The sequence below is a fragment of the Mycobacterium asiaticum genome, assembly GCF_001668675.1.
Lineage (GTDB): Bacteria > Actinomycetota > Actinomycetes > Mycobacteriales > Mycobacteriaceae > Mycobacterium > Mycobacterium asiaticum_D.
In genome coordinates this window covers 1-52,872 of the sequence record NZ_LZKQ01000337.1, presented here as the reverse complement: position 1 = coordinate 52,872, position 52,872 = coordinate 1, and the positions used below count along the sequence as shown (strand labels likewise).

Here is a 52,872-nt window from a genome sequence, read left to right as displayed (position 1 = left end):
GGCGCTCGCCACCCCTGCGGTCGCGCACCGGATCACGCTGCGACCGGAGATGTGGGTCCGCAAGATCCAGGGCGCGGGCACGGGCGAGCTGAACCAGATCGAGCTCGGCTCGTGGGCTGGCGCCGACGGCGACCTGGGGATGGTGCCGCGTCGCGGTGGCCAGCGAAACGACATAGTGCAGGACGTCTTCATGCACCGATACCTGCTCGACGGATTCCCGCATCGCCAGCAGGTCGTGCGCATCGACGACCTGGTTGACGGTTGGTTCCGCCGATCCGCGTTCCAGGCGGCGCCGTAACATCGCGGTCTCGTCTTCCTCGGACAGGTAGCGCAGCTCCAGCCGGATCGAGAACCGGTCGAGTTGCGCCTCCGGCAACGGATACGTGCCTTCGTATTCGATGGGGTTGTCAGTGGCCAACACGATGAATGGCGTTGGCAGTTTGTGGGTTTGGCCATCGATGCTGACCTGTCCCTCGGCCATCGCCTCCAGCAGGGCCGCCTGAGTTTTGGGCGGTGTCCGGTTGATCTCGTCGGCGAGCAGCAGGTTGGTGAAGATCGGCCCGCGCCGGAACTCGAAGCGCCCCGACTGCATGTCGTAAATGGTCGAGCCCAACAGGTCGGCCGGCAGCAGATCCGGGGTGAATTGCACCCGGGTGAATTCCAGTCCCAATGCGGCTGCGAAGGAGCGCGCGATCAGGGTCTTGCCGAGTCCGGGCAGATCCTCGATCAGCACGTGGCCACGGGCCAGGACTGCGGTGAGGATCAACGTGAGGGCCGCGCGCTTGCCGACGACGACGCGTTCGATTTCGTCGAGCACCGCCTCGCACTGGGCGGTGGTTTCTTCAACTGACCTAGCGGCCGGCGTTGTCATACCTGCTCCAACCTTCGCAGAATCTCCTCGAGCGCCGCCCGACCGGGCCCCGGCTGGTCGGCAGCCGCATACCCCACGTTATTCGGGTTTACCCATTCCCAAAGTTCGGGCCCGAACAGCATTTCCCCGGTGGCGCGGAATGCGGCCGGATCTTTCGCCTGCCGTTGGCCCGTCGTGAGTTCGAAGCGTCGCGCCAACATCGGGCGCAGATGACGGTCCCAGTCCGCGCGCGTGGAATCCGACCACCGGATCGTCGTCTCGGTACTGGCCAACCAGCGGCGCAACGAGTCGGCGAGATCGTCGGACTCCGGTTCGGCCGCCGGCTCGTTCGGGTGGCCCAGGGCGCGGCGGATGTTGAGCAGCACCAACGTCAGACCCACGCCGGCGGCAAGCAGCACAAACCGGCGATCCTGCGCCACCAGCAACAGCAGCTCCGTTCCGATGATCAGCAGAATGCCCAGGGCCAGCAGCCTTTTCATACCGCCTCACTCGAGCGGGGCGCGATCTCGTCGAGTACCAGCTCCAGCACGCGTACGGCTGTTTCCCGGTGCCCTTCGTTCATCACATGCGGACTGAACCGGGCTTCCTCGAACAGGTTCACCAACTCGACGGCGGTGTCGGCGCGGAGCGCACGATGTGCCACTGCCCGGGCCAGTACTTCGGTGGGGGTGTCGGCTTCCTGCGGGACGGCCCCGGGGACGTTGGCCAGCTCGCGCTCCATCGCCGCATAGCAGGCGATGATCGCCTCGCGCGGCTGGCGGCTCAGGTCGGCCATTTCGGCCAAGCCGACTTCGGCTGCGCGCACGAGTGATTCGGAAGCGGCCTCCGGCGCCGGGGAGTCTTTACGATTGAGCGCCGGGGGCGCGGGCGCCGCCGGTTGCCGTCGTCGGCGCGAAGCAATGACGCCGCCGGCGAACAGCATCAGCAGGACCGGTACGAACGCCAGGAGGGCACCCAAGGTGTCCCCATTGTCGTTGCGGTGGGACGGCTGTTTCGGTGGTGGCCCGTCGCGGGGTACCGACGGTGGGGCTGGCGCCGAACTCTGTTGCGGTGCATCCAGATTGATTTCAGGCGGGGCCCACAGGCGCGACAAAAGCAGCGCAATCACCAGCCAGGCCACGATCACTCCGAGCGCGATCAGCACGACGCGCCAACTCGGCCGTTCGCCGCTCCCGCGGCCCAGCATTTCCGAGAGGTTGCCCGTGCTCGGTGCCACCGCGCGCGGGTCGCGGAAGCGGGCGATGAGCGAGAACGCCAGCAGTCCCACGGTTGCGGCGATTGCCGCGACGAGAAACATCAGCGGAGCGCGATTCCCGCCGTCGTCGGCGAGCCGTGCGTCGTGCTGCGGCGGTAGGTACCCACGCAGGGCGGCAGCGGCCACGATCAACAAGACGAGCACCGCGACCACGCGGCCCGTCGGCTTGTCGAACATCAGCGGAAGGCCACTAAGTGCCTCATAGCCGAAGGCTAGCGGCGCGCGGCTACCCCGGTCCAGTGGCGACGGCGGCTTGTCACTGGGACGGGGTACTATCGCACATATGTTCGAACTAGCGGAATTGACGTCGCTCGACCCGGCGGCGGGCGAAGCCGAACTTGTCGCCCGTATCACCGCGTTGGAGCAGGTCAAGAGCGCAGCCGCGGCGGGTCAGGCCCGTGCGGCGGCGGCACTTGCCACCGCCCGGCGAGCCGCCGAAACCGCGGCCGGGGTGCCCGCGGCCAAACGCTGCCGCGGCCTGGCCAGCGAGATCGCCCTGGCCCGTCGGGATGCTCCGGTCCGCGGCGGTCAGCACCTGGGCCTGGCCAAGGCGCTGGTCCACGAGATGCCGTACACGCTGGCCGCTCTGGAATGCGGAGCGCTCTCGGAGTGGCGGGCCACCCTGATCGTGCGCGAATCGGCCTGCCTGGACGTCGAAGACCGTCGCGCCCTGGACCGCGAGATGTGCGCCGACGTGGACAAGCTGACCGGCAAGGGCGACAAGCGATTGACGGCCGAGGCTAAAGCCATCGCCTACCGCCGCGACCCGCACGCCGTTGTCGATCGCGCGGCCAAGGCCCCGCAGGACCGGACGGTGACCATCCGGCCGGCGCCGGACACCATGAGCTGGGTGTCAGTCCTGCTGCCCGTCGCGCAGGGCGTCGGGGTGTATGCCACCCTGCGGCGCATCGCCGACACCACCTTCGATGGCCGATCCCGCGGCCAGGTCATGGCGGACGCTGTGGTCGAGCGAATCACCGGCAGCCCCGCCGATGCCGCGGCGCCGGTCGCGGTCAACGTCGTGATCTCCGATACCGCACTGCTCGGCCAGGACACCAGCTCCGCCCTGCTCGACGGCTACGGACCGATCCCCGCCGAGGTGGCCCGGACCATGATCGACAACGCCCTAACCGATCGGCGCTCCCGGGCGAGCCTGCGCCGCCTCTACGCGCGCCCGAGCACCGGAGCCCTGGTCGCCATGGAATCCCGCAGCCGCACCTTCCCCCGCGGCCTCGCCCGCTTCATCGGGCTGCGCGACCAAACCTGCCGTACTCCCTATTGCGACGCCCCGATCCGCCACCGCGACCACGCCCAGCCCTGGCGGCGCGGCGGCAAGACCAGCGCCGGCAACGGCCAGGGTCAATGCGAACTGTGCAACTACGCCAAAGAAGCGCCGGGCTGGCTGGTCACCACCGGCACCAGCGAGGGCCGGCACAGCGCCGAGTACACCACCCCCACCGGCGCCCGCTACCGGTCGACCGCACCACCTCTGCCCGGCTACCCCAGAGTTGATATCAGCGAAGTCGAAACCGGCATCGCGATCACGCTGATCGACCGTCACGCCGCTTGATCAGAGGCGGAACGGTGTGAAGGTGCCGTCGAGCACCTGCAGGTGCCCGATGGTGCGCCCGGTCACCACGGCGGGGTCCACCCTCGTGAGTTGCACTGCCGCTTGGGCGAATTCGTCGGCCGAACTGACTTCGTCGAAGCTGCGCGCATAGTAGGACAAGCCTGGCGTCATGATCGCTTTGGACGGCGCGAGGGCGTTCACCGCAATGTTGTACTCCGCGAGATCGTATGCGGCGCATTGGGTCAGATGCTCGAGCGCTGCCTTGGAGCCACCGTATCCGGGCAGCACGCCACCACTGCGGTCCGGATAGGGCCCGTCGCCGGGCAGCCGCGACGCGACCGAGGTGATGTTGACGATCGAGCCGCCGCCCGCGGTGATCATGTCGGGGCTGACCAGCTGCATGAGTTCGTAGGCCGCGAAGATCGAGATCTCGAAATGCCGGCGGTAGGCGGACAGCGGGGTGCTGACGAAGCCTGGCCAGCCGGGTTTCGGCTTGGGAGTCGCAGACTTGGGACGTGGCTGCGCGCCCGGGCGGCCGGGTGCGGTGAAGGCGGCGTTGTTGATCAGTATCGTGATGGGGCCCAACGCGTCTCGCGCGGTGTCCACCAGCCGGACTATGTCGTCACGCTCGGTCAGGTCGGCTCGGACGGCCACCGCCCGTCCGCCCGCCGCCTCGATATCGGCGACGGTCTCGCCGATGGTGCCGGGCAGCCGGTCATCCCAGACCGCTTCGGTGCGGCCGGCCACGGCTACCGCTACACCCTCGGCGGCCAAGGCCAGCGCGATCGCTCGGCCCAGGCCGCGGCTGGCGCCGGTGACAATCGCCGCCGTCATCGCGTGACCCCGTGCACGATGATGGCGGTGGTCTGCTGCACCCAGGAGTCGTCGAGTTTTCGGTCCGGGTACAGCAGCATCCGCAGCATCGTGGCTCCTCCGATCAACTCGATCAACCGGTCCGGGTCGACGTCGGGATGCGCCTCCCCCCGCTCCACAGCTTCCCGCAGCCGAAGCCGCACCGCGGTGAACAAGTCCGCGAACCGGGACATGACGCGGGCGTTGAGCTCGGCGTCCGCGGTCATGTCGGCGACGAGCCCCGGCAGGGCGGCGCGCACGACCGGAGTGGTGAAGACGTCTCGGGTCGCCTCGATCATCATCGCGATGTCGGCGGCGAAATCGCCGGCGGGCGCCACCAACGCGGTCGGCGCGACCGGGAACGCCGCCTCGTGCACCAACTCGGCCTTGCTGGACCACCTGCGGTACAGCGCCGACTTGGTGGTCCCGGCACGTTCGGCGACCGCGGCCAGGCTCAGACTCGAATAGCCGATGTCCACAAGCAGTTCCGCCGTCGCGGCAAGGATGGCAGAGTCGATACGCGGATCCCGGGGCCGCCCGGCACCGGGGGCCTTGTCAAGGGTTGACGGGTCTGCTTTCATAACGCTACCTACCGTATCGTAATTACCCCGCAAAGGAAGCATCGTGGCCAATGAACCGGCGGTCGAAGAGATAGGCCGCATGCAACGCTCGAGCCGCGACACCGCCACCGTCCCGAGCTTGATGTCGCAATGGCTGTCGACCGTGCTTCCCGTTGCCCCGGAGGTCACCGTGGAAAGCGGTGTGGACTCGACGGGCATGTCCTCGGAAACGATCATCCTGACTGCCCGGTGGGACGGGCAGGAGCAGAAGCTGGTGGCACGCGTGGCGCCGACCGCCCAGGACGTGCCGGTCTTCCCCACCTATCGCCTCGACCATCAATTCGAAGTCATCCGCCAGGTCGGCGAACTGACCGACGTCCCAGTCCCACAGGTGCGCTGGATCGAGAACACCGGGGAGGTGCTGGGCTCCCCGTTCTTCCTGATGGATTATGTCGACGGGGTGGTACCACCCGACGTCATGCCATATACGTTCGGCGGCAACTGGTTTGCCGACGCGCCCGCCGATCAACAGCGTAAGCTGCAGGATGCCAGCGTCAAGGTACTGGCCACCCTGCACTCGATACCCCAGGCCGAGCAGACGTTTGGCTTCCTCACCGAGGGACTGACCGGCGACACCGCGCTGCGCAAGCATTTCAACTGGGTCAAGTCCTGGTACGAATTCGCGGTCCCGGATATCGGCCGGTCGCCGCTGGTCGAACGCAGTCTGCAGTGGCTGCAGGACAATTGGCCCAAGGATGCCGATGCCCGCGAACCGGTCCTGCTGTGGGGCGATGCCCGGGTGGGCAACGTGTTGTACCGGGATTTCGAGCCGGTCGCGGTGCTGGACTGGGAAATGGTGACGCTGGGCCCTCGCGAACTCGATGTCGCCTGGATGATTTACGCGCACAAGGTGTTTGAGGAACTTGCCAACCTGGCGACGCTGCCGGGCCTGCCGCAGGTGATGCGCGAGGAGGATGTCCGCGACACGTACCGGCAACTCACCGGCGTGGAGCTCGACGACCTGCGGTGGTTCTATGCGTATTCGGGAGTGATGTGGGCCTGCGTGTTCATGCGCACCGGCGCGCGGCGGGTGCACTTCGGTGAAGCCGAGAAACCCGACGACGTGGAGTCGCTGTTCTACCACGCCGGATTGATGAAACGCTTTATCGGAGAGGATCAGTGATGCTAGGCCCGCTCGACGAGTACCCGGTACATCAACTCCCCCAGCCGATCGCCTGGCCCGGTTCCTCCGACCGAAACTTTTACGACCGCTCCTACTTCAACGCCCACGACCGCACCGGCGACATCTTCGTGATCACCGGCATTGGCTACTACCCCAACCTGGGTGTGAAAGACGCGTTCCTGTTGATCAGGCGCGGCGACACCCAGACGGCGGTGCACCTTTCTGACGCGATCGACCAGGACCGGCTGCACCAACACGTCAACGGTTACCGGGTCGAGGTCATCGATCCGTTGCGGAAGCTGCGCATCGTTCTCGACGAAACCGAAGGCATCGCAGCCGATCTCACCTGGGAAGGGCTGTTCGACGTCGTCCAGGAACAGCCGCACATCCTGCGCTCCGGAAACCGGGTGACGCTCAACGCACAGCGGTTCGCGCAGCTGGGCAGCTGGAGCGGGCACCTGTCGGTCGACGGCGAGGAGATCAACGTAGACCCCGCCCGATGGATCGGCAGTCGGGACCGATCCTGGGGCATCCGCCCGATCGGTGAACCCGAACCTGCCGGGCGCCCGGCCGATCCGCCGTTCGAGGGCATGTGGTGGCTCTACGTGCCGATCGCGTTCGACGACTTCGCGATCGTGTTGATCATCCAGGAGGAGCCGAACGGCTTCCGTTCACTCAACGACTGCACCCGGGTGTGGCGCGACGGCCGGGTCGAGCAGCTGGGCTGGCCGCGGGTGAAGATTCACTATCGTTCGGGCACCCGCATCCCAACCGGAGCGACCATCGACGCGACCCGCCCCGACGGCACCCCTGTCCACTTCGACGTGGAATCCAAACTGCCGGTGCCGATCCATGTCGGCGGCGGCTACGGCGGCGATTCGGATTGGCTGCACGGCATGTGGAAGGGCGAGAAGTTCGTCGAACGGCTCACCTACAACATGACCGATCCGGCGATCGTCGGCCGCTCCGGCTTCGGCGTGATCGACCATGTCGGTCGGGCCGTATGTCGCGACGGCGACGCCGCCCCGGTCGAAGGCTGGGGTCTTTACGAGCACGGCGCTTTGGGCCGGCACGACCCGTCGGGCTTCGCCGACTGGTTAACCGTCGCGCCGTAGTGGCGATCGCGAGGGCGGCGTAGCCGGGCGAAGCGGGTCGCCACCATCGTGCCGTAGTGGCGATCGCGAGGGCGGCGTAGCCGGGCGAAGCGGGTCGCCACCATCGTGCCTGAGCTCGTCGATGATCTCGGCCAGCGTGGACAGGCCGATCGGCGCTGCCTGATACAGGAACACGCTGTCCGCCACACCGTCCACCCGGGCGCGGATATGCGCGGCGATCTGGGCGGGAGTGCCGCACGCCGCGATGGTGTGCATCATCTCGTCGTCGATCAATCCGGCCATCTCCTGCCAACGGCCCTGCTTGGACATCGCGTTGAGCTCGGGCTGCAGGTCCTCCCAACCATGTGCGGCGAGCACCGGACGGTAGGCGGGGGTTGACCCGTAGAACGCCAGTAGTCGACGGGTACCGGCGGCCGCCCGCTCCAGTGCCTCCTCGGTGTCGCCGGCCGACACGATGATCTCGGGAATGATCGTGAAGTCCTCGGACCGTCGCCCGCTGGCCTGCAGACCGGCCCGCACCGCGGGCAGCGTGTTCGTCTGCAGGAACCGCTTGGAGCCGAACGGCATCACCAGCAGGCCGTCGGCATGTTCGGCCGTGGCCCGGGTGAGCCGGGGGCCCAGGGCGCCCACAAAGATCGGCGGTGGCCCATAGGGATTCGGGCCGGGATTGAAGGTCGGCGTCATCAGCGTGTGCCGGTAGTAGTCGCCGCGAAAGTTCAAGCGGCCACCGGTGTTCCACGCTTCGAAGACGGCGCGCAGCGCCGCGATCAACTCGGTCATCCGCGCCACCGGCCGGTCGAACTCGGCGCCGAATCGCTTCTCGATCTGCGGCCGGATCTGCGTGCCGAGTCCCAGGGTGAACCGACCGCCGCTGAGCAACTGGTGGTCGTTGGCCTGATGCGCCAGGTGTATCGGGTTCCGCGGGAACGCGATCGCCACATTGGTCATCAGGTCCAGTCCGCCTACGGTGGAAGCCAACGTCAACGGTGCGAACACGTCGTGCGGGCCCTCGAAGGTGGCAACACCGCTTGCACCGGCGTCACGCAGCTCACGGGCCCGTTCGGCCGCATCGGCAAGGCCATACAAAGCGGTGAAGACTTTCAAAGCGCCTACCTCAGTTGCGTGGCGGGGACGGCGGGGCAAAAAGAACAGTACGGAACCTCACCCCGATGCTGTTGACTAGAGGACGTGACAAACCCCCCGCGGACTGTCGATGTCGTCGTGGTGGGCGCCGGCTTCGCCGGGCTTGCCGCAGCTCGCGAACTGACGCAACAAGGTCACGACGTGCTGGTACTCGAAGGCCGCGACCGCGTCGGCGGGCGTTCGTTCACCGGCAGCGTCGCCGGCCTGCCCATCGACCTGGGCGGCTCGTTCGTCGGCCCCACCCAGGACGCCGTCAAAGCCCTCGCCGCTGACCTGCGGATCCCGACCACGCCGACCCACTACCAGGGCAAGAACATCATCCGCTGGCGGGGCTCGTCGCGCCCCTACCGGGGCACCATCCCCCGGCTCTCGCTGCTCGGCCTGCTCGACATCGCGCGATTGCAATGGCAGTTCGAGCGGATCTCGCGCACCGTGCCGGTGGCAGCCCCCTGGAATGCGCGGCGGGCGCAGCAACTCGACGAGGTGTCACTGGCCCAGTGGCTGCGCCTGATCCGCGCCACCGCCTCCTCGCGTGACCTGATGGCCATCATGACCCGGGTGACCTGGGGATGTGAGCCCGACGATGTGTCGTTACTGCACGCCGCCCGCTATGTCCGCGCGGCCGGCGGCATGAACCGGCTGCTCGATACCCGAAACGGCGCGCAGGAGGACCATTTCCCGGGCGGCACCCAACAGATCGCCCTGGCCGTAGCCGCCGAACTCGGCGACCGGGTGCTGCTCAACTCCCCCGTCCGTCGCATCGACCGGCATGGCTCCGGCGTCACGCTCACCACCGAGCACGGCCAGGTCGAGGCCGGCTTCGTGATCGTCGCCGTCCCACCCGCGCACCGGGCCGCCATCGAGTTCAATCCCCCGCTGCCGCCCGAATACGAGCAACTCGCCAACAACTGGCCCCAGGGTCGGCTCAGCAAGGCCTACGCCGCGTACAAGACACCGTTCTGGCGAAAGAACGGGTTCTCCGGACAGTCCTTGTCCGACCAGGGCCCGGTATTCATCACCTTCGACCTCAGCCCGCACCCTGACGGGCCCGGCCTGCTGCTGGGTTTCGTCGATTCCCGCAGTTTCGATGCGCTGTCACCCGAGCAGCGCCGCAAAGAGGCGCTGGGATGCTTCGCCGCGCTGTTCGGGGACGAGGCCCTCGAACCCCTCGACTATGCCGACCACCGTTGGGGCGCAGAGCAATTCGCGCCCGGCGGGCCGACCGCCGCGGTGCCGCCCGGTTCGTGGACGAAGTACGGGCGGGTGCTGCGCGCACCGGTCGGCCCCATCCATTGGGCCGGCACCGAGACGGCCGACAATTGGACCGGGTACTTCGACGGCGCGGTCAGATCCGGCCAGCGTGCCGCCGCCGAAGTGGCCGCGTTGCTATGAGCCGAGTTGCTATGAGCTGATCAACCGGTAGCGCTCGTGCCGGGCCATCGCGGATTCGGCGAGGCCACGCAGTTCCCGGCTGACCTCGGCCGGCCGTTCCAGCATCGAGCAGTGACCGCCGGGCAGTTCGACCAGGCCGATCACGTTGGGTGCGTCGCGGGCGATCCGGCGAGAGTGACTGATCGGTGTCAGCCGGTCCCGCTGGCTGCCGATGACCAGCGTCGGCACCGTCAGGCCATCGAGATTGAGGTAGCGCGACCCCACCTCGGCCATCAGCATGCGGGCGCAACCGCCGCGCCCCGCCGGCGAGGTCTGCTCGAAGAGCTCGTACACCAGCCGGGCGGTGGCCGGATCGGTGCCCGCGCCGACCGCCATCATCGCCACCAGGTGCTGGCTCGGTATCCGCGCCAGCGCGGGAAGCGGCAGTCCCCCAACGGCATTGATCAGGGTGCGGCCGGCCAGCACGCGGGCCGGCGACAAGCCGCGCGGCACCGACAGCAACTTGATCTGGCGCAGCAGGTCCCCACTGGCCGTGTTGATCAGCGCCACCGCATCGGCTCGCCGCGCGACCTTGTGCCGGTAGCGCTCCGACCAGGCCTGGATGGTCATGCCGCCCATCGAGTGCCCGGCGATCACCGCACGCTCATACGGGGCGAGTGCGGCATCCAGCACGCAATCGAGGTCGGAGGCCAGGTGTTTGAGGCTGTAGCCGCCGCGCCGCGGCACGCCGCTGCGGCCGTGGCCGCGATGATCGAATGCGATGACGCGATATTCGGTTGCCAAATCAGCGATCTGATAGGCCCAGGCCCGGATGGCACAGACGATGCCGTGCGTCAAAACGATCGGGTAGCCGTCCGGCGGCCCGAACACCTCCGCGTGCAGTGGCGTGCCGTCGGCGGCGCGGACCGAAAGGATGCGGCTGGGCGGTAGGTCGACGGGCAGTTGCTCACCCGATCTGCCACGGTCAGTGGACTTTCGAGCACTCATCGTCGCTCCCCCCTCGGCGGCTCCGTTGCCGCCCTCCGGTGTCCCGCGAGTTTACCCGCACGTGATGTGCGGCCAATCACATTCCAAGAACACAAAACGGTAACGGCGTATGGGACCCTGACACTCGTGTCCCCCATGTCCCGTCGGGACTTCCTGGCGGCAAGCGTCGTCATGGCGGGTACCGGGCTGGCCGCGGGGTGCGAACCGCGTCCGGTGGACAACAAGTCGGTCCTGGTCATCGGTGCCGGCATGGCGGGGCTGGCGGCGGCGGCCAGGGCGGCCGACGCGGGCCGGCCGGTGCGGATCATCGAGGCCCGCAACCGGATCGGCGGGCGGATCGACACAAATCGCGACTGGGGTACAGCGCTGGAAATGGGCGCGTCGTGGATCCACGGCACCACGAACAACCCGCTGCTGGAACTGGCCGACAAGGTGCACGCCCAGGTCGTGCCGACCGACTACAACCACCCCGTCAAACTCGCGATCGACCCGCCCTTGCAGCCGATCACCTTCGAGGCCAAAACATGGCGCGACCTGGTGTCCGACGCGCGCGAGGAAGCCGTGGGCGGCAGCCTCGGTGCCGCCGTCGCGGCGCAGGCCGATCGCGAGGAACTCTCCGACCGGGAACGTGCCGAGCTGGCTTACTACGTCACCACCGAGATCGAAGACGAGTACGCCGCCGACGCGGACCAGCTCTCGGTCAGCACGTTCGATCAGGGCAGCTATACCGGCGGCCCGCAGTCCGTGGTGACCAGCGGCTACGACGCATTCCCGCGCTCGCTGGCCGACGGCCTCCAGATCGTCTTCAATGCGGTCGTCAATTTGGTTGCGCAACACGGTAACTCGATCACCGTGCGAGCCGGCGACAGAGTATTCCAGGGACCCGCGGCCATTGTCACGGTTCCGCTCGGGGTGCTGAAATCCGGGGCGATCACGTTCGACCCGCCACTGCCGGAGGCACACGCTCATGCCGTGTCCGCGTTGGGATTCGGCGTGCTGTCCAAGAGCTATTTCCGGTTCCGGCAGCGCAGTTGGGATCAGGAGAACGCCTTCTACCAGTATTTGGGCGCGGCGGAGAACCGGTGGGCGCAGTGGTTCACCCTCCCCGCCGCGGCCGGGCCAGTTGTGTTGGCGTTCAATCCCGGTCGCACGGGGCGATACGTGGAATCGGCTCCGCCCGCCGATCTGCTGGCCGCGGCGGCACCCATCGCCCAACGGCTGTTCGGCGCCGACGTCGTCGACGTCCGATCCTCGAGGTGGACCGTCGACCCCTATGCCCTGGGTTCGTACTCCTACCACGCACCCGGTTCCGGCCCCGAGGACCGGCGTCGGCTGCAGGAACCGGTCAGCGACCGCCTCTACCTGGCCGGTGAGGCCGTGGGTTCGGACAACCCCGCGACCGTCCACGGTGCGCTGCTCAGCGGCCGGCACGCGGCGGCCGAATTGTTGCGCCGCTTGGGCTGACGCTGTTCCTCAGTAACTTTCGAATGCCGCCGCGGTGCGCCAGCTCGGCCAGGTGGTCTCCCACACTCGGTGGATCCGCCCGTCGCGAAAGGCCGCGATGAGCACGACCTCGATCCGGGTGGGCTGCTCGCCGGGCCGTGCCGTGGTGATCCATACCCGTCCGGCAACCTTGTCCGCGGCTTCCACCCATGCTTGGTCGTCGTACTCGACCTGATAGGTGATGGCGGTCGCGTACAAATCCCGATGACTGTCGCGGAACGCGGCGAAATCCTGACTGAGACCGTCGGAGGTCATCACAAGGTCCGGGTGGTAGTAGTGCTCGATCAGGTCAGCATTCTTGCCGACGACCATTCGGTCGAACATCTCGCGAAGCAGCGCGACGGACACCGCGCCAGCCTAAGCCGGGTTGATCGGCAGGCGGGCACGCCTGGCCCGGTTGATCGCCGTCCACAAGGCACGTTCGCGGGCGTTGTCGGCGATGAAAAGCATCTCGTCGCCCGCCTCCAGAACGTCGTCGGGCCCGGGAACGATCACAGCGTCGCCCCGGACCACGCTGACCAAGCCGGTGTTCTTCGGCAGCTTGAGCTCCGCCACCTGCTGGCCGACCAGCGGATTGTCCTCGGGCAGGGTCAGCTTGGTCAGGGCAGTCCGGCCCTCCCGGAGTCCCATCAGGCGGACCAAGTGGCCGACGTCGATGGCGCCCTCGATGCCGGCGACCATGGCACCCGGTGTCGAGACCGCGACGTCGATGCCCCACGACTGGCCGAACAACCACTCGTTGCGGACGTCGTTGATCCTGGCCACCACCCTGGGCACACCGAACTCGGACTTGGCCAGCAGGCCCACCACCAGGTTGGCCTTGTCGTCACCGGTCGCCGCGATCAGCACGTCGCACGTCTGCACGCCCGCTTCCTCCAACGAGGCCATTTCGCAGGCGTCGGCGTACAGCCAGTCCGCGTCGGGGACCTTGTGCGGCTCGAAGTTGCGTCGCTGCCGTTCGATCAGCAGGATCTTGTGCCCGGCGTCCAGCAACTCCTGGGCAACGGAACGGCCGACATTGCCGGCGCCGGCAATACCGATCCGTAACTTCCGCTTGGCCACACCCCATCTTTGCGTATGGCTGTGCACCGAGCGCGGCGTAGGTCCGGGCTGATCTAATGGCAGCACGCCGATATCGGCGCCACCCGTCCGTACAAGCCGTGGCAGCGATCGCTGTCGCGGTCGCGTGTGAACTGGAACAAAATGACCCTCGAGCAGCTGTACCTGACTCTGTCGATCGGCGGCCTTGTGCTGCTGGCCAGCATTGTCGGTACCCGCGTGGCCACGGTCGTGGGGTTCCCTAGTCTGCTGCTGTTCCTGCTGGTCGGGGTGGCAATCGGCGAGGACGGGCTGGGCCTGCAGTTCGACGATGTGGTGCTGGCCAGAAACGTCGGCACCGCGGCGCTGGCCGTCATCCTCGTCGAGGGCGGCTTGACCACCCGCTTCAGCGACATCCGCAAGGTGCTGGCGCCCGCTGCCGCCCTGGCCACCGGCGGGGTGGTCATCAGCACGCTGGTCACCGCGGTCGGCGCCCACGTGCTGCTGCATTTCGACTGGCAGCTTGCGCTGCTGCTGGGTGCCATCATTTCCTCCACCGACGCGGCGGCGGTCTTCTCGGTGTTGCGGGTGCTGCCGTTGCCGCGACGCTTGGCGGGGCTGCTGGAGGCCGAATCTGGATTCAACGACGCGCCCGGCGTGATCCTGGTGCTGATGTTCAGCGTGGTGCCCTTTGTGCTCGAGCCGGAGGGCGCGGCTATCGACCTGGTATATGAACTGCTCGCAGGCACCGCGATCGGATTGGTGGTCGGTTATCTCGGGGCTTTTGGGCTGCGGCGGATCGCACTGCCCGCGTCCGGGTTGTATCCGATCGCGACGTTCGGACTGGGACTCGTCGCGTTCGCGTCCGCCGGCGACGCCCATGCCAGCGGATTCATCGCCGCGTATGTCGCCGCGGTGGTGTTGGCGAACCTGGGACTGCCGCACCGCTCGGCGACCCGCTCGTTCGCCGAGGGGGTTGGTTGGCTGGCGCAGATCGGGTTGTTCGTCCTGCTCGGACTGCTCGTCGACCCCAGCGAGCTGGCCGGCGACGTGGTCCCGGCGGTCGTCATCGGACTGGTGTTGCTACTGGTGGCACGCCCGCTGTCGGTGGTGGGCACGCTCGTCTGGTTCCGCATTCCGTGGCGCGACCAGGCGTTTTTGTCGTGGGCCGGGCTACGCGGCGCGGTGCCCATCGTGTTGGCGACGTTCCCGATCGTCGCCGGCGTGGCCGGCAGTGGGCGACTGCTCAACATCGTGTTCGTGCTGGTGCTCGTCTTCACCCTTATCCAGGGTCCGAGCCTGCGGCCCATCGCACGCGTTCTGGGCCTGATTTCGCGGGAAGCCACTCGGGAGATCCAGGTGGAAGCCGCGCCGCTGGACATGCTGGACGCCGAACTGCTGACCATGACCGTGCAGAAGCCGTCCCGCCTGCACAACGTCACCATCCTGGAACTGCGCCTGCCCGATCCGGCCGTTATCACCCTGATCATTCGAGACGGCCACACCTTCGTCCCCGAGCCGGATACCCGGATTGAGAGCGGCGACGAACTACTGATCGTGACCACGAGCAAGACGCGTGCGGCCGCCGAGGCTCGGCTCCGCGCGGTCAGCCGACGCGGCAAGCTTGCGCACTGGTTCGACGAATACGGCGAGATGGACTAAAACCTCGGTTTATCCAGGGTGAAGGCGGCGTCTTCGACGAGAGCGCCAAGGTGCAGCCCCGGACGCAGCCAGGTCGGCAACGGTCCGGCCGAGGAGACGCCCACGGTGACGAATGCGGGCCGGATCCGGCCGGAGAAGGTCAGCAGCGAATCGCCGATGCGGCCGTCGGCGAACTCCTGGCGGGCGGTGGCCTTGGTCTTCAGCGGGATGGCCGGCCCGGCAATTCGCGGGGTTGCGCTGACCGTCCAGGACACTTCGTCAAGGCCGCTGCCGGTGATCAGTCCCCCAGCGGCCAGTTCGCCGTCGAAGCGGGCCAGCGTCTTGGGCATCGCCCAGTTGGTGCGGCCGCCGACCAGGCTCGACTCCGAATTCACCGACATGAAAGCCACGTTGCCCCACGGCCGGACACCGGTGCGGGACGCGATCATGCCGAGCACCTCGTCGTAGGCGCCGACCGGTGTGTCGGTGTAGCGGACGAACCCGCCGACGGTGGCCAGCGCCGGGCTGCCGGACAGGGCGGGCGGCAACGCGGCGGCCGCGGCGCGCCCGCCGCGACCCAGCCACAGCAGCGCCGAGCAGCGGCACTCCCACGGTGCGGGCGCCTCGTTGGCCGGCAGGGATGCGACCAGTGCCGCGCTAAGGGCGGTCTCCGGCACTCCCCGCAGTCCGGTCAGTTCGATCCGCGTGTTGATGTCCCCCATCGCTACTCCTGATCTTCGATGCGCGCCTGATACGACGCCCGTTCCTCGCGATTCGACTCCGCGGTGACCTTGTTACCACGCGACCACCGGAAGGCCGCATCGCTGACGGGAGTAGGCAGGGTGGTGGTGCCCCTCGACACCAGCACGACTCATAGCAACCCGAGGGCCCGCGTGGTGCTGGCCAGGTGAGTACGCACCGCCTCGCGGGCAACGTCCAGATCGCCGTCGCGCAGCGCTGCCGCGATCCGCTCGTGTTCGCCGATGATGTTGACCAGGCGCTGGCCGTCACGCGCCGATTCTCCGATCATGCGCATCTGGCGGTCCCGCAACGTCGAGTAGAAGCCGGCCAGGATCGAGTTGCCCGCCGCGTCCAGGGTGAGTTGGTGGAAGGCGCGGTCGGATTCCAGAAAGTCTGCGAGCCGGGACGCGGCGGCGGCGTCGCGTTGCCGTTGGAGTTCTGTCGAAAGCTGTTCGTAGAGTGCGGCTCCCGCCTGCGGACCCCGCTGCAGAACGGCACCCACCGCGAAGTCTTCCAACACCAGCCGCGCTTCCAGCACCCCGCGCACCTCGTCCGGCGAAACCGGCACCACCAGCGCACCGCGTTTGGGATACAGCCGCAGCAGACCCGCGGCCTCGAGCTGTAGGAAGGCCTCGCGTACCGGTGTCCGCGACATACCCAGCGCGTTGGCCACTTCGCCCTCACTGATCAATTCGCCGCCGGGAAATGCCCCGGTAAGCACCCGGGACTTGACGTAGTCCAGCGCTCGATCCTTGGCAGCGCCCGGCCCGCTGGCCGTCTCCAACGCCATGCCGGCCTCCTTGCGGCTAAGTCGTATCCCGACTGTAACGACGACTCCGCCTTGCGTCTTAGATACAAGATAGATACTATTTAGATGTTAGCAGTCGACGCAAGGAGATGAGGCCATGACAGTCACGACAGACACGCTGGACCCCACCATCCCGGCACCGATGGCCGATGTCGCCGAGTTCGGATTCGAGGGCAGGTTCGAGGACTGGGCCAATGACGCCCGCTACTTCGAGTACACCCAGGCCGCCGACCCCATCGGTTCCGGACACACCCCTGCGGTGCCGATCGCCCAGTTCAGCTCCGAGCTGTACCAGGACCAGCCCACCGGCATCATTCCGCTGGACCTGTCCGGTGACATGGGCATCACAACCGGAGACGCCACCAGCCCGGCGCTGCTGGCCAACTTCGTGCGGATCCGGGCCGGTGAGCAGATCGGCACGAACCCCAACGCCACCTCGCAGCTGTACTACGTCCTGTACGGGCGCGGCATGGCGGCGGTCGACGGCCGGCTGGTTCAGTGGGAGAAAGGCGACTTCCTGACCCTGCCCGCGGGTGCGCACACGGTGTTCTACGCCGACGCAGACGCGGCGATGTACTGGGTGCACGACGAGCCGCTGCTGCGGTATCTCGGCGTCCGGGCCACCGAGCCGCGCTTCCGCCCCACCAAGTTCCGTCGCGCGGACGCCGTCGCCGAACTCCAGCAGATCGCCGCGCAGCCGGGAGCCCACACCAAGAACCGGGTGAGCGTGCTGCTGGCCAACGCCGAGCAGCGGCAGACGCTGACCCTGACGCACGTGTTGTGGGCGATGTTCGGGGTGCTGCCGCCCGGCCGGGAGCAGCGCCCACACCGTCACCAGTCCGTCGCGCTGGACCTGATCCTCGACGCGCAGCCCGGTTGCTACACGCTGCTGGGCACCCGACTCGACGATTGTGGCCAGATCGCCGACCCGATCCGGGTGGACTGGCAGGCCGGTGGGGCGTTCACCACGCCGCCGGGGATGTGGCACGCGCACTACAACGAGTCCGGCGCACCGGCTCATCTGATCCCGGTGCAGGACGCCGGGCTGCAGACCCACTTGCGCAGCCTGGACATGCAGTTCAGCCGTCGGCGCTCCTGAAGGGAGTTAAAGTGTTGCGCGCCGGGGCTTTTAGGCTTGTTTGCCTGCTTCGACGGTTGCGATCTTGCTGAAACCGCTGACGGTGAGCACGCGGACCAGCAGCGGGTGGACGATCACGTGCAGGTCGTCGACCACGTCGGCATGGTCGAAAAGTGCGTTGATACCAGCGCTGTCCAGATATCTGACCGCACTCAGATCGATGGTGATCGGATCACGGGTGCCTCCGTTGGCCGCGGCGAGCGCGCGGGTGAAGACGTCGATGTTGCTCAGGTCGATCTCGCCGATGGCCGTCACCCGTGGCGTCCCGTCGGCATCGCGGTCCGTGTTCAGCGTGAGCGGTGTGGCCATCAGGTGATCCTCGCGTACATGTGAACTGTCGTTCCCGCTTCACTGGAATCGATGCTGAGATCCTCCATCAGGACTCGCATCAGGTCGATGCCGCGGCCGCGGCTGAAACCGGGGATTTCAGCCGGCGGCTTCCACACCCCGGTGTCGGCCACGGTCACCTGCAATCGGTCGACGATTGCGGTTGCGCGCAACGAGACGGTGCCCGTGGGGCGGTCCCGCAGACCGTGCTCGATCGCGTTGGCGACGGCTTCACCCGTGGCGACGAGCACGTCCTGAATCTGGTCCGGGTCAACTCCCGCCTGAATCAGCCAGTTGCGCAGGGCGGCTCGGCTCGGGGCGAGTTCGCTCGCGTCGGCGGAGATCTCCATGGCCAACGGTGCCGGTTGCCGATACAGCAGCATGGCTACGTCGTCTGGATAGCCACCGCCGGGCTCCAGCACGGACATCAGTTGATCCGCAACCTCTTCCAGACCGTGCGAGCGGCCGTCCTGCACAACGTCGGCGGCCCGGGCCATGCCGTCGTCGAGTGACACACCGCGCCGCTCAATCAGACCGTCGGTGTAGAGCAGCAGCGTGGCGCGCGGCGGCATGATCACGTGCGTCTCCGGTCGGTTCCACTGCGGCCGGAGCGCCAGCGGCAGACCGTGCTCGCCGCCGAGCATGACTCTGGTGCCGTCGGCGTACACCATGATCGGCGGCGGGTGACCGGCACTGGAATACACCAACTCCCCGGTGTCCCGGGTCAGCACGGCGCAGAAGGCCGTGGTGCATCGCGCGCCCGGCAGTCGCGCCGCGAAGCGGTCGAGCGCGCCCAGCGCGGCGCCCGGACTGGGTTGTTCGAGCAGCAGTGCGCGACAGGCACTGCGCAATTGACCCATGACGGTCGCGGCGGCCAAACCGTGGCCGACGCAGTCGCCCACGATCAATGCCACACGCTTGTCGTCGAGTTCGACCACGTCGTACCAGTCGCCGCCGACCTGCAGCGGGTGAGTGGCCGGACGGTAGCGCACCGCGAATCCGTCCGGCAACCGCGCCGGGCCGAGCATCGCATGCTGCAGTGCGACAGCGGTTTCGCGCTGTTCGTCCAACTGGTAGACGCGGTGCAGTCCTTGGCTGAGCCGGCCGGCCAGCACCGTGAGCAGGGTGCGGTCCTCGCGGGTGAAGCGTCGATGTTCGGACAGCTCCACCCAGACGACCAATCGGCCACGCGGATGCTGCAACGCGATGCCCGCCGCTCCGGCTTCGGCGATGATGCTCAACAGATCCGCGTCCCGCAGCGACTCGATCGATTCACGTTGGCGTGCCGTCAGCTCTGTCCATTTGGCCGGTTCACCCGCGCACAGCAGGTTAGGCGTCGGGTTCTCCGGTAGTTCGCCGACGAACGTCGCGCCCAGGACCCGCCGGGCCCGCCACACCCCGCTGAGTACCTCGAGTGCACCCTGCAGCGCTTGGCGCAACGTATCCGCTTGCACCAGTTGTTGGTTGAGTCCAGCTAGGGCCGTTTGGCTTTGCACCGCGTAGTGCTCCGCGGTGACGTCACGGAACGTGCCCACCATGACTCGCCGTCCCGAGTCGGGGTCGTTGGCATGGTTGAAACTGACGTTGATCCACACCCGATGGCCATCGCGATGGGTGACCGGCACGGTGAAGGCACCCTGGGTGTGAGTCAGCAATCCGGCAAAAGCCGCCTCGACCTGCCGGCGGGAGTCCGGCTCGGTCGCGGCGTCCGGCCACCAGGGATGCAGAGGTTCGTATGGCAGGTCTTCGGGTCCGTAGCCCAGGATTTCGGTGAAGGCGGCATTGATTTCCACGACCGTGCCGTGCTCGTCGCAGACGAAAAAAGCCTCCTGCAAAGAGTCCACCAGCGCGGTGCGCCAGCGGGAATGATAGTTGCGCAAGCGCGCCAGTTGAACGTTGGCACGCACCCGGGCGAGCAGGTCCGCCGCCGCAAACGGCTTGACCAAATAGTCGTCAGCTCCGGCCAATAGCCCTTCGACCGAGGCTTCCTGGCCGGCGCGCGCGGAGAGCAGCAGCACCGGCAGTGCGGAGGTGCGCGGATCCTTCCGTAGCGCCGCCAGGAGCTGCAGACCGTCCATGCCCGGCATCATGACGTCACTGATGACCAGATCGGGCAGCCGGGATCGGACCGCCTCCAACGCCAAAATGCCGTCGCCGTAACCACTTACCTCGTATCCCGAGGCGGCGAGCAGGCTGGATAGATACTCGCGCATGTCGACGTTGTCGTCGGCGATCAGCACGCGCGCCCGCACGCCTTCGCGTTCGCCCTCGGCGGCTGCGGGCGCGAGAGCGGGAACGGCCGGAGTGCTTCCGGTCTCCCCCGGCAGCCAACGCAACGCCTCCTGCACGTACGGTGCCGCGATCGCCCCGGTCGCCGAGCGCGTCTCCGACGCTGCCACGACATCGTCGGTCGGCAGATGAGCCGCACCGAACGGCAGCCGGACCGTGAAGGTGGTGCCGGCGCCTTCGCGGCTGTCCGCGGTGATGGTGCCGCCGTGCAGGCCGACGAGCTCTTTGACCAGGGCCAGCCCGATACCGCTGCCCTCGGATGAGCGGGCCCGCGCGGATTCGATGCGGTGGAAACGCTCAAAGAGCCGGGGCATTTCGGCCGACGGCACGCCGATCCCGGTGTCGCTCACGGTCACGACCGCTTCACTGTCGCGGGAGACCCGGACGCTGATCTCACCGTCGAAGGTGAACTTCAGCGCATTGGAGAGTAGGTTCAGCACCACCTTCTCCCACATCTCACGGTCCAGGTACACCGGCTCGCCCAGTGGCGGGCAGTCGACGGTGAACGTCAACCCGGCCTGGTCGATTGCCGAGCGGAACACGCTGGCCAATTCCGCTGTGACCGAAGAGATTTCGACGGGCTCAAATTGGGCCCGCATCCGACCCGCCTCGATACGGGAGAAGTCGAGCAGCGTGTTCACCAGCTTCGCCAACCGTAAGCCGTTGCGATACACCAGCTCCAGCTCTTGACGCGCCGCCTCGTCGACACCGCTGACTCGGCTGCGCAGCTGGTCGACCGGTCCGAGGATCAACGTGAGCGGCGTGCGGAATTCGTGACTGATATTGGAGAAGAAGGTGGTCTTGGCGCGGTCGAGCTCGGCGAGCTCCTCGGCGCGCCGCTGCTGGGTCTGGTAGCTGCGCGCGCTACCCACCCCGGCGGCGATGTATCCGGCCACCAGCTCAACGAAACCCCAATAGCTGTCGTCGATTTCACGGTGCCGGTTCAGGCCGGCGACCAGAAAACCGACGGGTGCGCCGCCGCGCTGCAACAGCGGCACCAGCAACACCTGCGTGGGTGGCTCGCTCCAGGCGCCGGTCGGCAGATCCATTGCGGCGCCGTCGAGTTCGACGAGTTCGGGATGGCCTTTGCTCGCATTCTGGACGGGCCAGACGCTGCCTCCGTCGCGGGCGAGCGTTTCCGGGGCGGCGGGATGACCGCGGGAGATTCCGCTGACACCGGCCAGATGCGCGTCGCCGTCGTCGGCGAAGAGGTAGGTCAGAGTGAACGGCAGATCGTACGGGTTGTTCGCGAGTTGCTGGGCTACGAAATCGAGCATCTGCCGCTCGGTGCGGACCACGCTCGGGTCCGAACCCAGGTCGCGCAGCGTGGCCATCCGCCGTTCCGCGATGACCCGTTCGGTGTCTTCGCTGACCACACACAGCATGCCGACAACGCTGGCGTCCTCGTCACGCAGTGGGCTGTAGGAGAAGGTGTGGTAGGTCTCCTCGGGATAACCCGACCGCTCCAGGATGAGCAGCAGGGCTTCGTCCCAAGTGGCTTCGCCGGTCGACAGGACTCGGTCGACGCGCGGCCCGATGTCGGCCCAGATCTCGGCCCAGACTTCGCTGGCCGGGCGTCCCAGCGCCCACGGATATTTCCGGCCCAGTGTGTCGCGGCGGTAGGCGGCGTTGCAGAAGAAGGTGAGTTCCGGTCCCCATCCCATCCACATCGAAAACTGGGACGACAACAGGATGTTCACGGCCGTACGCAGGCTTTGCGGCCAGTCGTCGACCGGCCCCAGCGGGGTGGACGCCCAGTCGACCGCGGCCAGATCGCGTCCGATCTCCTGGTCTGCGCGGAAGACCACTGACGTCCCTCTCAGGTGGGGTTTCCCGTGGAATGGTCGTGCACTGTTGGCTCAATGCGGTCGGAACGTTTACCCGGCGTTTAGTATGTCGAACCTTCGTTGCTGGCCGACAGAGGGGTGGCGATGTCTTCCAGCGACCTGCCCTCGGCGTCAACCGCCAGGAACCAGGCGACCAGACCGCCGGCCATCATCACCACGGCCCCAAGCAGATAGCCGAGGAACAGCGGTAGGGATTGTTCGGCGTCGCCGATCAGCGCGCCGTAGATCACCGGTCCGAGGGCGCCGAAACACTGGGCGATCGCGAAGAACACCGCGATGGCTTTGGCCCGGACCTCCAGCGGGAAGATCTCACTCACGGTGAGGTAAGCCGCGCTGGCACCGGCTGACGCGATGTAGAAGATGACGCACCAGGCGATGGTCTGGGTGATGGCGTTGAGCATCCCGGCCTGGAATAACGCTGCGCTGACCGCGAGTAGCAGCCCGGACAGCCCGTAGGTGCCGGCGATCATCTTCCGGCGGCCGATCGTGTCGAAGAAGTGACCAATCGTCAACGGTCCCAGCAGGTTTCCTACGGCGAACGCGATCAGGTAGAGCGGTGTCGACGCCGACGGCACGCCGTAGAACTTGCCCAGCACCAGGGTGTAGGTGAAGAAAATGGCGTTGTAGAGGAACGACTGGCTGATCATCAACGTGGCGCCCAGCACGGCGCGGCTCGGGTAGTCGCGGAACAGCACCCGGGTCAATGCGAGGTAACCGATCTGTTCGGCTGGGCGCAACGATATGGCCTTGGACTCGTCGACCTCTGGCAGCGTCGTCCCGGCCGCCTGCACTTCCTGCTCGATGTAGGAGATCGTGTTCTCGGCTTGTTCGGTGCGTCCGTTCATGACCTGCCAGCGCGGGCTTTCGGGCAGGTTTCGCCGGACCAGCACGATGACCACGGCCAGCACCGGTCCGATCAGGAAGGCCAGCCGCCAGCCCAGACTCAGGTCGATGACCTTGAGGAAGACGAAGGTGCCCAACGTCCCGAGGACCGCGCCCGCCCAGTACGTCCCGTTCACCGCGATGTCGACGCGGCCGCGGTAGCGCGCCGGGATGAGTTCGTCGATCGCCGAGTTGATGGCCGCGTACTCGCCGCCGATGCCCGTCCCCGCGATGAACCGGGTGATGTAGAGGAACACGAGCCAGCCGGCGCTGTTGCCCAGCGTGAAAGCGGTGAGGCCGCTGCCGACCAGGTACACGACCAGCGTGACCATGAACAGGTTTCGCCGGCCGAGCTTGTCGGACATGCGGCCGAAGAACAGCGCACCGATCACCTCTCCGGCAAGGTAGACGGTGGCGAGGAACCCGACCGCCGTCGAGGAAAGGTGCAGGGTTTCGGGCTGGGTCAGGGTGTCGGCGACCGCGCTGGCCACGGTGATCTCGAGTCCGTCGAGTATCCAGGCCACCCCGAGCGCCACCACCAGCCGCGTATGGAAGGGAGACCACGGCAACCGGTCGATGCGGGCGGGAATCAGGCTGCGGATGGGGGCGTCAGGCACACGTCCTCGTTCCCGGCGTGGGGCTTTCGGAAACCTCATTCATGCGGGGCGCCCCCCGGTGGCTGCGCGTACACGCGTTCGCCGGTGATGAGGTCTTCGTCGTCGAAGCCGAAGATTGCCCAGAGCCGGACCTCGAACGACTCACTGGTCGCGACCGGGGTGCCGCGCAGCCAGAACTCGATCAGGACATCGCCGTCGTCGAGGTGAGTGAGTTCGATGAGCTCGTTCGTCTGATCCGGCACCGTGGTGCGGCCGTCAAGCCAGAACTGCATCACCTCGTCGGGGCCGTCGAACACCGTGCCGTCCGGCAATTCGTAGCGGGGATGGCTGAAGGTGGCCATGGTGCGGTCCCACTGCTGCACGTTCTCGCTCTGCATGTGCTCGATGACCACCGCCGCCCTGCGGGCTCTGCGCTCCTCGTCCGACCCCGTCATCGGCGCCCCTTTCTCGTCATCCCAGCGGGTTTCCAAGCCCGACAACAAGATTGATGGTGACGGCCAGGATCACCGCTCCGAAGAGATAGGAGAGCAGGGCCTGGCCCAGCGCGATGCGGCGCAGTTGGCCGGTCTGCAAATTCGTGTCAGAAACCTGGTACGTCATGCCGACGGTAAATCCTAGATAGAAGAAGTCAAAGAACCGCGGATTGTCGGTGCCGTCGAAGTTGATTCCGCCAGCCGGGTTCGAGTAGTAGACATCGGCGTAGCGGAGGCTGAACACGGTGTGGACGACGCACCACGCCGCGATGATGCTGATGACCCCGACGCCGGCGGCGAGGTTCTTCTCCGTCCCTGCCTTTGAGCCGGCGGCCAGCAGTTGCGCGACGCCGGCCAGACTCGCCACGCTCGCCGTCAGCAGGACGGCGTCGGTCATCCAGTGACGTGGCGGCGCCTCGGGCCGCACGTGCTCGCGCGTCTCGTCGGCATCCATCGGCAACACGACCAGCCAGGTCCACACCAGATAGATCCCGGCCGCGACGATCCAGCCCGCGCTGGAGGCATACTCCCAGCCGGCGGTCCATCCCATCAGGACCAAGGCGGTGGCACCGAGTCCGAAGGCCACCAACAGGCGAGGGAAAACGTGGGTGTGCCAGGGCGGTCGGGTCATGTTGTCTTCAGAAGTTCAAGCTGGAGAACATGACTCGGTTCGGGTCGTACTTCTGGCGGACCGCGCTGAGGCGGGCCAGGTTCGACCCGAAGTACCGTGCCGCCGGTTGGTTGGCCTCGATGTAGTTCACGTAACCGCCGACCGAAGACCCCCGCACCGCTTGGTGCGCCGTGTTCAACCATCCGGTGGCGGCCGACGGCGAACCCGTCTCGACGTACCACTGCACCAGCGCGGCCTGCTGCCGCCACGGGAAGGCCGTGGCCGTCGGCGCCACGGTGGCCAGCGCGCCGTCCAGTGCATGCATGATCACCAGCCCGCGGCCCGCCTCCCGCGGAAAGGCCTCGACCGCCTTTGCGATGCCCTGTGCCGCGGCCGCGTTGATAACCGGCAGCACGTCGGATCCCCCGACATAGCCCAGCGGCGACGGATTGAGATTGTTGACGGCCAGATACCGGACCAGGTCGAGGTAGTTGAAGGTATGGTGCTCGGTCCCGGTCGGTTGCAGGCCAACGGTTTTCACGATTGCGCTCTCCACGCTGGCTCCGGACCCGGCCGGGCAGGTCGCCAGGATGCGGCAGCTGGTTCCCATCCCGTCGATCGTGGCATCCGCCAGTGCCCAGCTGTTCTTGTCTGCGGTGCGCAGCCAGTTCTGCCAGCCGACGAGCACCTGAGCGAATGATTGCGCGGGGAAATTGAGATTGACGGCGTCCACATCGCTGGTTGCGAACGTGGCGAACGTCAGTGACGTTGTCACGCCGAAGTTGCCTCCCCCGCCGCCGCGCAGCGCCCAGAACAGGTCGGGTTGGCTGCTAGCCGACGCGGTGACGGCCTGGCCACCGGGAAGTACCACCGACGCCGAGGTCAGCGCGTCGGACAGCAGGCCGGCGTGCCGGGACTGCGCCCCGAGGCCGCCACCGAGTGCGTGTCCGGAGACGCCGACGGATGGGCAGGTGCCGGTCGGAATTCCCCGTCCGGCCGCGGCCAGTGCCTGATGCACCGCGTACAGGCTGGTGGCGGGCGTGACCGTGACCAGTCCGGTGGCGGCGTCGTACTTGATGTCACCCGGGAGTTGGCGCAGGTCGAGCACCATCGCGCCGTCTGGCGTGGACGCCCCCACGTACGAATGCCCACCGCTGCGCGGTGCGACCTTGACGTTCCGCGCGGCAGCGAACGCCATGGCCTTCTGCACGTCCGCCGCCGAGGTCGGGACGACTACGGCGGCGGGCGTCGAACCGTTGTAGTTGGTGTTGAAAACGCTTTTGGCCGTCGCGAATTGACCGTCAGCAGGGGTGAGCACCTGCCCGCCGATAGCCAGGCCGTTCCAGCCGGAATTGGCCGGGTCCGCGGTGGCGCGAACCGTGCCGAAAACCGTGCCCGCGGCCAGCGCTCCGGCGGCAGCCCGCAAGAACGTCTGCCGGGAGATCTCGCGCGGTTGGCGCGGTTGCGTCATGCCCGCATTGTGGTCTGCTGGCCTGTCGAGTAAGGCCCCGGCAGGCCACGTGTCGCGAGACGTTAGCCGACCGTGACCAAGCCCGCCCACGTTTCGTTTGGTGGCTCATGGGGTAAACGCTCACGTCGAGTTCAGATCAGAGCCCGGACCCCCTTACTGCTAAAGGTCGGAGGATGATCGTGGGATCGACGGGTGAATATGCCGATGTAACGCCGCTGTTCCAGGTATTGCGGGAGCTCGAGCCCGGCACTCCCGCCCACCGCCGGCAACGCGACTCGATCATCGAGCGGTGCTTGCCGCTGGCCGACCACATCGCCCGGCGCTACCGGGACCGTGGTGAGGCGTTCGAAGATCTGGTTCAGGTGGCCCGGATAGGTCTGGTCAACGCGGTCGACCGCTTCAATGTCGACAATGGCGCGGAGTTCCTGTCTTTTGCCGTTCCGACCATCACCGGCGAGGTGCGCCGGCACTTCCGCGACCACGGGTGGGCGGTCAAGGTGCCGCGGCGAATCAAAGACCTGCAGGCGCAATTGACCGCCGCGACAAACGATCTCACGCGGGAACTGCACCGGGCCCCCAATGCATCCGAGATCGCTGAGCGATTGGGCGTGGACCGTGCGCTGGTGGTCGACGCGATGGTCGCCAGCAGCAACTACTCCGTGTTGTCGATGGACGCTCCGCGCGGTGAGGACGACGAGCACCGCTCGCTTGCCGACACGATGGGCGGCGTCGATGCGCGGCTGGAGAAGGTGCTGAGTGTGCAGACGGCGCGGCCGTTGATCGCAGCACTGCCGGAGCGGGAGCGAACCGTGATCAAGCTGCGGTTCTTCGACGAGCTGACGCAGAGCGAGATCGCCGACCGCATCGGGTGTTCGCAGATGCATGTGTCTCGGCTGCTGGCCAAGGCGTTGCAGACGTTGCGCAACGGCGCTGAGCGGCGGAGATTCGCCGAAGCGGGGTAAAGGCCTTTGCGGGGAGCGTTTGGCCACAGGGGTCACTTGCGTCGCTTGGGTCACTTGCGTCGCCCCGGTGGACGATGTGCCTTACTGCCCGGCTATGCGCGACAATGTCGGAGTTATCCGATTGAGGGCGGCGGACAGCTCGCCGAGCGTGTGGGATATGGACAAAAACGGGCGCTGGATTGCCGCAGGAGCTGGCGGCGCGGATCGCTTCGCAGTTTAAGGACAGTTCGCTGTACTCACCGGTCCATGCCTGCGATCACTTTCTAGCCGGCTTGGACCCCGATGAATTCCAACCCGGCGCGAATAGCGGGGCGGTGCCGCAAGATTCGGTAATGAGCTAATCGGCCGAGCCCTCGTGTCGTCACTAGCTGTGCGCCTGGCCATGCCGTCGCGAGTCGCTCGCTGGCGGCATAGGGGCTGTCCGGGTCGTCGGGATCGTGGATGAGGAGCAACGGTGGGTAGTTGGCTCGTCGACCGATCCGCGTCATATTCGTCTCTTGCAGCGGCATAGCGATTCGTTTTTCCAAACGACGCTGCAGACCCGCGCGGATCCGGCGACCGAAGCCATGGCGTGCGGCGAATAGGTCGAGATAGAGAGGAAAATTGCCCATGGGCGCTAAAAAGACCAAGCGCCCTACCTGCGCTCCCTGCGCCGCCGCCAATGCAGTCGCGTTCGCACCGAGTGAGTGAGCCACTACGGCGTGGGCGGGTCCGTGGGTCTCGATCATGGCCGCAATCGCGTCGGCACACTCGATGGCAGTGGTACGCCCCGGCGCCAGCGCACCAGGATCCGATTCGTTGTGGCTGGGCAAGTCGAACGCAACGACCCGGTACCCCGCCTCCACCAGCGGTTTGACGAACACTGCCAAATGCGCGCGCTGACCGCCCCAACCGTGGACCAGGTATATCGGCGTCCCCTCGCCCCATTCCTCGCCAGCGACCCGATGCCCATCCCAATACGCTGCTATCGGCCTACCCGGGGAAACACCGGGCGGCATGCGCAGACTCGACTCGAGAACCGGTGGGGTGCACCATAACTCGACGGCCCACCGCGATCCCAAGTAGGGCGCGAACCGCTCGAGCAGCCAAAAAGTCCGGCGCACTCTGACAGCGACCGGGGGAAGGACTCCGGAGCCCACGACGTCGAGCGGGGGGATCTCGCCGGCCTGTGCTTGCGCCGACGCCGGTCCAGGAGCTCCTTCAGTCATCAACGCGATCGTAGTAGGGGCTACAGAACGAAATGGTCGAGATGCCGCAAATGCTGCCCCGACACGCCTACTTCGACACACATCGCCGTGTTGCGAGAGCTTGCTTTCCAGGAAGGCCGCGACCGGCGGAGCGCGACTTCGGGCCGCAGGTCTTGCTCAGCCCACTGGCAGCACCGGCGTCGGCGGGCTGACCACTGTGTTCGACGCGCTTGGTGCACGCCGCGAATGGCATATCTGACGCACGGACGGGATGATGGCGACCGATGAGTGCGGAGGTTCTGGGAACCCTGGCTGAGCGAGATTGAGGCCGCGTCCGCCGCCGGTGACGACGTGCGCCTGGCGGCGGTATTGGACGATCTCTGGCGCTTTCCCTTCCACGAGCAGCGCGCGCGACGGCATGATTGCTGGGATATCGTCGGCTTCATCCGGCTGGCGAGGCGCGCGGCTTCGTGGCCCGGCGCGTTCGTGCAAGGGGCGCAGCACTTTTCATCAACTTTGCGCAGCTCCCGGAAGGGCAGCGTTACGCCTACTCGGCGACCAGGCCAGGCAACTGCAGCTATGGCGCCGCGCCCGCTCTGCCAGTTCCGACGACGCCCCCGCAAACTCGTGGTCGCACAGATGCGGCTGGCGAGCGATTACGAATGATCGCTCCTTGGCCGGATCACACTAGGAACAGGGCAAAGACAAGGCCGGCGAGAAACGCTATATATGGTTCTAACCGTAAATTCGCTGGCGTAAGAGCAATCTGCCGCAAACTCATCACGACGAGGGACATGACAAGGGTCAAACGGCCTCGGCAGGGACGACGAGTTCCGGCGGTCTTCCTCGCGGCCGTAGCAACGGTGTTCGCGGCCGGTGCGGTGCTGTTCGGATTCACTTTCTACGACCGTTACTGGCGCTGGAGGGACTGCTTCAATGAACTCGGGCGCTGCTACGATCCCGAAAACCAAAACGTCTACCTCGAACAAGCCGGCGTCGTATGGGGCGGGTTGACAGGCGTCTGCGTCGTCTGCGTGGTCATTGCAGCGCCGCTGGCATGGCTATCCATGCGTTCACCGGCCGACTTCAGTAATCGACTACTCAAGTAGGCGATTACAATTCACACCTCGTTTCCCCAATGCAAAGCGACGGCTGGCGCGCGGCCTTTCCCGCAATGCGACGCGCTACGACCCACACTCTCTACCAAGATCGACCAGGAACTAGTCGGACGACGTTCGGAGCGGCTCGACCCCGACGAAGTCGTGTCCCAGCGCAATATATGAGTGTGTCGGGCGACCAGAAACTACCGTCAGGGTGCGTTTCACGATTTACAAGTAATGAAATTCATTCAGCTCACCAGCTAGCAAAAAACCCGGCTAATGACGCCTGGCCGATGGTATTCTCCGCCAACGCTGAAGCGCCGCGTTAACCAGTTCTGTCATGGTTGGAGAGACCCTTGTCATACGTAATCACAGCACCTGAGGCATTGAGCGCGGCGGCCGGGGACTTGGCCAAAATCGCGGACTCGATCAATACCACCAGAGCTGCGGTGGCATCCCACACGACCGGGATCATGGCGGCGGCGGCCGATGAGGTGTCGACGGCTGTCGCAAAGTTGTTTTCCGCCCACGGACTCCAGTACCAGTCACTCAGCACCCAGGCGACGGCGTTTCACGACCGGTTCGTGCAGGCCGTAGCCGCTGGTGCGGGCTCGTATGCCGGCGCCGAGGCCGCCGCCGCGTCGCCGCTACAAAGTGTGCTCGATGCGATCAATTCGCCCTTCCTGGCGGGGACCGGCCGCCCGTTGATTGGCAACGGGGCCAACGGGACCGCGGCGAATCCCAACGGCGGTGACGGCGGTCTCTTACTCGGCAACGGCGGCACCGGCTACACGCAAACAACGGCTGGCGTAGCCGGTGGCCGCGGCGGCAACGCTGGATTGCTTGGCAATGGCGGCGCGGGCGGGGGAGCCGGGGCCGGTGCAAACGGCGGCAGCGGTGGCGCCGGCGGAATGCTCTATGGCAGCGGCGGCACCGGCGGCGCCGGTGGGGCTGCCACGCTGCTCCTCGGCCCCGGCGTTGGCGGTGCGGGTGGAGACGCAGGGCTGTGGGGCCGCGGCGGGGCCGGGGGCCCGGGCGGAGCGGGCCTGGCCGGGGTTGCCGGCACAAACACCACAACATCGCAGGCCGCGGGAGGCGGCAACGGCACTAGCGCGTCCAACGCTCCTGGCGGCGCAGGCAACCCAGGTGCTAACGGCGCCGCTGGCACGAACCAGGTCGGCGGCACGGGTGGAGTTGGCGGCTCGAGTAATTACATTGACGACGACAGCACCGCGACGGCGGGCGACGGCGGCGCCGGAGGCGTCGGGGGCACCGGGGCCGCCGGTGGTGCCGGCGGTGTCGGAGGTGCCGGTGGTGGCGGCGGCGCCGGCGGACTGCTGTTCGGCGACGGAGGCGCCGGCGGTGTCGGTGGTGTCGGGGGCGCAGGAGGTGCCGGCGCCGTCGGCGGGGCGGGTGGTCTCGGCGGTACCGGCGGTAAAGGCACCGCCTTCAACGGAGCCGGTATCGCATCGGGGGCCGAGGGCGGAAACGGTGGCAGCGGTGGCACCGGCGGCGTTGGCGGCGTCGGCGGGACAGGCGGTGATGGCGGTGTCGGGGGTGCCGGTGGTCGCGGTGGGTTGTTCGGCAGCGGCGGTGCGGCCGGCAACGGGGGCGCTGGTGGCGCCGGCGGACAGGGCGGTGGCGGCGGCGTCGGGGGGGCAGGAGGCGCTGGTGGCAATGCCACTGCTGGGGTAATCGGGGGCACGGCTCACGCTTTTGCCGGCCACGGCGGCAACGGCGGCAACGGGGGCAACGGCGGTGACGGCGGCAACGGCGGCGTTGGCGGTGCTGCAGGTACGCCCGGTGCAGGACTCTTCGGCCTGGGCTTCTCAGGCTCGAGCGGCATCACGGGGCCCGTTGGGACCGGTGGCGCCGGCGGCGGCGGCGGAACCGGTAGTACGGCGGTCGGAGGGCCAGGCACATTCCAAAACAACGGCTTTGACGAGTTCGAAGGCGGAGTCCGGCAAGGTTCACCGAGTGTGGGCGTCAGCGGGTCTCCCGGCAACCCCGGATAGCCCAGCTGCGGTGCCCACCAGCATCCGGACCGCGCGCGAGCACGTCGGCGCCCGGGCGGAAACTGTTACTAGAACCTTTTCGAGTGCGACGGTCCGCTTTGGCATGGTCCTCACCGTCGGGGGAAGCGGGTGTCCCCCATATCCCAGCGTCAGCGGCATCTGGATCCAGGCAGCGACGCACCCGTTACCGACGCTAATCTCCCCAAATGTGCTCCCGGTCCCATAGAAATGGCCCCCAGGCTTGCGCCTGAGGGCCATTTCCGCTGGTAGCGGGGACAGGATTCGAACCTGCGACCTCTGGGTTATGAGCCCAGCGAGCTACCGAGCTGCTCCACCCCGCGTCGGTAAACGCAAGGTTACCCAACCCGTGGGGACCTGACCAAATCGCGCGGTCAGCCGCACGGCAGCGCCGCTTGCGGCGTCGGTCACCGGGTAGTACCACGGGGAGATCCGCCCTGAACCTGCACAAGGAGACGGCCATGTCGCAACACCTCGGGCCGAAGCTGGTCAGCTTCGCCACCGACATCGAGGGTGACACCGTCGCGCAGGCGAAGACCACCGCGTCGATGCCGTTCGTGCATCCGCACGTCACTCTGATGCCCGACGCCCACCTCGGTAAGGGTTCGGCCGTCGGTACCGTCATCCCCACCAAGGGCGCGGTCATACCGGCAGCCGTCGGCGTGGACATCGGCTGCGGCATGGTCGCCGCCAAGACGCGGTTCACCGAAGCCGACCTGTCGGAGAAGTTCGGCGGCGACTACCGACGCAACTTGCCCAAACTGCGGCGTGCGGTCGAGGACGCGATTCCGCTCTCCCCCGGCAATTACAACAAGACCTTGCAACGCTTCCCGTTCACTGCCAAGAAGCACAATGAGCTGCTCAGGCTGCAGGCCGACCTCGACGTCGACCTGTCGCACAGCCCAAAGTGGATGGAGCAGTTGGGATCTCTCGGTGGTGGGAACCACTTCATCGAATTGTGTCTGGACGCCGACGACAACGTATGGCTGTTCCTGCACAGCGGCTCCCGTGGCGTCGGCAACAAGATCGCACAACGCCACATCAACATTGCCCTGCAGCAGTGCACGAAGGACCCCTTGATCAAGCTGCCGAATCGGGACCTAGCGTTCCTCCAGGAAGGCACTCTCGAATTCGACCGGTACATCAAAGATTTGGAGTGGGCCCAGCGTTTCGCCTACCTCAACCGTGCCGAGATGCTGGACCGCTTTGTCCACGTCTTTGCTCAGTGGCTGGGTGTGCAGGCCCAGCGTGTGGAGTTGGAGCGAGTGAACACGCACCACAACTACACGGTCTCAACGCAAATCGATGGCGAGGCAGTCTGGCTGACCCGCAAGGGTGCAATCGACGCGACCGAGGGCAAGCTGGGCATCATCCCCGGCTCGATGGGCGACCGCTCATACATCGTGCGCGGCAAGGGAAACCGTGACGGCTTGTGGTCAGCGCCGCACGGCGCAGGACGCCGGTACAGCAGGACAAAGGCCAAGAAGCTGTTCTCCGAGCAGGACCTGGCCGCCGCAATGGTAGGCATCGAATACCGGCACGGCAAACAGTGGATCGACGAGATTCCCCAGGCCTACAAGGACATTGACCAGGTGATGGCGGATGCGGAACCGCTCGTCGAGATCGTCACCTCACTGCGGCAGATCATGAACGTCAAGGGCACCTAGACGTCCGGCAGGCGCTTGCTGAGCTGCTCCATCGTCAGCAGTTCGCGGCGGCCCGCAGTCAGGTATGGGATGCCGATTCCCAGTTGATCCCAGCGAGCGGCGATCCGGGCTTCCAGTGCCGGCGAGAGCTTGTTGATCGCCGGATAGTGACGTCCGCCCCACTCCGGGCGCGGCTCGAACTCCCAGCTTCGCGTCGCGTCGATGAGCACCCGCGTCCATTCGCCACTGCCGTACTTGGCCATGTTCGCCTTCTCCGGCGGCGTGGAGGGATCCAACGGCGAACCGAGAGTGGGCCCATAGAAGGAGATGTCGCCGAGGCCGGCGTTTACCCGGTAGGCAAGCGCCCAGTCGAGCGCCTGCGGATCGTGGATGTCGATGTCCTCCTCAACAACCATCACGTTCTTGTAGAACCAGATCGATCCGCTGGTCCCCCACAGGGCCGCCGCGACCTGCTGCGCGTGTCCGCGGTATGCCTTGTGGACCTGCACGACGATGTTGGTGCCGTTGGACACCTGCGACATCCACACATCGGTCACGCCTCGAACCCCAGCGCTTTCCAGCACGTTCCAGGCGATTGCCGAGCGGGCGTAGTTGATCATCGAATCCTCGACCAGAAATCCCGGTCGCATTCCTTCCAGCGAGCCACGCAGCACCGGGTCGTTGCGATGGGTGATCCGGGTGACTCGCAGCACCGGCGTCGGCGCGGCGTGGCCATCAAGGTACCCGGGGTATTCGGCGAACGGGCCCTCCGGCAGGTAGGTGGCCGGGTCAGGGTCGAGGTAACCCTCGACGACGATCTCGGCGCTCGCGGGGACATGCAACGGGACCGTTTCGCACCGCACCAAATCCACCGGCCTGCCGAGCAGCGCGCCCATCATGTCCCACTCGCAGACATCCTTCGGGAACGGGCTGCCGGCGCAGAACGGCAACACGTCGTGCCATCCGTACACGATGGCGACCGGCATCGGCTCCGGCCGGTACTGCTGGAGATGACCGCCCCAGCCTTGGATGGGCGCCAGCAGTTTGGCGATCTTGTCGCGGTCGACGACCATGCCGCGGTACACGCCGATGTTGTCGCGGCCGGTCACCTTGTCCTCGGTGACGACGCCGCAGAACGTGTCGATATACCGCCCGCCGTCCGCGGCATGCCATTTCGGCGCGGGGAATTGCCAGAGGTCGATGTCGTCGCCGGAGACGACGTTCTCCTGGACCGGACCGGTCTGCACAATGCGCGGCGGAACAGGTTGCTGGAAAGCGTCTTTGAGGTGACGGACGACGGCGCCATCGCTGGTGCCCGGCGGCAGGCCCAGCATGAGCCGGATCTGACACCGGTTTCCGATCGCCGACGTCAGGAACTTGGTGCACCGGGTGTCTTCGTGGCCGACGATATTCTCGAACAGCAGCGCGGGGCCACCGAGGGACAGGTTCGCCCGCGTGATCGCACCGATTTCCTCATCCCAGTCGACGCGGGCCGTGATGTGCCGCAGCTGGCCCGCGGCCTCGAGAGTGGCCAGCCAGCTACGCAGATCGGGTGCGGCTTCATTGCTCACGATGTCACCCCCGCAACCGATCGCGTGCCGTTTACGCCGTCCTTCCAGCGTTTGATCAGGTTGTGCTCAATGCCGAGTTGATCGATGACCCGGCCGACGATGTAGTCCGTCACCTCACCGATGGAGGTGGGTCGCGCGTAGTAGGCCACCGTCGGCGGGAAGATCACCACGCCCATCCGCGCCAGGTATTGCAGGTTGTCCAAATGGATCTCGCTCAACGGCGCCTCGCGCGCGACCAGAACGAGCTTGCGGCGTTCCTTCAGCGTCACGTCGGCGGCACGGGTGATCAGATTGTCGCTGAAGCCGATTCGAATGGCGCTCAAGGTTTTCATGCTGCACGGGCAGACGACCATGCCGTCCGTGCGGAAGGATCCGCTGGAAATCCCGGCGGCGAGGTCGCGGGCGCTGTATGCATGTGACGCCAATGCCCGGACATCGTTGACGGTGTAATCCGTCTCCATCTTGATCGTCGCCCGAGCCCAATCACTCAGTACCAGATGCGTTTCGATGTTCAGGTCGCGAAGGACCTGCAGCAGCCGGATACCGAGAACGGCTCCGGTTGCACCGGTCATGCCAACTACCAAGCGCATTGTGATCACTCCTTGGACAGCCCACGGGTCAAGCCCGAAACAATCAGCAGCACCGCGGTGAGAAATGCGTAACGCATGCTCCGGAACCCGAGCAGAACCAGTCGCTCCTGCCACGGTTTGCCGTGATGTCCTTGCGACAGAGTCGGATTGGCGGCTGCGGTGCCGAGCGCCGCACCAAGTGTGGTGAACAACCAGTTGCCGTAGGTGCCGTAGAGCGTTGTCCAGCGGGCCGCTCGGCCGAGGTTGGGCGGCAGCTTGACCTGAGTCCAGATCGCGCCCAGCGCGATCAGGAAGGTGCCGTTCATCACCCCTTCCAGGTGCGCCGAAAGCGCCATGCGCATGTTGGTGAAGCGGCGCTGCTGGGTCCCCGTCACTACGCCGATCAGGAACAGCAACATGCCATGCCAAACCAACCGCCGGCCCGTCAGCTGCGTCTCGGTCATGGGACATTCCTCCTCGCGCCTCTGTGGCGCCGCACTTTGCGGGCCGGAGTTCTGCCCCACCAGCACGGTCGCCCACAGGCTTCCGCACGAGGCCGCGATACACCATCGCGGTACGGATCGGGACTTCGGATTCATGCGTCAAGCATGGGCTCCCCGTCGGCTCACCGACTCAGTCCGTTCTGACGTGTTTCCCACACTTTGAGTCATCGGGCGGTCCGCGCGGCGAGTAGATACTTGATCGCGCCCTGCCCGTTGGGACTGGTGTCCATGTCGCCGGCCGGCACGCCTGCCGCCTGCAGCAGGTCGCTCAATTCGCTTGAGCTGGTGACCCACCCGTGCGTCTGCAAATAATCCTCTGCGTCATTGCGTTCATGCGTGTACGTCAGCCCGCTGAAGTCGGCGTCAAGGCCGTACTGCCGCCAGGTTTCCCCGAGCGCCTCCATCAAGGCCCCGATGGACTGGGCCCCGCGAGGCAAATGATCGGCGATCAGACGGCTGCCCGGGGCGCTGAGCGCGGTGATGTCGTCCAGCATCCGATTCTGCGCGTCACCGGGGAGATAGCCGATCATCAGTCCCTCGAGCATCCACGCGCTGGGCCTCGAGCTGTCAAAGCCGGCCTCGCGCAGCGCCGCCGGCCAGTCCTGGCGCAGATCGGCAGCTACCGTGCGCAATTCGGCCGCTGGACGTGCCCCGAGGCCGGCCAACGTGGAGCTCTTGAACTCAAGCACCGCGGGTTGATCGATCTCGTAGACCACAACATCCGCCGGCCACGCCAACCGGTAGACGCGAGAATCCAGGCCCGATCCGACGATCACCGCCTGCTGGATACCGGCGGACGTCGACGCCGGGAAAAACTGGTCAAAGAAGTGCGCCCGTACCGCGAAAAATTCAGCGATCCACGCGCTTCCGAGGTCGGAATACTCGAGGTCACCGCGTGCCAATCGGGCGAAAAAATCGACACCGGCGGCGCAGACGAGCGGTGCGGCATAGGGATCACTGATGATCGGATTCGGCTGCCTGCTGGCCGCTGCCCTGGCCGCGGCGACCATGGTTGCTGTCACACCCACGCTCGTCGCCAGATCCCAGGTGTCGTTCTCGGTTCGTGCCATGTTGCCCTTTCTCATCGAATGGCGGTGCGCAGCAGCGTTGATGCGAGAGTCAGCGGTCCACGGGGACCAACCATGTTCATCAGATGCAGGAAACGCTGAACCATCAGCGGATCGGTATGGGCCGCAGTGACGATACGGTCCACGAATGCGTTGCGGAACCGAACTGATGCGGTGCGCTTTCCCGCTATCTGCGGCAACGCAAGGTCAGAACTCACCGCCATCCGCCAAGCCACGCCGACCTCTTTCGCGGCGCGACGGAAGAATCGCCGCGGCAGGTCCTCACCGCCGTCGCGCAGACAGTCGCGCAGAATCATCGCCTCGATAGCGGCGATCGACATGCCCTGGCCGTAGAGCGGATTGAAGGTGCACATCGCGTCGCCCATCACGATCAAGCCATCCGGCCGGTGGTCCAACTTGTCGTAGCGTCGCCACCGGTTCGCCGGGAACTTGTACTGCATGACGTCGGCAAGAGGCTCCGCGGACCGCGCCGCCGCCAGCACGTGTGGTGGCGCGACATCGGTCAGGCAATCGAACAACGCCGCTCGATCCCTGGGCGCCGGACGCCCTGCCAGCGTCTGCACCGCCAGCATGTAGTTGTCGTTCTCGCCGGTGAACATCGCGAAAGCCATTGGGCGGTGGGGCTCGGCCGCGGTGAGGGTCATATTCTCTTGCAATTTGCCGGGTGGGACATGGACCGGCAGACCCGAGTAAGTGACGTGCACCTTCAGTTCATCCTCGGGCGGACGACGATAGCCCATCTGCTCCAGAAAAATTGGCGTACGCGACCCGCGTCCGGTGGCATCCACCACCAGGTCGGACGCAAGGGTTCTTTCCGCACCGGACTCGCGCCGCGCCAATACCACACCGGTCACGCGACCACGCTCGCCGGTCGACGTCAGCCGCACCGCATCGTGAGCCTCGGTGAACGTCACGTTGGGAATGGCCTGCACATGGCGACGCAACCGCCATTCAAGAAACGGCCGGTGCGCGTAGTGGACGACGATCGACTCCGGGTCCGGAATGTTGCCGGACCGCAACAGTTGCTGCCCGCCGAAATTCATGCAAAGCCGCGACAGATCACCGTCGTCCCAGACCCGCGCACCGCCGGCAACCAGGTCGGCAAGGAAGCCTGGGAACAACTTTTCCATCGTTTGGGTGGCGCGTGCCGCGGGGATGTGCGGCAACCCACCCTGTGGCACTCCCCGACGGTTCAACGGGCCATTGGGCAAGGCATCACGTTCGACGACGATCACGTCTCGGTAGAAATCGGCGAGTACCCGCGCGGCCAGCAGCCCCGCGATACCGGCGCCAAGTACTACCGCATTACCTTTCGATTCAGACACTCTGTGCTCCAAGCTTGTTCACCCGAAATTCGGTGGGTGTGGTCGCGAGCAGACGGCGCATCACGGTGGCCAGATGTTGCGGACTGGCGAAACCGCACTGCCGTGCGATCTCGCCGATACTCAAGGCGGGATTGCCCAGCAGCTCACACGCCTTGGCGACCCGGCGGTTCATCAACCACCAATGGGGCGGCTCCCCCATGCCCTCACGAAACAGGGTCGCGACGCGTGCCGCCGAAAGTCCCACCAGTTCGGCAAGGTCGTCAAGGACGACATCATCGGACAGGTGGGCGTCGAGGTAGTCAACCAGGCGTTTCAGCCGCCAATCACGGTAACCCGCAACACTTCTGCCGCCTCTCGGAATCGAGCCCGAAAGGCTGGAATGCTCCCGGATCAGGCGGATGACCAGATGCTGGGCGAGCAGGTCGATTGTCATAGCCGAATAGGCGTCCGGGTAGCTCATTTCGCGAACGATCTGACGGCCGATGTGCTCCACGAACGGATCGCGCGAACACATCGGGTCGATGAGGGCAACAGAACCGGCTGCTCTCATCACACCGCTCTCCGCGGCGACGCGTTCTACCAGCCTGTGCGGCAGGTACACGTGCAGGTAGCTGAACGGACGTTGGGATCTGAATATGCCTCTGGGATACTCTCCGGCCGCAACCAGATTCATGTGGAAGGGCGGATGCGGGCGGCTCCACTTCTTCCGGCCGTTCGCGAAGTAGGTGTGGTGATGGTTGCCACTGAGCGCAAGGGATACCAGGTCGATGCCGTCCCGGGCCGGTCCCCGCAATTCGTAGACCGAATCGCCGTGAAAGCGCCAGATCGCCGCCGACACACCATGGCTCGCAGATGTGATGCGCTTGTGGGGTGCAAACCCCACGGCGCCCGCGATGTTGTCGGGGGCCGCGGTTGCCGTATGGGTGCACGAGGAATGCGTGAATGATCGCGAAATCACAAGTGCCAGTTTGGGGTCGGTGGTGATTCGGGGTGGCCGGGCATTGCGACAGCTTTCCCTCAGATAGCGACACGTCAAATCGGTGCGCGCTGCGTGTACAGGACACCCACCACAGACACGCGCCGGGTGACGCGACTGCGGTAGAAGGGTGACCGACGAAAGGATTGCAGTGGACTTGATTGAGGGAAAGTTCTTTGCTGACGGGAAATTCCGCGACGCCGACGACGTTCAGCCGGTGCTGGAAGCTGCGACGGAATCAGTCCTGGGACTGGGAGCCAGCGCGACTCGCGGCAACGTCGACGACGCCGTGGACGCGGCCCGACGTGCGCTGCCCGATTGGCGCTCGACTCCGCCCACCGACCGTGCCAAAGCTCTCTACAGGCTGGCCGACGCGCTCGAAGAGCAAGCGGCCCATACGAGTGAGGTGTGCACTCGAGAGACGGGCGCACCCATCGCGTACTCCCGTCAGGCGAACGGGTTCCTGCCGACGGTGATTTTCCGCTACTACGCCGGACTGATAGACACCCTCGACATCGAGGAATTCAGGCCAAGTCCGGTCGGGCACACCCTGGTGCGGCGCGAGCCGATCGGCGTGGTGGCCGCCATCGTCCCATGGAATGTGCCCCAACTCCTGGCAACGATGAAGCTGGCCCCGGCCCTGGCCGCCGGTTGCACCGTGGTCTTCAAACCGGCCCCCGAGACGGCGCTGGATGCGCTGGCGATCGCACGGGCAGCCGAAGTGGCGGGGTTACCGCCCGGAGTTCTCAACGTGGTTCCCGGCGGACGTGAGGTCGGTGCGTACCTGGTAGCCCACCGCGACGTTGACAAGGTGGCGTTCACCGGATCGACGGACACCGGACGGCTGATCGGGCAGACCTGCGGACAACTCGTCCGGCCGACAACCATGGAACTGGGCGGGAAATCTGCCGCCATCATCCTCGACGACGCCGAATTGGAACCCACCATCCGAGGCTTGCGGACGGTGTCCTTCGGAAACAACGGCCAGTTGTGTTATGCCAGCACACGCATTCTCGCGCCGCGCAGTCGCTACGGCGAGTTCGTCGACGCGTTGGCCACGATGGCCGACGATCTGGTCGTCGGGAACCCGCTCGACGAGAGCGTCGAGATCGGACCGCTGGTCAGTTCCCGTCAGCGGCACCGGGTTTTGAACTACATCGAGATCGGCAAGGCCGAGGGCGCCCAAATCGTCGCGGGCGGCGGTGTGCCGGCTGGTTGCCGCCGCGGCTGGTATGTGGCGCCGACGGTGTTTGCCGCCGTGCACAATTCGGCGCGAATAGCCCGTGACGAGATCTTCGGGCCGGTGTTGTCGGTCATACCTTACGACTCAGACCGCGACGCGATCGACATCGCCAACGACTCCGAATTCGGTCTCGCGGGCAGCGTGTGGTCCTCCGACGAGGTGCGGGCGACGTTGGTGGCCGGTGCCGTCCAGACGGGAACCATCGGCATCAACATGTATCAGCCCGACCTGGGTTCCCCATTCGGCGGCATCAAGGCCAGCGGCTTCGGCCGTGAACTCGGGCCCGAGGGTTTGGCCGCCTACCAGACGACCAAGTCCATCTTCAATGCGGCCGGCGCCGCTGCAGCACAGTGAACGCGCCAGCTAACTACGTCCTGGTGCCGGGCAGTTGGCATGGGGGGGGTCCTGGCAGCCGGTGGCCAAACGGCTTCGCGCGCAGGGGCATCGGGCGGTCACTCTGACGCTTCCCGGCCTCAACGACGGGGATGATCCCTCGACGCGCCGGCTCGGCGATGCGGTCGATCACATCGTCCGCGAAGTCCGGCGTCTGCCGTCCGACAATGTGGTCCTTGTCGCCCATAGCTGGGGTGGCTATCCCGCCACCGGGGCGGTGCCGCTACTCGCCGGCCGAGTCCGCAAAATCGTGTACCTCAATGCGCAGATACCGATCCGGGGCAGAAGCCTGGTGGACGACGACCCACCGGAACTGCGCATGCACAATTTGCGGTTGATCGCCGAATCGCCGACGGGCTCCATCCCGGCCACCCTCGAAGACGTGCAACGGGCGTTCATGCAAGGCGTTGCGCCCGAACTGCAGCGCCTGGTGGCCGACCTGCTCACGCCGCAACCCGGTCACTACTTCACCGACGCCCTCGACATCGATGCGGCAACCCTGGGCATTCCCGTCGCCTATCTCGCCAGCGAGTGCGATCGGGCGTTGCAGTGGCCGGCGGCTGAGTTCGCGGCCCGGCTCAACGTGCCACCGATCCCGGTGCCGGGCACCCACAACGCCATGCTGACCCATCCGGACGCGATCGCCGAAGCGATCCTGGCGGCCTGAAAAGCGGTGCGTGAAAGACTATCCCACGGCCGACAGGACCGTGTCAGGGCCATCCGCAGGCGGCCACAACGGTTGCGGCACCTCGACACCGAACGGTGCATCCCAGTGGTTCCGGGACGAAACCTCCTGTACCGGAAGCCGGTTGGCTGCAACACCCCACCGTCCCCGCGGGTAGCCCAGGGCCAGCATGGCCGACATCTTCCAGCCCTCGGCGACCGGCACGCCCAGCAACTCGTTGACCTGGTCCTCGCAATTGCGCAGCACCATGGTCATGACGCCGCCGACTCCCTCGGCGCGCGCGGCGAGCAGCGCGCTCCAGATCGCCGGATAGATGTTGGCGCCACCGAGATCGTCGATCGCGAAGACAAAGAGCAACAACGGAATCTCTTCGAAGTGGTCGGCGAGGTAGTTCCCCGAACCCTTGATCCGGCGCATATTTTCGGCGTGCGCGGCTGCGTCCACGCCGGGGGCCGCCACTGCCATTGGTCCCGTCCCGCTGCTGAACTTCTCATATTCCAGCGCGCGGGCCTGCCGGAACAATTGAGCGAACTCACCTTTCAGTTTCGGGTCATCCACCGCCACGAAGTGCCAGCGTTGGGTGTTACCGCCGTTCGGCGCGCGAACGGCCGCATCGAGGATCCGCGCCTGGGTGTCCAACGGGATCGGGTCCGGACGCAACCGGCGCATCATTCTGGTCGTGTACAGCGCCTCGTAGACATCCATCGGTCACTCCTTCCCCTACTCGGGCCAGCTGTTGTTGCGGATGATGTCGACGAAGTTCGCCCGCTTGAAGTTCGGGTCGAAGTGCGCGAGCACGTCGTCGTTCATGGTGCCGAACGTGCTGTCCGGGCGGTGCTTCATGCCCTGGTTGAACGCCGCGATGATGCGATTCTTGAAGTCCGGTCGCGGGTGGGCCGTTGTCACCGCGTCCAGCGCCTCGGGTACCAGGTCCTCGCGGCCCATGCCCAGCACGTCGGTCTCGACACCGGCCGTCACCAAAGCGATTTCGGGGTCCAAGAATTCCGGCACCCCCGGTGTCGTGTGCAATGCGATGCCCAGCCACACTTTCTCCGCGTCGGACGGGTCGTAACCACGCTCCAGCAGGAAGTCGCGCGCGGCATTGGCGCCGTCGACCTCGAAGCGCAACATCGACGTCCGGTAGCGCGGCGTGAGGCCGATGTCGTGAAACATGGCGCCGACGTAAAGCAACTCCAGGTTGGGCTGCAGACCCAGCCGACGGCCGTGCAGCGCGCCGAACAGAAACACCCGCCGGGAGTGGTCGAAGAGCAGATCGTCTTCGACGTCACGGATGTATTCGGTTACTTCGCGGACCAGTGGTGTGTCGGGGATGATGATGCCGGCTACGGCTTCGATCGAGTGAGTGGTCATGGGTTCCTCCTCGGTTGGTGTGCTCAGTGTGAGCGGATGCACCCGCATCCGACCGCGGCGTTTCTGCCGTGATTCCCACAAAAAGCGACAGCAGCCAGCAAAATGGACGGGTGCGTCCTGCAACTCACAGCAGTGGAGGTCACCGGGAGGTGGTGATCGTCGTCTTCGACGACGTAACGATGCTGGACGTCGCGGGTGCGGGCGAAGTCTTCGCCGAGGCCAACCGCTTCGGCGCCGACTACCGGCTCAAGGTCGCATCGGTCGACGGCAGCGACGTCATCACCTCGATCGGCACCCGGCTGGGCGTCACCGACGCCATCTCCGCGATCGAGTCGGCCGACACCGTCTTGGTTGCCGGCAGCGACCACCTGCCCCGGCGGCCGATCGACCCCGCCCTCGTGGAGGCGGTCAGATCGGTTGCGGGCCGCACCAAGCGACTGGCCTCGATCTGCACCGGCTCGTTCATCCTGGCGCAGGCCGGCCTGCTCAACGGCCGACGCGCGACCACGCATTGGCACGATGTCCGGTTGTTCGCTCGGGCCTTCCCGCAGATCAGCGTCGAGCCGGACGCGATCTTCGTCCGCGACGGCGACATCTTCACCTCAGCCGGAATCTCGGCCGGCATCGACCTGGCCCTGGCCTTGGTCGAAGCGGATCACGGCACCGACCTGGTTCGCGCCGTGGCCCGCTGGCTGGTCGTCTACCTCAAACGGGCCGGCGGCCAGTCGCAATTCTCGGTGCTCGTCGAGGCCGACCCACCGCCGGAGTCTCCGCTGCGCAAGGTCACCGATGCGATCTCGGCCGACCCGGCGGCCAACCACAGCGTGAATTCGCTCGCGGCGCGGGCTTCGTTGAGTACCCGGCAGCTGACCCGGCTCTTCCAGTCCGAGCTCGGGACAACCCCCGCCCGCTATGTGGAGTTGGTGCGCGTCGATGCCGCGCGCGCCGCGCTCGACGCCGGGCGGACGGTGGCCGACACCGCACGCCTGTCCGGGTTCGGCAGCGCAGAAAGCCTGCGGCGGGTGTTCGTCGACCACCTCGGCGTCTCTCCGAAGGCCTACCGGGAGAGATTCCGCACCGCATCACGTGGTTGATTGCTGAGAGGATGCAGCAATGGGGCCGGCCAAATCCACACGCCGCTACTCATCGACCCTGAGGGCAAAAGCCGCGCTGGACACGCGCCAAACCATCCTGGAAACCGCAATGCGCCTGTTCCTCGAACGCGGCTACGGCAGGGTGACCGTCAATGACATCGCGACCGAAGCCTGTTTGGCGGTACCCACGGTGTATGCCAGTACCGGCGGCAAGGCGGCGATCCTGGCGACACTCATCGAGGAGGCGATGCAAGACCCCATTGTTGGAGAGACGCTCACAGCGGTCCGCCACAGCAAGTCCGGCGACGAGGTGCTGCGTGTCACCGCGCACGGCGTGCGCACCGACAACGAGCGCTACCACGACATCATCGCGGTGATGAAACATGCTGCGGCAGTTGACGAGAACGCCACCGCGATCCTGCAGCGGTCCGACGCCGGCTATCGGCAGGCGCTGGCCAAGACCGCGCGGCGGCTACGCACCCTGCAAGCGTTGCCGGCCGGTATGACACAGGCCATGGCAACCGACATCCTGTGGTTCTGTTTCGGCCGGGAAGCCTGGCACATCTTGGTGACGGAGTGCGGATGGTCGTGGGACCGGGCCGAGCGGTGGTTGCTGTCGCAAGCCAGCGCGGGCCTGTTGGCCTAGCTGGTGAAGGCCGGGAGATCGATGCCGACGGCGGCGTTCTCCTCGGGGGTACCCAGGACGTAGCCATATTCGATGGATGTGCGGACGAACCGGGCAACCTCCTCGGGCGTGCGTGGCTGCAGTGGATTCGTTGCGGGGCGCCCAATTTCGCGAAAGAACCGGCCCAGTTTGGGTGTGGTGACGACGAGGTCGACGGCCGGCTCGTCACCGACGTTGCGGTGAGCGTGCATGACGTTGCCCGGGATGCGCACGTAATCGCCCGCAACCGCGTCGCGCCAGACCAGATTGTCCCCGTCGGAAACCAGCACCTGATGCCGTCCGGAGAGGATGAAGAAACCCTCGGCGTCGGGATGCCGGTGTAGCGCGACGACGCCGCCCGGCGGCAGCACCGCGCGCAACACGCAAAATTCGGCCGACCAACTGACGAATTCGACTGTGCCGCCGAAGACATCGAGGGTTGGCCCCGTAGGCGTCTGCGCCAGTTGCGACAGGACGGCGCTAGAGTTTGAATCAGATAAGGACATACTATTGATTATAGGGCTACTATCCCCAATACTCTGTGCCTGGCCCGGGGGGTGATGACCTTATAACCCGTGCTCTGCTTTCAGAAAGTCGGCCGCTCGCTCTCCGATCACGACGCACGGCGCCATCGTGTTGCCCGTCGTGATGCGGGGCATGATCGATGCGTCAGCGATCCGAAGTCCCTCGACGCCATAAACTTTCAGGCTTCCGTCCACAACCGACATGCTGTCTCGCCCCATTTTCGTTGTGCCACAGGGGTGGAAATGACTTTCTGCGGCATTACGGACGAAATCAATCATTTCGCTGCGCGTGAGAGCACCGGGCATCACTTCACCGTTGCTGAAAGGCTGCAGCGACGCCGCATTGCCGATGTCCCGGCATAGGTCAATGCCGGCGAGAGCGGTATTCATGTCGTCAGGGTCCGCCAGCATGTTTGCTTCGATCACCGCCCGATCACTCGGATTCGGACCGGAAAGTCGGACCTGGCCACGACTCTTGGGCTGCAGTACCCCGGCGCACATCGTCCACGCGTGCTCCGGTACGCGGTAGCGTATTGCGCTTTCCCGGCTGCAGAGCGGTACTTCTACCAGGCTGATCTGTAGGTCCGGCGCTGCCAGCTTTGGATCGCTCATCCAGAAGATCGTTGCCTCGGCCCCGTTGTTGCGTGGCTCAATGACCCGTCGCCACTCCCACATGCAGTCGATGCGCGGATGGTTCTGATAGTTATGACCGACTCCGGGCAGATGCGTCACTACGGGAATGCCGAAAGGCCGCAGGTCGTCCGCATCACCGATGCCTGACCGCATCAGTATCTGCGGGGTGTGCACCGCGCCCAACGAGACGATCACCTCGTAATTGGCCGCAACGAGGTGGGGCTTGCCGTCGTACAAAAATTGCACTGCCACAACACGGTTCCTGTCGAAGACCAGGCGCGTCACGGTAGCGGCAGTGAGAACCGTCAGGTTCGGGCAATGTAGGAGGGGCTGGACGTATGAACGGAACACCGACTGTCGGGACCCGTCTCGCAATGTCAAATCGGCGATCGCTGCGCCGCCGTCACCCTCCATAATCGAGCCGTTACTACTGCGACAGCTAGGGATCCCGACCGACCTCGCTGCATCAACGACGGCAGGCGCCAACGGGTTCGGATCGGATGCAGGAGCGATGAACATGGGACCGCCCGATCCGCGGTATTCGGGGTCGTCCGGCCCGTGCCAATCTTCTATTCGCCGGTAGACGTCTAGGACCGATCGATAAGCCCACGCGTCGTCACCGGACTCCGCAGCAAAGTAGTCCCAATCGCTGGAATGTCCCTGCGCCCAAACCATCACATTGATACTTGACCCTCCCCCCAGCACCTTACCCATGGAGAGCAGGGTCGATCTGCCGTTGAGGTCGACACTCGGTTGCGAGACGTAACCCCAGTCGCGCTCGCTGCCAAGGTTGACTGCCCATTGGGCGGGATCGCGAACGGCGGTTACATCGTCGCTACCGCCCGCTTCCAGCAATAACACCGTGACGTCCGGGTTTTCGGCTAGGCGGCCCGCGACCGCGGAGCCGGACGATCCGGACCCACAGACCACGAAGTCATAACGTGCAGCGACGCCAGAAGGGAGCATTCATCTTCTCCGCGGGTTGATGTGATGACGACATGAGTGTGCGGTGTCGCGGGGCTGTCCCGGCCGCGCAATTTGCGTCCTCCGTCCAACAAAGTGCGACATGTAGCGCGTGAACCCGAAGTGGTTGACGCGCACCATGGTCCGGTGGCCGTCGGGCCGTCGGGCCGTCGAAGACGCAACGCCTCGCGTGGTGGTGATCGTCGTCTCGAGCGGGTGAACTTGCTGGATGCGGCCAGACCCGCCGAGGTGTTCACCGAAGCCAACCGGTCCGCTACGTCGAATTAATTCGAGTCGACATGGTGCGAGGCGCCCTCGATGCAGGCCGCAGCGTGGCTGAAGTTACACGCTTTGCGGGCTTCGGCACGCCCGAAACGTTGCGGACACGCGCGCTCGCCGCCGAAGGTGCCCGAGACCTACCTGGCGTTGTTGAACTTGGTGATGGCTTCGTCAAGCCGCTGCAGCGCCGACCCGTAACCGGCGAAGTCGCCCTTCTTCTGCGCGTCCCGTGCTGCGCCAATCGCAGCCTGAATCTCTTGCAGCGCAGCGGCTTTGGCGGGTGAGAGGGTTTGCGCACCGTCCGGTGGCGGCGGTACGGCCGCGGTTGGGGGTGGTGTCCCGGGCCCAGCCGCCGGGGGTGCCGGCAGGTTCGCCGGCGGACTCGCCGGGGCACCGGCCTCGGTCGGCTGGATTCCGGTGGCTGCCGCACCCGCGCCGGGACCGAACAATGCGGTCAGCGCGTCGCCCACAGTGGGGCCGTAGCCGACCTTGTCGTTGTACATCATCGCCACCCGGATCAGGCGTGGATACGACGATGCCGCATCACTGGCACCCGGCGAGGCGTAGACCGGTTCGACGTAAAGCAGCCCGCCCTGGCCCACCGGGAGGGTGAGCAGGTTGCCCCAGCGGATCCGGTTCTGGTTGTCACGACCGATCACACCGAGGTCCTGGGACACCGCCGGATCGGTGGTGATCGCATTGTTGGCCAACTTGGGACCGTTGACCTGGCCGGGGATTGTCAGCACCGTGATCTTGCCGTAGGTGGACGGATCGGAACTGGCCGTGATGTAGGCGGCCAGATAGTCGCGCTTGAACCTGTTCATCGCGCTGGTCAACTGATACGACGCCGAATTATCATTTTTCGCAATGTTTTTCGCGACGATGTAGTACGGCGGCTGATAGCTGCTGGCGGTCGGATTCGGGTCCAGCGGCACGTCCCAGAAGTCCGACGTGGAGAAGAACGTCACCGGATCGTTGACGTGATACTTGGCCAGCAGCATGCGCTGCACCTTGAACAGGTCTTCGGGATAGCGCAGGTGTTCGGCCAACTCGGGCGAGATGTCGCTCTTGGGCTTCACGGTTCCGGGGAAGACCCGCATCCACGCTTTGAGCACCGGGTCGTTCTCGTCCTGCTCGTAGAGCGAGACGGTGCCGTCGTACGCATCTACCGTCGCCTTCACCGAATTGCGGATGTAGGAAACCTTCTTGTCGGGAGCCAGCCGGTTGAACGCCACTTCGGTGGAGTCCGCGGTCGCCGATGACAGGGAGGTCAGTTCGGAGTACGGGTAGTTGTCCAGCGTGGTGTAGCCGTCGATGATCCAGACCAGTCGCTTGTTGACGACCGCCGGGTAGACGGAGCTGTCGGTGGTCAGCCAGGGCGCCACCGCCTCCACCCGCTGGGCCGGGTCGCGGTTGAACAGGATCCGGCTGTTGTTGCCGATCACGTTGGAGAACAAGAAGTTTCGCTCGGCGAACTTCGCTGCGAACACAGTGCGGGACAGCCAGCTGCCGATCGGAACGCCACCGGAGCCGGTGTAGGTGTAATTCTTGGTTTCCGTGCTGGTCTCATAGTCGTATTCGCGGTCGGCCCCGGTCTTCCCCACGATCGCGTAGTCGGCCGACGTGTTGGAGATGACCGGTCCGAAGTAGATCCGCGGCTGGTCCAGCGGCGCTGGACCGTCGGAGATCACGTTGCCGTTGGCGCCGACGACGTTGACCAGGAACTCCGGGTAGCCGCCATTCTGGTTCGGGTCGTTGGCGACCCCGCGCACGGTGTTGGCCGGCGAGGCGATGAACCCATTGCCGTGGGTGTAGACGGTATGCCGGTTGATCCAGTCGCGCTGATTTTCGATCAGCCGGTCGGGGTTGAGTTCCCTTGCGGCCACGACATAGTCGCGCAGGTTGCCGTTGCGGTCGAGGTAGCGGTCGATGGACAGCTGGTCGGGGAAGTTGTAGAAGTTCTTGCCCTGCTGGAATTGGGTGAAGGCGGGGCTGACGATGGTCGGATCGAGCAACCTGATGTTGGACGTGGTCGCGCGGTCGGCGGCGACCTGCTGCGCCGTGGCTTGCCCGTCGCCGGTGTAGTTACGGTAGGTCACCACGTCGGGCGTCAGACCGTACGCTTGCCGGGTCGCGGTGATACTTCGGCTGATGTATTCGCTTTCCTTCTGCGCCGCATTGGGTTTGACGCTGATCTGCTCGACGATCAGCGGCCAGCCGGCGCCCACGATCAGCGATGAGAGCAGCAGCAACACCAGCCCGATCGCCGGAATGCGCAGGTCCCGCAGCGTGATGGCGGAGAACACCGCCGCCGCGCAGATCAGCGCGATCGCCATCAGGATCAGTTTCGCGGGCAGCACGGCATTGATGTCGGTGTAGCCGGCACCGGTGAACGGCTTGCCACCGCGGGTGTGCGACAGCAGTTCGTACCGATCCAGCCAGTAGGCAACGGCTTTGAGCAGCACCAGCACACCGACCAGGCTGATCAGTTGGATCCTGGCCGACCGACTCAGCGCACCGGCGCGCCCGGACAGCCGGATCCCGCCGAACAGGTAGTGCGCCACCAGACTCGCGACGAGAGCCAGGAACACCGAGACAAACAGGTAGCTGAGCACCAGCCGGTAGAACGGCAACTCGAAGGCGTAGAACCCGAGATCCTTGCCGAACTGCGGATCCCTGATCCCGAAGTCCCCGCCGTGCAGGAACAACTGGATCCGCACCCAGTAGCTCTGCGCCACCACCCCGGCCAGCAGGCCGATCGCGGCGGGCACACCGATGCCCACTAACCGCAGACGCTGCAGCACAACCGCGCGATACCGCGCCACTGGGTCGTTGTCGTTGCTCGGGACGAACACCGGGCGAGTCCGGTAGGCCAGCGCCAAAGCGCCGAACACGATGCCGCCGACCAGCAGGCCCGCCACCAGAAACACCACGATGCGGGTGACCAGCACGGTGCTGAACACCGAGCGATAACCCAATTCACCGAACCACAACCAGTCCACGTAAGCGTCGATAAGACGCGGGCCGGCCAGCAGCAACACGATCGCACCCAGTGCGATCAGGATCAGGATCCGGCTGCGCCGGGTCAGCTTCGGCATCCTGGCGGCCGGCCGCATTCCCACTGGTTACGCTCCCTGCTCTGTTTCCCCGACGGTCACAACTCTACGCACCGGGCGGCCGGGGCCGGATGGCCCGATCAGCAACCCGGCTAGCAACTCGGGGTGGGCCCGCCAGACGTCATCGCGTGTAAAGCGTCCACGGCCGAACCCAGCGTCTCGACCTTCACCAGCTTCAACCCGGCCGGAATCTGCGAAACCGCCTCGTAGCAGTTCTTCGCGGGCACCAGGAACACCGTGGCGCCGGCCGCCCGGGCCGCGGCCATCTTGTGGGTGATGCCACCGATGGGCCCCACCTTGCCGTCGACGCTGATCGTCCCGGTGCCCGCGACGAACGTGGAACCGGCCAGGTCGCCGGTGGTGAGCTTGTCCACCACCGCCAGGCTGAACATCAGCCCGGCGGACGGCCCGCCGATGTTGGCCAGGTTGAAGCTCACCGAGAACGGTGCCCACGGCGCATCCAGCACCGCGACCCCCAAGAACCCGTAGTCGCGATCCTTATTGGTGCCCAGCGTGATCTGCGCGACGCCCGCGGGCTCGTTCTTGCGGCGGTAGTCGATCGTCACCACCTGGCCGGGCTTCGTCTTCTTGAGCAAACCGGTGAATTGCTCCACATTGGCGACCGGGGTGCGGTCGACGGCGTCGATGGCGTCGCCCGGCTTGAGTTTGCCCACCGACGGGCCGCCTTCGCTAACCGAAGCGATGGTGACCGCTTCGGGATACTTCAGGTAGCCGAGCGCTGCGTACTCGGCGCTGTCCTCGGAGTTCTTGAAGTCGGCGTTGTTGGCCTTGTCGACCTCGTCGCGCGACTTGCCCGGCGGGTAGATCAGGTCCCGCGGCACCAGCTGCTCCTGCCCGGAGATCCACAGCGTGAGGGCTTCACCGAGGGTCAGGTCGTCGCGTTGGGACACCGTCGTCATATTCAGGTGGCCCGATGTCGGGTGCGTCTGGGTTCCCTCGATCTGGACGACCTGCTTGCCGTCGACCTCGCCCAGGGTGTCGAACGTCGGACCGGGGCCCAGTGACACGAACGGCACCGTCACCACCGCCAGGAGCACGCCGAACACCACGATGGGGACCAGCGCGACCATCAGGGTCAAAATCCGCCTGTTCACGCCGCTCACCTTAGACGGCGCCGGACAGACCGGTTCAGCTGCGAGCGTGACCGGGGACCGCGCTTTCTGTTTCGGCGGTGGGTACCGTTGAGCCTATGGCTGACCTGCCTTTCGGCTTCTCCGCGGGCGACGACCCCGAGCGCGACAAGCGTGGGAAGGACGATCCCGACTCCGGATCGGGTGCCAACCCGTTCGGTTTCCCCCTGGGCGGCGAGTTCGACATGGCCAACCTCGGCCAGCTGTTCACCCGGCTGGGTGAGATGTTCGGTGGCGTCGGGAGCGCCATGACCTCCGGCAAAGACACGGGCCCGGTCAACTACGACCTGGCCCGTCAGGTCGCGACCAGCTCGATCGGCTTCGTCGCGCCCATCCCGGCGGCCACGAACTCGGCCATCTCCGATGCCGTGCATCTGGCGGAGACCTGGTTGAACGGGGCGACGGCGCTGCCCGCCGGCACCACCAAAGCGGTGGGCTGGAGCCCTTCTGACTGGGTCGACAACACGCTGCAGACCTGGAAGCGGCTGTGCGACCCGATGGCCCAGCAGATTTCGGCGGTGTGGGTGCAGTCGCTGCCGGAGGAAGCCAAGAGCATGGCCGGCCCGCTGCTGCAGATGATGTCGCAGATGGGCGGCGTGGCGTTCGGATCGCAGTTGGGCCAGGCGCTGGGCCGGCTGTCCCGGGAGGTGCTGACGTCGACGGAGGTCGGCCTGCCGCTCGGGCCCAAGGGAGTGGCCGCGATCCTGCCGGATGCGGTGGAGTCTTTTGCCGCGGGCCTCGAGCAGCCGCGCAGCGAGATCATGACGTTCCTGGCCGCGCGCGAAGCCGCGCATCATCGGCTGTTCAGCCATGTTCCGTGGCTGCCGAGCCAGCTTTTGGGAGCGGTCGAGGCGTACGCGATGGGCATCAAGATCGACATGTCGGGCATCGAGGAACTGGCCCGCGACTTCAACCCGGCGTCGCTGGCCGATCCCGCCGCGATGGAGCAACTGCTGAGCCAGGGCGTGTTCGAGCCGAAGGCGACGCCCGCCCAGACTCAGGCGCTCGAACGGCTCGAGACGCTGCTTGCGCTGATCGAGGGCTGGGTGCAGACGGTCGTGACGGACGCGCTGGGTGAGCGGCTTCCGGGTGAAGCGGCGCTGAGCGAAACGCTGCGCCGGCGCCGGGCCAGCGGCGGCCCCGCCGAGCAGACCTTCGCCACTCTGGTCGGGCTGGAGCTGCGGCCGCGCAAACTGCGAGAGGCCGCAGCGCTGTGGGCACGCCTCACCGAGGCCGCCGGAATGGATGCCCGCGACGCGGTCTGGCAGCACCCGGACCTGCTGCCGGGGGCGGACGACCTGGACGACCCGGCAGCGTTCATCGACCGCGTCATCGGCGGCGACACCAGCGGGATCGACGAGGCCCTCTCCGACTTGGAAGCCGAACTGGGGCGCGACACCGACGACCCTGAGCCTGGGGATACGTCGACCTAGGCTGGGCTGACCTAGGCTCCGCCGTTACCGCCTCTGCCGCCCTTGCCGGT

The 52,872-nt window shown here is 66.2% G+C and carries 45 protein-coding genes, 1 tRNA gene and 3 pseudogenes; 17 read left to right on the top strand and 32 right to left on the bottom strand.

All coding sequences use genetic code 11. The annotated features are described in order from the left end of the window. The 3 genes and pseudogenes from A9X01_RS28620 to A9X01_RS28610 form a co-directional block, all read right to left on the bottom strand. Positions 1–871, bottom strand: a pseudogene (locus A9X01_RS28620) (AAA family ATPase); the annotation flags it as partial. After that, a complete protein-coding gene (locus A9X01_RS28615; protein ID WP_065123937.1) occupies positions 868–1,350 on the bottom strand; it encodes a hypothetical protein in 483 nt (160 codons plus the stop codon). The gene A9X01_RS28615 and the pseudogene A9X01_RS28620, both read right to left, overlap by 4 nt. Next, entirely contained in the window at positions 1,347–2,303 is a 957-nt protein-coding gene (locus A9X01_RS28610; RefSeq protein WP_065123936.1) for a DUF4129 domain-containing protein, read from the bottom strand. The genes A9X01_RS28615 and A9X01_RS28610 overlap by 4 nt, the downstream gene beginning before the upstream one ends. 106 nt (positions 2,304–2,409) lie before the next feature. On the opposite strand from A9X01_RS28610, the gene A9X01_RS28605 reads away from it, so the two are divergent. Further along, positions 2,410–3,696: an HNH endonuclease gene (locus A9X01_RS28605; RefSeq protein WP_065123935.1), complete on the top strand. Its 1,287-nt coding sequence runs from the start codon at positions 2,410–2,412 to the stop codon at positions 3,694–3,696. Here the strand turns inward: A9X01_RS28605 and A9X01_RS28600 are convergent, their stop codons facing one another. Together A9X01_RS28600 and A9X01_RS28595 are read right to left on the bottom strand one after the other, a co-directional pair. Further along, positions 3,697–4,530: an SDR family NAD(P)-dependent oxidoreductase gene (locus tag A9X01_RS28600; protein ID WP_065123934.1), complete on the bottom strand. Its 834-nt coding sequence runs from the start codon at positions 4,528–4,530 to the stop codon at positions 3,697–3,699. Then, a complete protein-coding gene (locus tag A9X01_RS28595) occupies positions 4,527–5,129 on the bottom strand; it encodes a TetR/AcrR family transcriptional regulator C-terminal ligand-binding domain-containing protein (RefSeq protein ID WP_065036453.1) in 603 nt (200 codons plus the stop codon). Before A9X01_RS28595 ends, A9X01_RS28600 begins: the two co-directional genes overlap by 4 nt. Before the next feature lie 43 nt (positions 5,130–5,172). On the opposite strand from A9X01_RS28595, the gene A9X01_RS28590 reads away from it, so the two are divergent. After that, positions 5,173–6,291, top strand: a complete 1,119-nt coding sequence (locus A9X01_RS28590) for a phosphotransferase family protein (RefSeq protein ID WP_065123933.1) — start codon at positions 5,173–5,175, stop codon at positions 6,289–6,291. Continuing rightward, complete coding sequence (locus tag A9X01_RS28585) at positions 6,291–7,406, top strand: Rv3169 family protein (RefSeq protein WP_065123943.1); 1,116 nt, start codon at positions 6,291–6,293, stop codon at positions 7,404–7,406. The genes A9X01_RS28590 and A9X01_RS28585 overlap by 1 nt, the downstream gene beginning before the upstream one ends. A 108-nt stretch (positions 7,407–7,514) precedes the next feature. Here A9X01_RS28585 and A9X01_RS28580 read toward each other — a convergent pair. Next, positions 7,515–8,510 (bottom strand): annotated as a pseudogene (locus A9X01_RS28580) (TIGR03617 family F420-dependent LLM class oxidoreductase); the annotation flags it as partial. A gap of 84 nt (positions 8,511–8,594) precedes the next feature. On the opposite strand from A9X01_RS28580, the gene A9X01_RS28575 reads away from it, so the two are divergent. Further along, a complete protein-coding gene (locus tag A9X01_RS28575; RefSeq protein WP_065123932.1) occupies positions 8,595–9,941 on the top strand; it encodes a flavin monoamine oxidase family protein in 1,347 nt (448 codons plus the stop codon). Positions 9,942–9,950: 9 nt separating this feature from the next. Here the strand turns inward: A9X01_RS28575 and A9X01_RS28570 are convergent, their stop codons facing one another. After that, complete coding sequence (locus A9X01_RS28570; RefSeq protein ID WP_065123931.1) at positions 9,951–10,928, bottom strand: alpha/beta fold hydrolase; 978 nt, start codon at positions 10,926–10,928, stop codon at positions 9,951–9,953. A gap of 126 nt (positions 10,929–11,054) precedes the next feature. Between A9X01_RS28570 and A9X01_RS28565 the strand changes: the two genes are divergently transcribed. Next, positions 11,055–12,392 (top strand): flavin monoamine oxidase family protein, encoded by a 1,338-nt coding sequence (locus tag A9X01_RS28565; RefSeq protein WP_065123930.1) that lies wholly within the window; start codon positions 11,055–11,057, stop codon positions 12,390–12,392. Between the two features lie 9 nt (positions 12,393–12,401). Here A9X01_RS28565 and A9X01_RS28560 read toward each other — a convergent pair whose 3' ends face one another. Continuing rightward, the gene (locus tag A9X01_RS28560; RefSeq protein ID WP_065123929.1) at positions 12,402–12,779 is read right to left on the bottom strand and encodes a nuclear transport factor 2 family protein; all 378 of its coding nucleotides are present in this window, start codon (positions 12,777–12,779) and stop codon (positions 12,402–12,404) included. A gap of 9 nt (positions 12,780–12,788) precedes the next feature. Then, positions 12,789–13,493, bottom strand: a complete 705-nt coding sequence (locus A9X01_RS28555) for a potassium channel family protein (RefSeq protein ID WP_065123928.1) — start codon at positions 13,491–13,493, stop codon at positions 12,789–12,791. Between the two features lie 141 nt (positions 13,494–13,634). Here A9X01_RS28555 and A9X01_RS28550 point away from each other — a divergent pair, with 141 nt between their 5' ends. Continuing rightward, positions 13,635–15,131, top strand: coding sequence for a potassium/proton antiporter (locus A9X01_RS28550; RefSeq protein WP_065123942.1), 1,497 nt, complete (start codon positions 13,635–13,637; stop codon positions 15,129–15,131). Here A9X01_RS28550 and A9X01_RS28545 read toward each other — a convergent pair. Genes A9X01_RS28545 through A9X01_RS28540 form a run of 3 tightly spaced genes read right to left on the bottom strand, consistent with a single transcriptional unit; the run spans position 15,128 to position 16,641 of the window. Continuing rightward, entirely contained in the window at positions 15,128–15,832 is a 705-nt protein-coding gene (locus A9X01_RS28545; protein ID WP_065123927.1) for an acetoacetate decarboxylase family protein, read from the bottom strand. The two genes, A9X01_RS28550 and A9X01_RS28545, sit on opposite strands and share 4 nt — an antisense overlap. Positions 15,833–15,834: 2 nt before the next feature. After that, the gene (locus A9X01_RS30275) at positions 15,835–15,978 is read right to left on the bottom strand and encodes a hypothetical protein (protein WP_155772330.1); all 144 of its coding nucleotides are present in this window, start codon (positions 15,976–15,978) and stop codon (positions 15,835–15,837) included. 3 nt (positions 15,979–15,981) lie between these two features. Beyond that, complete coding sequence (locus tag A9X01_RS28540; RefSeq protein WP_065123926.1) at positions 15,982–16,641, bottom strand: GntR family transcriptional regulator; 660 nt, start codon at positions 16,639–16,641, stop codon at positions 15,982–15,984. 115 nt (positions 16,642–16,756) lie between these two features. Between A9X01_RS28540 and A9X01_RS28535 the strand changes: the two genes are divergently transcribed. Then, positions 16,757–17,758 (top strand): cupin domain-containing protein, encoded by a 1,002-nt coding sequence (locus A9X01_RS28535; protein ID WP_065123925.1) that lies wholly within the window; start codon positions 16,757–16,759, stop codon positions 17,756–17,758. A 30-nt stretch (positions 17,759–17,788) separates the two neighbouring features. Here the strand turns inward: A9X01_RS28535 and A9X01_RS28530 are convergent, their stop codons facing one another. The 6 genes from A9X01_RS28530 to A9X01_RS28505 form a co-directional block, all read right to left on the bottom strand. Further along, positions 17,789–18,106 (bottom strand): STAS domain-containing protein, encoded by a 318-nt coding sequence (locus tag A9X01_RS28530; RefSeq protein ID WP_065123924.1) that lies wholly within the window; start codon positions 18,104–18,106, stop codon positions 17,789–17,791. Continuing rightward, entirely contained in the window at positions 18,106–22,221 is a 4,116-nt protein-coding gene (locus tag A9X01_RS28525; protein WP_253849478.1) for a SpoIIE family protein phosphatase, read from the bottom strand. Before A9X01_RS28525 ends, A9X01_RS28530 begins: the two co-directional genes overlap by 1 nt. 80 nt (positions 22,222–22,301) lie before the next feature. Further along, entirely contained in the window at positions 22,302–23,759 is a 1,458-nt protein-coding gene (locus tag A9X01_RS28520) for an MFS transporter (RefSeq protein WP_253849477.1), read from the bottom strand. Between the two features lie 35 nt (positions 23,760–23,794). After that, a complete protein-coding gene (locus tag A9X01_RS28515) occupies positions 23,795–24,193 on the bottom strand; it encodes a nuclear transport factor 2 family protein (protein ID WP_155772329.1) in 399 nt (132 codons plus the stop codon). Positions 24,194–24,209: 16 nt separating this feature from the next. Continuing rightward, entirely contained in the window at positions 24,210–24,863 is a 654-nt protein-coding gene (locus A9X01_RS28510) for a DUF1345 domain-containing protein (RefSeq protein WP_065123920.1), read from the bottom strand. Positions 24,864–24,870: 7 nt separating this feature from the next. Continuing rightward, the gene (locus A9X01_RS28505; protein ID WP_065123919.1) at positions 24,871–26,313 is read right to left on the bottom strand and encodes an FAD-dependent oxidoreductase; all 1,443 of its coding nucleotides are present in this window, start codon (positions 26,311–26,313) and stop codon (positions 24,871–24,873) included. A 173-nt stretch (positions 26,314–26,486) separates the two neighbouring features. On the opposite strand from A9X01_RS28505, the gene A9X01_RS28500 reads away from it, so the two are divergent. Then, the gene (locus A9X01_RS28500) at positions 26,487–27,275 is read left to right on the top strand and encodes a SigB/SigF/SigG family RNA polymerase sigma factor (RefSeq protein ID WP_065123918.1); all 789 of its coding nucleotides are present in this window, start codon (positions 26,487–26,489) and stop codon (positions 27,273–27,275) included. Between the two features lie 263 nt (positions 27,276–27,538). On the opposite strand, the gene A9X01_RS28495 is transcribed toward A9X01_RS28500, so the two are convergent. After that, on the bottom strand, positions 27,539–28,483 hold the full coding sequence (locus A9X01_RS28495; protein ID WP_065123917.1) for an alpha/beta fold hydrolase: 945 nt from the start codon (positions 28,481–28,483) through the stop codon (positions 27,539–27,541). A gap of 773 nt (positions 28,484–29,256) precedes the next feature. Here A9X01_RS28495 and A9X01_RS28485 point away from each other — a divergent pair. Next, complete coding sequence (locus tag A9X01_RS28485; RefSeq protein WP_216638953.1) at positions 29,257–29,571, top strand: hypothetical protein; 315 nt, start codon at positions 29,257–29,259, stop codon at positions 29,569–29,571. Between the two features lie 347 nt (positions 29,572–29,918). Then, positions 29,919–31,577 (top strand): PE family protein, encoded by a 1,659-nt coding sequence (locus tag A9X01_RS32345; protein WP_081282683.1) that lies wholly within the window; start codon positions 29,919–29,921, stop codon positions 31,575–31,577. A gap of 264 nt (positions 31,578–31,841) precedes the next feature. On the opposite strand, the gene A9X01_RS28475 is transcribed toward A9X01_RS32345, so the two are convergent. Continuing rightward, a tRNA-Met gene (locus A9X01_RS28475) sits at positions 31,842–31,918 on the bottom strand. 138 nt (positions 31,919–32,056) lie between these two features. On the opposite strand from A9X01_RS28475, the gene A9X01_RS28470 reads away from it, so the two are divergent. Beyond that, complete coding sequence (locus tag A9X01_RS28470) at positions 32,057–33,262, top strand: RtcB family protein (RefSeq protein ID WP_065123913.1); 1,206 nt, start codon at positions 32,057–32,059, stop codon at positions 33,260–33,262. On the opposite strand, the gene A9X01_RS28465 is transcribed toward A9X01_RS28470, so the two are convergent. The 6 genes from A9X01_RS28465 to A9X01_RS28440 form a co-directional block, all read right to left on the bottom strand. After that, positions 33,259–34,812, bottom strand: a complete 1,554-nt coding sequence (locus A9X01_RS28465) for a UbiD family decarboxylase (protein ID WP_253849475.1) — start codon at positions 34,810–34,812, stop codon at positions 33,259–33,261. The genes A9X01_RS28470 and A9X01_RS28465 overlap by 4 nt on opposite strands. Then, a complete protein-coding gene (locus tag A9X01_RS28460) occupies positions 34,809–35,402 on the bottom strand; it encodes a UbiX family flavin prenyltransferase (protein WP_065123941.1) in 594 nt (197 codons plus the stop codon). Before A9X01_RS28460 ends, A9X01_RS28465 begins: the two co-directional genes overlap by 4 nt. A 5-nt stretch (positions 35,403–35,407) precedes the next feature. Next, complete coding sequence (locus A9X01_RS28455) at positions 35,408–35,845, bottom strand: styrene oxide isomerase (RefSeq protein WP_065123911.1); 438 nt, start codon at positions 35,843–35,845, stop codon at positions 35,408–35,410. Between the two features lie 203 nt (positions 35,846–36,048). After that, positions 36,049–36,954 (bottom strand): SAM-dependent methyltransferase, encoded by a 906-nt coding sequence (locus tag A9X01_RS28450; protein WP_065123910.1) that lies wholly within the window; start codon positions 36,952–36,954, stop codon positions 36,049–36,051. Between the two features lie 11 nt (positions 36,955–36,965). Next, positions 36,966–38,297, bottom strand: a complete 1,332-nt coding sequence (locus A9X01_RS28445; RefSeq protein WP_065123909.1) for an FAD-dependent oxidoreductase — start codon at positions 38,295–38,297, stop codon at positions 36,966–36,968. Beyond that, positions 38,290–39,135 carry a helix-turn-helix domain-containing protein gene (locus A9X01_RS28440; protein WP_253849473.1) on the bottom strand — a complete coding sequence of 282 codons (846 nt, stop codon included), beginning with the start codon at positions 39,133–39,135 and terminating at the stop codon, positions 38,290–38,292. The genes A9X01_RS28445 and A9X01_RS28440 overlap by 8 nt, the downstream gene beginning before the upstream one ends. 283 nt (positions 39,136–39,418) lie before the next feature. Here A9X01_RS28440 and A9X01_RS28435 point away from each other — a divergent pair, with 283 nt between their 5' ends. Both A9X01_RS28435 and A9X01_RS28430 read left to right on the top strand, forming a co-directional pair. Then, on the top strand, positions 39,419–40,870 hold the full coding sequence (locus A9X01_RS28435; protein ID WP_436405316.1) for an aldehyde dehydrogenase: 1,452 nt from the start codon (positions 39,419–39,421) through the stop codon (positions 40,868–40,870). A 61-nt stretch (positions 40,871–40,931) separates the two neighbouring features. Beyond that, complete coding sequence (locus A9X01_RS28430) at positions 40,932–41,576, top strand: alpha/beta fold hydrolase (protein ID WP_253849472.1); 645 nt, start codon at positions 40,932–40,934, stop codon at positions 41,574–41,576. An 18-nt stretch (positions 41,577–41,594) separates the two neighbouring features. Here A9X01_RS28430 and A9X01_RS28425 read toward each other — a convergent pair whose 3' ends face one another. Both A9X01_RS28425 and A9X01_RS28420 read right to left on the bottom strand, forming a co-directional pair. Further along, the gene (locus tag A9X01_RS28425) at positions 41,595–42,299 is read right to left on the bottom strand and encodes a nitroreductase family protein (protein WP_065123906.1); all 705 of its coding nucleotides are present in this window, start codon (positions 42,297–42,299) and stop codon (positions 41,595–41,597) included. A gap of 15 nt (positions 42,300–42,314) precedes the next feature. Continuing rightward, positions 42,315–42,965 carry an HD domain-containing protein gene (locus A9X01_RS28420; protein WP_065123939.1) on the bottom strand — a complete coding sequence of 217 codons (651 nt, stop codon included), beginning with the start codon at positions 42,963–42,965 and terminating at the stop codon, positions 42,315–42,317. A gap of 110 nt (positions 42,966–43,075) precedes the next feature. Here A9X01_RS28420 and A9X01_RS28415 point away from each other — a divergent pair, with 110 nt between their 5' ends. Together A9X01_RS28415 and A9X01_RS28410 are read left to right on the top strand one after the other, a co-directional pair. Continuing rightward, entirely contained in the window at positions 43,076–44,059 is a 984-nt protein-coding gene (locus A9X01_RS28415; RefSeq protein WP_301336975.1) for a GlxA family transcriptional regulator, read from the top strand. Positions 44,060–44,078: 19 nt separating this feature from the next. Continuing rightward, positions 44,079–44,705, top strand: a complete 627-nt coding sequence (locus A9X01_RS28410) for a TetR/AcrR family transcriptional regulator (RefSeq protein ID WP_065123905.1) — start codon at positions 44,079–44,081, stop codon at positions 44,703–44,705. Here A9X01_RS28410 and A9X01_RS28405 read toward each other — a convergent pair. Together A9X01_RS28405 and A9X01_RS28400 are read right to left on the bottom strand one after the other, a co-directional pair. Then, a complete protein-coding gene (locus A9X01_RS28405; RefSeq protein WP_065123904.1) occupies positions 44,702–45,229 on the bottom strand; it encodes a cupin domain-containing protein in 528 nt (175 codons plus the stop codon). The two genes, A9X01_RS28410 and A9X01_RS28405, sit on opposite strands and share 4 nt — an antisense overlap. A 60-nt stretch (positions 45,230–45,289) precedes the next feature. After that, positions 45,290–46,846 (bottom strand): GMC family oxidoreductase, encoded by a 1,557-nt coding sequence (locus tag A9X01_RS28400; protein ID WP_065123903.1) that lies wholly within the window; start codon positions 46,844–46,846, stop codon positions 45,290–45,292. A 263-nt stretch (positions 46,847–47,109) separates the two neighbouring features. Between A9X01_RS28400 and A9X01_RS31735 the strand changes: the two are divergent. Further along, positions 47,110–47,247 (top strand): annotated as a pseudogene (locus tag A9X01_RS31735) (AraC family transcriptional regulator); the annotation flags it as partial. Between the two features lie 12 nt (positions 47,248–47,259). Here A9X01_RS31735 and A9X01_RS28395 read toward each other — a convergent pair. Further along, on the bottom strand, positions 47,260–50,244 hold the full coding sequence (locus A9X01_RS28395; protein ID WP_065123902.1) for a UPF0182 family protein: 2,985 nt from the start codon (positions 50,242–50,244) through the stop codon (positions 47,260–47,262). A gap of 86 nt (positions 50,245–50,330) precedes the next feature. Continuing rightward, the gene (locus A9X01_RS28390; RefSeq protein WP_065035339.1) at positions 50,331–51,353 is read right to left on the bottom strand and encodes a YlbL family protein; all 1,023 of its coding nucleotides are present in this window, start codon (positions 51,351–51,353) and stop codon (positions 50,331–50,333) included. 77 nt (positions 51,354–51,430) lie between these two features. On the opposite strand from A9X01_RS28390, the gene A9X01_RS28385 reads away from it, so the two are divergent. Beyond that, positions 51,431–52,822: a zinc-dependent metalloprotease gene (locus A9X01_RS28385; RefSeq protein ID WP_155772328.1), complete on the top strand. Its 1,392-nt coding sequence runs from the start codon at positions 51,431–51,433 to the stop codon at positions 52,820–52,822. Positions 52,823–52,872: the final 50 nt, after the last annotated feature.

Bases quoted from the DNA above. Each gene is read 5' to 3' on its own strand.
- A9X01_RS28595 (WP_065036453.1), bottom strand. From the start codon at position 5,129: ATGAAAGCAGACCCGTCAACCCTTGACAAGGCCCCCGGTGCCGGGCGG.
- A9X01_RS28505 (WP_065123919.1), bottom strand. From the start codon at position 26,313: ATGACGCAACCGCGCCAACCGCGCGAGATCTCCCGGCAGACGTTCTTG.
- A9X01_RS28420 (WP_065123939.1), bottom strand. From the start codon at position 42,965: ATGACCACTCACTCGATCGAAGCCGTAGCCGGCATCATCATCCCCGAC.
- A9X01_RS28540 (WP_065123926.1), bottom strand. From the start codon at position 16,641: ATGGCGTTGGAGACGGCCAGCGGGCCGGGCGCTGCCAAGGATCGAGCG.
- A9X01_RS28530 (WP_065123924.1), bottom strand. From the start codon at position 18,106: ATGGCCACACCGCTCACGCTGAACACGGACCGCGATGCCGACGGGACG.
- A9X01_RS28550 (WP_065123942.1), top strand. From the start codon at position 13,635: ATGACCCTCGAGCAGCTGTACCTGACTCTGTCGATCGGCGGCCTTGTG.
- A9X01_RS28400 (WP_065123903.1), bottom strand. From the start codon at position 46,846: ATGCTCCCTTCTGGCGTCGCTGCACGTTATGACTTCGTGGTCTGTGGG.
- A9X01_RS28600 (WP_065123934.1), bottom strand. From the start codon at position 4,530: ATGACGGCGGCGATTGTCACCGGCGCCAGCCGCGGCCTGGGCCGAGCG.
- A9X01_RS28485 (WP_216638953.1), top strand. From the start codon at position 29,257: ATGACAAGGGTCAAACGGCCTCGGCAGGGACGACGAGTTCCGGCGGTC.
- A9X01_RS28410 (WP_065123905.1), top strand. From the start codon at position 44,079: ATGGGGCCGGCCAAATCCACACGCCGCTACTCATCGACCCTGAGGGCA.
- A9X01_RS28425 (WP_065123906.1), bottom strand. From the start codon at position 42,299: ATGGATGTCTACGAGGCGCTGTACACGACCAGAATGATGCGCCGGTTG.
- A9X01_RS28460 (WP_065123941.1), bottom strand. From the start codon at position 35,402: ATGCGCTTGGTAGTTGGCATGACCGGTGCAACCGGAGCCGTTCTCGGT.
- A9X01_RS28610 (WP_065123936.1), bottom strand. From the start codon at position 2,303: ATGTTCGACAAGCCGACGGGCCGCGTGGTCGCGGTGCTCGTCTTGTTG.
- A9X01_RS28470 (WP_065123913.1), top strand. From the start codon at position 32,057: ATGTCGCAACACCTCGGGCCGAAGCTGGTCAGCTTCGCCACCGACATC.
- A9X01_RS28450 (WP_065123910.1), bottom strand. From the start codon at position 36,954: ATGGCACGAACCGAGAACGACACCTGGGATCTGGCGACGAGCGTGGGT.
- A9X01_RS28455 (WP_065123911.1), bottom strand. From the start codon at position 35,845: ATGACCGAGACGCAGCTGACGGGCCGGCGGTTGGTTTGGCATGGCATG.
- A9X01_RS28615 (WP_065123937.1), bottom strand. From the start codon at position 1,350: ATGAAAAGGCTGCTGGCCCTGGGCATTCTGCTGATCATCGGAACGGAG.
- A9X01_RS28515 (WP_155772329.1), bottom strand. From the start codon at position 24,193: ATGACGGGGTCGGACGAGGAGCGCAGAGCCCGCAGGGCGGCGGTGGTC.
- A9X01_RS28495 (WP_065123917.1), bottom strand. From the start codon at position 28,483: ATGACTGAAGGAGCTCCTGGACCGGCGTCGGCGCAAGCACAGGCCGGC.
- A9X01_RS28545 (WP_065123927.1), bottom strand. From the start codon at position 15,832: ATGGGGGACATCAACACGCGGATCGAACTGACCGGACTGCGGGGAGTG.
- A9X01_RS28570 (WP_065123931.1), bottom strand. From the start codon at position 10,928: ATGAGTGCTCGAAAGTCCACTGACCGTGGCAGATCGGGTGAGCAACTG.
- A9X01_RS28510 (WP_065123920.1), bottom strand. From the start codon at position 24,863: ATGACCCGACCGCCCTGGCACACCCACGTTTTCCCTCGCCTGTTGGTG.
- A9X01_RS28605 (WP_065123935.1), top strand. From the start codon at position 2,410: ATGTTCGAACTAGCGGAATTGACGTCGCTCGACCCGGCGGCGGGCGAA.
- A9X01_RS28535 (WP_065123925.1), top strand. From the start codon at position 16,757: ATGACAGTCACGACAGACACGCTGGACCCCACCATCCCGGCACCGATG.
- A9X01_RS28500 (WP_065123918.1), top strand. From the start codon at position 26,487: ATGATCGTGGGATCGACGGGTGAATATGCCGATGTAACGCCGCTGTTC.
- A9X01_RS28405 (WP_065123904.1), bottom strand. From the start codon at position 45,229: ATGTCCTTATCTGATTCAAACTCTAGCGCCGTCCTGTCGCAACTGGCG.
- A9X01_RS28585 (WP_065123943.1), top strand. From the start codon at position 6,291: ATGCTAGGCCCGCTCGACGAGTACCCGGTACATCAACTCCCCCAGCCG.